This is a genomic window from Streptomyces sp. CA-142005 (assembly GCF_050942335.1).
Taxonomy (GTDB): Bacteria; Actinomycetota; Actinomycetes; order Streptomycetales; family Streptomycetaceae; genus Streptomyces.
In genome coordinates, this window is sequence record NZ_CP192078.1 from 1,627,328 (window position 1) to 1,683,102 (window position 55,775).

Below are 55,775 nucleotides of genomic sequence, written 5' to 3' on the forward strand. Positions count from 1 at the left end.
GTGGCTGCTCATGCCGTCGAGGCTGGTCCAGAGCGACAGCGCTTCGGCGCCTGCGGGCATGATCTCGTCGGTGGAGACGTCGTCGCCGGCCGAGACGAGGACGAGCAGCTCCATCTCGTCCTCCAGGGGGTCGAAGTCCGGCAGCGGGGTGTGGGCCGGGCCCTTGACCAGGGGGGTCGGCTCGCCGTCGGGCGGGGGTTGCAGGAGGCCGTCGTAGCAGGACGGGGCGTCGGGCTCCGTGATGCGGGGGTAGGGCATGTCCAGCGTGCGTGGATCGGTGATCACGCCGGTGAGGGCGGAGGCAGCCGCCGTCTCGGGGCTGCACAGGTAGACCTGGTCCTCGCCGCCGCCGGAGCGGCCGGGGAAGTTGCGCGGCACCGTGCGCAGGCTGCGGCGGCCGGTCGCGGGGCCTGCCCCATCCCGATGCAGCCGTTGCAGCCGGGCGGGTGGAGACGGGCGCCGGCGTTCACCAACGCCGACAGTCCGCCCCCGGCGATGAGTTGGGCCAGCGCCTGCCGGGAAGCCGGATTGACGTCGAAGGACACGTCGTCGGCGATGCGGCGGCCCCGGACGATCTCGGCGGCGACGGCGTGGTCGCGGTAGCCGGGGTTGGCCGAGGAACCGACGTAGGACTGGTGGATCCGCGCACCCGCCGCAACATGCTGACGCTCCAGGTCCCTGGTTCATGTCGGTCGCGACGGACACGCGCACCGTCGCCGAGGGCGCCACGGTCGTCGTCGAGTTCGCGACCCTCGGCGACGACGGCTCCACCGGGGAGATCCACAGCGACCGGGGCCCCGCCCCTTGGTGAGCACGGTGCGGCACCCTGTGTGGCAACCGCCCTTGTAACGACACCTGTTGCCGTCGCGGGCCGACGGCCGGTCCACCACGCGGCCGGCCGATGACGTGGCCACCCGGTGCGCCCGCCGGGAGCCGGTCCCTGCGTGACGAGTGGTCAGTTGCCTACGCGCCCCTACGGCTTTCGCGCCGCCCCTGCCATCTCGACCGTGTTCTCCCGCCCCATTGTGTTGTGCCTTGTGCCCCTTTACTGTTCGACTTTGCCTGAGTCTGTTTGATGCTGATTGCTCAGTCCGTATGGAGGCCGCAGTGCGGAGTAATCGGATCGGTCCAGAGGTTGCGAGACCCGGTCGCCGTCGGTGGTGGAGGGCGGTCCTCGCGACGGCCGCGACCATCGCCCTGGCCACGGGCATGACCGCGCCCGCCGCGGCGCAGGACGTCGGCGGGCAGGCATCCGCCGCCGCGTCCGACGCCAGTCCACCGGCGCACACGGTGAGTCTCGACGGCTACTCGTTCCTCGTCGACGGCAAGCGCACCTACCTGTGGTCCGGCGAGTTCCACTACTTCCGGCTCCCGAGTCCGGACCTGTGGCGCGACATCTTCCAGAAGATGAAGGCCGCCGGGTTCAACTCCACCTCGCTGTACTTCGACTGGGGCTACCACTCGCCGAAGCCGGGTGTGTACGACTTCACCGGCGTCCGTGACGTCGACAAGCTGCTCGACATGGCCGAAGAGGCCGGGCTCTACGTCATCGCGCGCCCGGCGCCGTACATCAACGCGGAGGTCGACAGCGGCGGCCTGCCCGGCTGGCTGACCACCAAGGCCGGCGACAACCGCAGCGACGACCCGCGGTTCCTGAAGTACGCGGACGAGTGGCTGACCCAGATCGACCGGATCATCGCCCGCCACCAGCTGACCAACGGCACCGGGTCGGTCATCGCCTACCAGGTCGAGAACGAGTACTACAACGGCTCGGCCGCCGGCCGCTCCTACATGAAGCACCTGGAGGACAAGGCCCGTGCCGACGGCATCACCGTACCGCTGACCGGCAACAACAACGGGACCTTCAACTCCGGTACCGGTGCCCTGGACGTCGACGGACCCGACTCCTATCCGCAGGGCTTCAACTGCTCGAACCCCTCGAAGTGGAACGGCGTCCCGGACATCAGCTACGACCACCCGGACGGCAAGCCGCTGTACTCGCCGGAGTTCCAGGGCGGCGCCTTCGACCCCTGGGGCGGGCCGGGCTACGACAAGTGCGCCCAGCTGATCAACGACCGGTTCGCCAACGTGTTCTACAAGCAGAACATAGCCGTCGGCGCGACCGCGCAGAGCTTCTACATGACCTACGGCGGCACCAACTGGGGCTGGCTGGGCATGCCGGAGAACTACACGTCCTACGACTACGGCGCCGCGATCCGCGAGAACCGCCAACTGGACCCGAAGTACTACGAGGACAAGCTGATCGGGTACTTCACGCAGTCGGTCGCCCCGCTGACCAAGACCGAGGCGATCAGGGCCACACCGCCGGACGACTCGGCAGTCGTCGACACCGCCCGGATGAACCCCGACACCAGGACGCAGTTCCACGTCCTGCGGCACGGGAACTCCACGTCCACGGCGGTCGACAAGACTCATATCTCGCTGGACTTCAACGCACAGCCGGCCGCGGACACCACCTACACCTGGGACGACCCCGACTCCGCGCTGCAGTACGCCGGTTCGTGGTCGCACGTGGCCAACCAGAGCTACACCGGCGGCGACTACAAACACACCGAGTCCTTCTCCAACAAGGCCGGTGACTCGCTCACCGTCCCCTTCGACGGCACCGCGATCCGCTGGATCGGCTCGAAGACCGACAACCACGGCTACGCCGACGTCTACCTCGACGGCACCAAGGTGGCCACCGTCGACGACTCCGGCGGCGAGAACCAGGCGGTGATCTTCCAGAAGACCGGCCTGACAGCCGGGGCACACACGCTGAAGATCGTCGTCAACGGGAACCACAGCTCGGGGTCGACGGACAACTACGTGGCCGTCGACGCCATCGACGTGCCGACGGCCGCCACCGCGACGCCGACCTACCCGGTCGTGCCGCAGCAGCCGGGTACCGCGATCACCCTCGACGGGCGCGACTCGCACGTGATCACGGCGAACTACCGGCTCGGGGACTCGCAGTTGCGGTACTCGACGTCGGAGATCATGACGCACGCGAACATCGGCAACCGGGACGTCGCCGTGCTCTACGGCGACGAGGGCAGCGACGGCGAGACCGTGCTTCGCTACTCCTCCAAGCCCACCGTGACCAGCAGCGGCGGCACGGTCACCACCACCTGGGACGAGGCCACCGGCGACCTGCGGCTGAACTACACGCACAAGGGCCTGATCCGCATCGGCGTCAGCGGCGGAGGCTCGCGCCCGATGCTGCTGCTCGTCGGCGACAAGCCCACGGCGGAGACCTTCTGGCGGCAGGACACGGCGACCGGCCCGGTGCTCGTGCGCGGCACCCACCTGCTGCGGACGGCGACCAGCCTGGACGGCGGCCACACCGTGGCGCTCACCGGCGACAACGCCGACGACAAGAACATCGAGGTGTTCACCTCCGCCGACCACGTCACCTGGAACGGCAGGGCGGTGGACACCCAGGCCACCGACACAGGAAGCCTCACCGGCGAGATCCCGGTGGCCGCCCCGGTGCACCTGCCGTCGCTGACGAACTGGAAGCACGCCGAGGAGTCCCCCGAAGCGGCCCCCGGCTTCGACGACTCCAGTTGGCAGGTCACCGACAAGACGACCACCAACAGCGTCTCGGGCGTCAACTCGCTGCCGGTGCTCTACGCGGACGACTACGGCTTCCACACCGGCAACACCTGGTACCGCGGCCGCTTCCGCGCCACCGGCAAGGAGACGGGCATCCATCTGGTCTCGGACTCCGGTGGAAAGGCGCAGGCGTTCTCCGCCTGGCTGGGCGGCACCTTCCTGGGCAGCTCCACCACAGGCAGCGCCGACTTCGCCTTCCCGGCCGGTTCGGTGAGGTCGAACGGTGACAACGTCATCTCCGTGCTCACCGTGAACATGGGGCACGAGGAGGACTACAACTCGACCAACGGCAACAAGACCGCGCGCGGCCTGACCAGCGCCTCCCTCATCGGGGCGCCGCTGACCTCCGTCACCTGGCGGCTGCAGGGCGTACGGGGTGGCGAGGACCTTCAGGACCCGGTGCGCGGCCCGCTGTCGACGGGCGGCCTGTACGGCGAGCGGGCCGGCTGGTCCCTGCCGGGCTACCCGGACGACGACTGGAACGAGGTGTCCCTGCCGACGACCGACACCCGTCCCGGCGTCTCGTGGTACCGCACCGACGTCGACCTGGACCTCCCGCACGGCCAGGACACCTCGCTCGGGCTGACCTTCACCGACGACCCGTCACGCAAGTACCGTGCCACGGTCTTCGTCAACGGCTGGCAGGTCGGCAACTACGTCAACTACCTCGGCCCGCAGACCACCTTCCCGGTGCCCGACGGGATCCTGGATCCGAACGGCCACAACAGCATCGCCATCGCCGTGTGGAACCTGGACGGCAGCACCGGCGGGCTCGGCAAGGTCTCCCTGACCGACTACGGCAGCTACGCCTCGTCCCTGCGCGTCGCGCAGAACGACAGCCCCCGCTACGACCACCGGAAGTACGCGATGCCGAAGCGTCCGGGAGCGGATGTCACCCTGGACGTGCCGGACACCGCCCAGTCAGGAAAGGCCTTCACGGCCGAGGCGACGGTGCGGGTGCCGGAGGACCGGCCGTCCGCCTCGCAGCTCACGGCCTCGCTCTCCTTGCCCGACGGCTGGAGCGCGAGCGCCACGAGCCCCACGTCGGTCGAGCGCCTGAACCCCGGCGGATCGGCCGCCTTCACCTGGAAGGTGCAGCCGCCGGCCGGGAAACTGCCCTCCGCCTCGGCACTCACCGCCACGGTGCACTACCTGCAGAACGGACGGCAGGCCGCCGGCGGTGACGAGCGCATCGTCGGTGGCATCCCGCCTGCTCCGCCGGCCGGGAAGAGCGCGGTGAGCGACCTGCCGTTCCTGTCGTCCACCAACGGGTGGGGCCCGGTGGAGCGTGACAGCAGCGTCGGAGAGCAGGCGGCCGGGGACGGCCGACCGATCCGTATCGCCGGTGCCGCTTATGCCAAGGGCCTGGGCACCAACTCGGTCAGCGACGTCGAGCTCTACCTCGCCGGAACATGCTCGCGGTTGACGGCGGACGTCGGTGTCGACGACGAGACAGGCGGCGCGGGAACGGTGACGTTCTCCGTGATCGCCGACGGCAAGACCCTGGTGACCACGCCGACGATCCGGGGCAGACAGGCCGCGGTGCCGATCGACGTCGACGTCAGCGGCGCCCAGGTGGTCGACCTCAAGGTCGGTGACGCCGGCGACGGCAACGGCAACGACCACGGCGACTGGGCGATGCCGACGCTGACGTGCGACTAGACGCACGACTGACGGACGTCTGCGGCAGTGGGTCCTGGACCTTCTGCCGCAGGCGTTCGCAGCGTCGCACGGTGCGCCAGGCCGCACGGGCTGGTTCCGCACCGACATCCTGTGAGCTGCCTCACCCCTCGCCGCCTGCCCGGCGCGCGAACCGCCTCACCAGCGGCCTGCGTACCCGTGCGACGCCACTTGATGGCCGGATACGTCAATAATCTGTCATTGCAGCCAGTACGACATCCGATACAGGCTGTGACCGTGTTGGAACGACGTGTTGTTGTGGTGGTGTACCCGGGCGCGATGGCCCTGGACATCACGGGACCGATCGAAGTGTTCGATACGGCGAACCGGCTCCTGGGCGCCACGGGCACCCCCTACCGGACCGAGTTCATCTCCGCCGACGCACCACTGGTGCGCATGAGTTCGGGCGTGGTGGTGGAGGCCTCGCCGCTGGAGGCGGGGCAGGGCCCGATCGACACGCTGCTCGTGCCGGGCGGATGGAGTCTCAACGAGGCGCTCCGGGACCAGGCGCTCGTGTCCTGGATCGGCCGGGCGGCGGCCCGCTCGCGCAGGGTCGCCTCCGTATGCGGCGGTTCCTTTCTGCTGGCCGAGGCGGGCCTCCTCGACGGCAGGCGCGCCACCACGCACTGGGCGTACAGCGAGGCGATGGCGTGCCGCTATCCGGATGTGACGGTGGACGCCGAGCCGATCTTCGTCTGGGACGGCCCCTTCGTGACCTCCGCGGGCGTGTCGACGGGCATCGACATGGCGCTGGCTCTGGTGGAGGCCGATCACGGATCGGCGCTCGCTCTGGAGACGGCACGGTTTCTGGTGCTGTTCCTCAAGCGACACGGAGGACAGTCCCAGTACAGCGCCGTCCTCGACGCCCAGTTGGCCGACCATCCGCCGATCCGGGCGGCACAGGAGTGGATCCTGGAGAACCTCGACAGTCCGCTGCCCGTGGCCGAGATCGCGCGGCGGGCCAACATGAGCCAGCGCAACTTCGCCCGGGTCTTCCGGCGCGAGGTGGGCGCGACACCCGGCCAGTACGTCGAGCGGACGCGGATCGCCCGCGCACGCGAACTGCTGGAGACCACGGACCTGACGATCGGCCAGATAGCCGGGCGCTGCGGATTCGCCACCACCGAGACGTTCTTCCGCTCCTTCGGACGAACCCTGGGCCTCACCCCCAAGGAGTACCGGCACCGCTTCCAGGTGATCTCGCCGTGCGGCTTCATCGACCGGCACCACGAGCGGGAGGGGAGCCCCGCATGACCCCCACGACCTCGGGATTACGCGAGGCGGAAACGGTACGTCTGGTCGACTTTCTGGCCGGGGAACTCGTCCGGGCCGGCGTCACCCACATGTTCGGTGTCGGCGGCGCGAACATCGAGGACCTGTTTGACGCGGTGCACCGCGGCGGCGCCGTCCGGGGCGTCGTCGCCAAACACGAGTTCTCCGCCGTCACCATGGCCGACGGGTACGCACGTACCACCGGGCGCCTCGGCGTCGTTGCCGCCACCTCGGGCGGTGGGGCGATGAATCTCGTACCGGGTCTGGCGGAGGCGTACGCCTCCCGGGTGCCCGTGCTGGCCCTGGTGGGCCAGCCGCCGACCGGCCAGGAGGGGCACGGGGCGTTCCAGGACTCCAGCGGCAGGGCCGGCTCCTTCGACGCACGGGAGGTCTTCGCGCCCGTCTCCCGGTTCTGCGCCCGGGTCGACGACCCGGACTCGCTCGGGGAGTTGCTCCCCCGGGCGGTCGCGGCGGCGCAGGCCGATCCCCGCGGGCCGGCCGTGCTGTTGCTGCCCAAGGATGTGCAGCAGGCGCGGATCCTGGTGTCCTCCCGCGACACGGCCCCGACACCGGGCGGTCCCGCGGCGGCATTCGCGGCGCGGCTCGACGCAGCCGCCGTGAGGGCCGTTTCGGACGTCCTTCGCGGGGCCGGTCGCGTCCTCGTCATCGCCGGTGAGGATGTCGCCGCCGCCGACATGCGTGGGGATCTGGCCGAACTGGCCCGGCGCCTCGGGGCATGGGTGGCGGTCACCCCGGACGCCAAGGACGTCTTCGACAACCGTGATCCACGGTTCGCGGGCGTGGCCGGGGTGATGGGCCACGCCAACGTCGAGGACTGTCTGCGGCGGGCCGACCTGTGCCTGCTGGTCGGTACCCGGCTGCCGCTCCTGGCACGCGGCGGTCTCGACAAGGCCCTCGCCACCACCGAAGTCGTGTCCCTGGGCCCCGAACCGCCGTTCGTGGCAGGCACCGCCCTGGGTGGGAACCTGCGGGACGCGCTGCGCGCGGTGACCCTCCGGCTGCCGTCGCGCCCACGCCCCTGCCCGCCGCACACCGGCCCCCTTCCCACACCCATGCCGGGTCCGCTCTTCCAGGCCCGGGAGCGAACCGTCCCCCACGCCCAGGCGGTCGCCGCGGTGGCGGCGGCACTCCCCCAGGACGCACACGTCTTCGTGGACGCCGGCAACGCGGGTGCCAGCGCGATCCATCTCCTCCCCGCACCGCGCCACGGCCGCTTCGTGGTGGCCGTCGGCATGGGCGGCATGGGCTACACCTTCGGCGCCGGTATCGGCGCCGCGCTCGCCACCGGCCGGCGCACCTACGTCCTCGCCGGCGACGGGGCCTTCTTCATGCACGGCATGGAAGTGCACACCGCCGTCGAGTACGACGCACCCGTGACGTTCGTGATCTTCAACAACAACGCCCATGCCATGTGCGCGTTGCGGGAGCAGTTCCTCCAGGGCGGCGTCCGCGGCGACGACCTGTTCGCCCGGACCGACCTCGCCGCCGGCGTGGCCGCCGCCTTCCCGTCCCTTCGGGCCACGGGAGCCACCGACGCGGCGCACCTGCGTACGGCACTGCTGCGCGGCAACGCGCGCGGCGGCCCGGCGTTCGTCGCGGTGGACTGCGACCCGCGGGAGATCCCGCCGTTCCTTCCCTTCCAGTCCTTCACCGAAGCCACCGACAGCAAGGAGGGTTCAGATGAGCGAGGAGTCGTCCACGTTGGCTGACATCCCCGGCCTGGTCCGGATCGAGAACACCGGCAAGGAGGAACTGACCGCCCACTGCATGGAACTCACCCACGCGGTCTACCCCCACCATCAGGTCTACGGGCGGTACTGCACCATCCACGAGTACGTCGACTGCCCCCCGGAGCAGGCCTACGACTACCTGAGCCGGGGGCACCATCTGGAGGAGTGGACCTGCAGTCTGCGGGGCTTCGCGCCCACCGGCACCCCGGGGCTGTGGGTCGGTCACGACCGGCTGGAGGACGACACCAGGATCTACTGCAAGGTGCTCGCGAACCCCGAGGCCATGACCGTCGACTACCACTGCTCCTGGGACCAGGGCGAGAAGCTGTGGATGATCTACCTGATGCGGGTCGTCCCGGCCCGGCTGGTACTCGACAGGCCGGGTTCGGTGATCACCTGGACCAACTGCCGGCACCCCTACTACGACGACAACCCGCATCCCGACCTGGCTCCCCGCCCGGGCCGGCCCTGGGTGGGCGACTACTGGGACCTCTTCTACGCCGGGCACACCGTGGAGATGCACAACCTCAAGGCCATCCTGGAACACCGCCACCGGGGCGGCCTGGCGGTCGGCTCGGCTCCGCGGAAGGCGGTGGCGCGGTGACCACGGTCAGCCTCACCGACGTCGCGAGCTACCTGCCCGGCGAGCCGGTCCCCGCCGATTTCTACACGGAGTTCCCCGGAGCCGAGGACAAGCTCCGCAACCACCCCATGTTCAAAGTCCCGCCGTTACGGCACCACGTGGCCAGGGACGAGACCAACGCGGACATGGTCGAGCGCGCCGTACAGCCCCTGATCGAACGGCACGGCGCGGCCGAGATCCGAGGCGTCGACGTGCTGCTGGTGCACAGCCAGTTGCCGGACCTGCCGTTCGTGGGCGCCGGAACCGAGGTGGCGCGCCGGCTGGGCCTGAACCCGGAGTGGCTCGTCGACGTGGCCAACGCCGGCTGCGCGTCCTTCGTGTACATGGTGAAACTGGCCCGGCAGATCCTCACCTCCACCGACGCGAAGACCGCGCTGATCTGCAACGCGCAAAGTGCCGCCGGGCAATGGTTCACCCAGTCCGAGGTGCGCAAACTCGCCCAGGCCGCGATCCCGGGCGACGGCTGCGGGGTGGGGTACGTGACGACGTCGGCACAGTCGCCGGTCCTCGACGTGGAGACGCGGCACATCGGCGCGTACGCCGGCGACATGACCGTGGCGGTCGACGACGGCCGCAAGTACTGGGAGCCGGGAGAGTCCCAGCTGCGGATCGGGTTCACCGACGCGAGCGTCGCGAAGGTCCTGGCACGCGGGAACCGCCTCGTCCCCGAGGTGGTCACCGACCTGTGCCGGCGGATCGGCGTGGCGAGCACCGATATCGACGCCCTCATCACCAACCAGCCCAACCGCACCTTCCTGCGCAACTGGCGAGAGGCGCTGCAACTGCCGGCCGAACGGCACCTGAACACCTTCGACGAGTGCGGGAATCTGTTCGGAGCGGCGATCCCGGTCACCTTGGACCACGCGATCGGCTCCCGGCAGGTGGCGGACGGCGACCTGGTCGTGCTCGGGGGATTCGCCCACGCGGGCGACTTCGCCGGTGCCGTCGCCGTTCGCTGGCACGGCGGACGGGACTGAGCCATGGACCTCCCCGTGCTGCACCGGCTTGCCCTGAACGAGAGCCCGTATCCTCCGCTGCCCTCGGTAGGCGAGGCGATGCGGCGGGCCGTCGCACAGGCCCACCGCTACCCGCCGTTCCACCCCGACGACCTCACCGAGCGGATCGCCGCGTGGTGCCGGGTGACCCCCGACCGCGTCGCGGTCGGCAGCGGATCGGTCGGCGTGGCCCTGCAGTTGCTCCGGGCAGTGGTCCGGCCCGGTGACGCCGTGGCCTACGCCTGGCGCACCTTCGACGCCTACCCGCTGCTGGCCGCCATGGTCGGCGCTCAGCCTGTCCCCGTACCCCTGTCGCCGGACGGACACCAGGATCTGGGCGCGCTGCTCGCTGCGCTCGACCACCGCACCCGCGTCGTGGTGCTGTGCAATCCGCACAACCCCACCGGAAGCCTCGTCACCGCCGACGCACTGGCGGCGTTCCTGCGTCAGGTTCCCCGGCGCGTCACCGTGCTCCTGGACGAGGCGTACATCGAGTTCGCCCGCGACACCGACCTGCCGGACACGCCCGCGCTCCTGGACGCACACCCCAACCTGCTGGTGCTGCGCACCTTCTCCAAGGCCTACGGCCTCGCCGCCCTGCGGGTCGGCTACGCGCTCGGCGCGCGCGGCCTGGTGTCAGCGATCCGTCGGCAGCAGCTTCCCTTCGGTATCAACGCGGTGGCAACGGCGGCGGTGAAGGCCTCTCTGCGGGCCGAAGGCCAGCTGCGCCGACGCGTGGACACCATCGTCGCCGAACGCGAACGGCTCCGGGGTGAGCTGGTGTCCCTCGGCTGGTGCGTACCCCCCGGCCACGCCAATTCCGTGTGGCTCGCCGCGCCCGATCCGATCGACGAGGGCGCGGCGGCGCTCACCGACGCCGGTGTCCAGGCACGCCACTACACCGGCGAGGGACTCCGGCTCACCGTCGGCAACCGGAAGGCCAACGACACCGTGCTGACCGCGCTGGCGGGAGTGCGCGCGCACCGATCCCGCCGGTAGCGCCCGAAGGCGGACGCCCGGGGCCTTTCCGTTCTCATGTGCCGACGAGCTTGCCCGGGCCGGGGACGGTGCGGAAACGGAACGGCTCCGGGTCGCGGCCGGCCTGGATGAACCAGCACTCCCCGGTGCCGTCGCCGGTGACGATCCGCAGCACCGTGTCCGCCACGACCTGAGCCGGGATGATCGGCATCGACTGCTCGGAGAGCATGTCGCGCAGCGGATCGATGATCCGCGACTCGGCGAACCCGGGGCAGACGGCGTTGAACCGCACGTTGTCCGGCGCGAGAGCGGGCCCCAGGGAGCGAGCGAGTCCGACGACCGCGTGCTTGTTGGCCGCGTACAGGGGGTCGAGCGGTACGGCCGCCAGGCCCGCCAGCGACGCGGTCGCCACGATCACCCCGCCACCGCGGGCCCGCAGTGCCGGCAGCAGCGCATGGGTGCCGAAGACCACGCCGTCGAGGTTGGCTCCCATCGCGCGACGGTAGCGGGCCAGGTCGAAGTCCTCACCGAGCCCGCATCCGGTCGCCACCCCGGCGTTGAGCAACGCGATGTCGACACCGCCGCAGGTCTCCTCGGTGAAGTCCACCAGCGCACGGTTGGCGTCCGGGTCGGAGACGTCACAGGCGCGGAAATGGCCGCCGATCATGTCGGCCACTTCGCGGCCGCCCCGGGCGTCGAGGTCCGCGACGACCACGCGTGCCCCCGCCTTCGCCAGCGTCAGTGCCGTGGCCCGGCCCAGTCCACTGGCGCCTCCGGTGACGATGGCCACCTTTCCCTGGAGCGCGGCGCCTTCCGTCTGTCCCGGCCGGGCCGCGGCGACGCTCTCGACGGTGGTCATGCCAGCTCCAGGACGAGCTTGCCGACGTTCTCGCCGCGGAAGAGCATCTGCAGTGTCTCGGGGAAGTCGTCCACGCTCCCCCTCACCACGTGCTCCTTCACCTTGATGCGACCGGCCGCGATCCAGGCGGAGATGTCCTGCGCGGCCTGCGCGTAGCGCTTGGCGTAGTCGAAGACGACGAAGCCCTCCATGCGGGCGCGGCGCACCAGCAGCGAGAGGTAGTTGGACGGGCCCTTGACCGGCGTGGCGTTGTTGTACTGACTGATCGCACCGCAGACCACGACTCGCGCGTGCATCGCCAGTCGCGTCAGGGCCGCGTCGAGGATGTCCCCTCCGACATTGTCGAAGTAGACGTCGATGCCGTCGGGGGCCTCCCGGTGCAGCGCCTTCCTGACGTCCTCGGCGCGGTAGTCGATCGCCGCGTCGAATCCCAGCTCGTCGATGAGCAGGGCGCACTTCTCCGGCCCGCCGGCGATGCCCACGACCCGGCACCCCTTGGCCTTCGCGATCTGACCGGCGATGCTGCCGACGGCCCCGGCCGCGCCCGACACCACGACGGTCTCGCCGTCCTTCAGTGCCCCGACGTCCAGCAGGCCGAAGTAGGCGGTCATGCCGGGCATGCCCAGCGCACCGAGATACGTCGAGGGCGGGGCGAGGGAGGTGTCGATCTTCATGGCGCCCTTGCCGTCGGAGACCACGTACTCCTGGACGCCGAACGTGCCGACCACGTGATCGCCCGGCTGGAAGTCGGGATGGTTGGATGCGGTGATCTCGATGACCGATCCGGCGCGCATCACCTCGCCGATGCCGACCGGAGGCAGATAGGAGGGACGGTCGTCCAGCCAGCCCCGCATCGCCGGGTCCAGGGAGATGACGCGCGTCCGGCCCGCGAACCGGCCCGGGCCCGGCTCGTCGACGGGCTCTGAACAGTGCTGCCAGTCCTCGGGTTTGACCTCGCCCACGGGTCGGGCTGCCAGACGGATCCGGCGGTTGGTCGCAGACATCGCGCCTCCTGTCGTTCACGGCTTCGCCGCAGGGTACCGACCGGTAGGTATGTCGGGACATGTGTTGTCCGCCACACGGCGGCGTGAGCACACCGACCCCAAAACGTGACCCCCGGCCGCCTTACAGACATCCCAACCGGTCGGTATCGTGCGCCGCCACATCGTTCCCCGCCAGTCCACTTCCACGGACCCGAGCCGCAGCGGAAGGCCATGCGATGACATTCGCCGACGAGAACCGCTACCCGCCACCAGAACACAGCGCCCCTTGGTACGAGCCGTACGCGCAAGCCCCTTGGGACGAGCCGTATGCGCCCGAGACCCGTCGGCACGGTGCCGACCTCGCCGCCCTGCGCTCGGCCTACCGCCTGCTCCGCCGGATCTCCACGCTCGCCGCACTCGGCTCCTTCGTGGTGTACGTCGTGCTGTCCTGCGGTGCTCCCGGCCTGATGGGCGCCAGGATCGCCGGAGAGCTGAGCCTGGGAATGGCCCTGGGGGTACTCCAGCTCATCGTCACCTTCGCGGCGGTCTTCTGGTACGGACGCAGTGCACAACGCTCGGTGGATCCGCTGGCCCGCGCCGTCAGGGAGCAGGCGGCCCCCGCCAACGGGCACACGGGGGTGGCGAGATGAACGGCTTCGGCTCCGGTACCCAGGCCACCGTCCTGGTCCTGTTCACCACACTGGTCACGGTCACGCTGCTGATGTGCGTGATGGCGGGACCGGACCGGGAGGACCTGACGAACTTCTACACCGGCTACCGCTCCCTCACCCCGCTCAAGAACGGCCTGGCGATCGCGGGCGACTACATCTCCGCGGCCACCGTGCTGAGCACCACCGGCATCATCGCGCTCGCCGGATACGACGGCTACGTCCTGGCGGTCAGCACCGCCCTGTCTCTGGTGCTGCTGATGTTCCTGCTGGCCGAACCTCTGCGCAACGCCGGCCGGTTCACCATGGGCGACGTCCTGGCCCGCAACATGCCCGGACGGGCCGTGCGCGTCGCCGCCTGCGTGGTGACGCTCTCGGCGACGCTGCCCTTCCTGGTCGTCCAGCTCTCCGGCGCCGGGTCGCTGCTCACCTTCATCCTCGACATCCCGCACGTGGCGGGCGCCAGGACGGCGTGCATCGTCATCGTCGGCAGCCTGATGATCATTTACGCGGCGCTCGGTGGCATGCGAGGCACCGCCCTCATCCAGATGATCAAGATCGTGCTCCTGCTCGGCACCAGCGTCGTCGTCGCCGCCCTCGTGCTGAACCGCTTCGACTGGAACCCGGGCGACGTCCTCAGGGCGGCCCAGCAGGGCAGCGGCACCGGCCCCGCCTTCCTGCAACAGGGCCTCCAGTTGGGCACCTCGGCCCTCGACCGGCTGGACTTCGCCGGTCTCCAGATCACCGTGGTTCTCGGCGTGGCCTGCCTGCCCCACATCACGATGCGTCTGTACTCCGCGCAGGACGTGCCGGCCGTGCGCCGCTCCATGTCGTGGGCGGTGGGCACGGTCACCACGTTCTGCCTGCTCGTGATTGTCATGGGTACGGGGGCGGCGGCGCTGGTGGGGTCGCGTTACATCACCGCGACCGACCCGCACGGCAGAACGTCGGTGCTCATGCTCTCGCAGGTGCTCGGCGGAGCCCCCGGCTCGGTCGGCTCGACCATTCTCTACTCGGCGGTGGCGGGCATGGTGTTCATCACGCTGCTGTCGTCGGTCGCGGGGATGACCCTGGCCGCGGCCTCGTCACTCGCCCACGACCTGTTCGCCCATGCGGCGCGACGCGGAAACGCCGAGCCGCGAACGGAGATGACGGTGGCGGTGTGGACGAGCGTGGCCGTCGGGATCGTCGCCATCGGGCTCTCCACCCTGGTGCAGAACTGGGACGTCGGCGTGCTGACCACTCTGGCCATCTGTGTGGGCGCATCGGCGGTCGCGCCCGCGCTCACCTACTCCCTGTTCTGGCGAGGTTTCACGCGCACCGGCCTGCTGGCCACCCTTTACGGCGGCGCGGCCTGCGCGCTGCTGCTCATGGTCTTCTCCAAGGCCGTTTCCGGCACCCCTGCCGCCGTCTTCCCGCACGCCGACTTCCACCTGTTCCCCATGCAGTCCACCGGACTGGTCTCCGTCCCGTTCGGATATCTGGCGGGATGGCTGGGCAGCCGTCTGGACCACCGGCGGCGCCCCGCCCACAGCCACGAGAACCGGCGGTTGTACGAGGAGAGCGAGGCACGGCTGCTCGCCGCGGCCGAGTGACCACTCGGCGGAGGCGGAACCACAGCGGTCCCGGGGGGCCGCCGCTGTGGTCCGCCCGGCCCGCGACGGTCAGGTGAGCGTGCCGGTCAGTGGTTGTTCGGTCCACACGGTCTTGCCCTCGCGGGTGTAGCGGGTACCCCAGCGTTCGGCCATCTGGGCCACCAGGAACAGGCCGCGCCCGCCCTCGTCCGTGGTACGGGCGCGGCGCAGGTGGGGTGAGGTGTGGCTGGTGTCCCCGACCTCGCACACCAGACTCCGTTCCCGGATCAGCCGCAGGGTCGCGGGACCGCCGGCGTACCGGTAGACGTTGGTGACCAGTTCGCTGGCGATCAGCTCGGTGGTGAACGCCAGGTGCTCCAGCCCCCATTCGGTCAGCTTGGCCGTGATCAGCTCCCGAGCCCGGGCCGCGCTGGCCGGCTCCGGAGGCAGCCGCCAGGAAGCGACGTCGTCCGGTGGCAGCCTGCGGGTGCGGGCGACCAGCAGAGCGACGTCGTCGCTGGGGCGCGAGGGCACGAGCGAGTCGACCACCGCCTGGCACGTCCGTTCCAGGGCGTCCGCAGGGCGGCTGAGCGCTGCGCACAGCTTGGTCAGGGCGGTGTCGGCGTCGATGTGGCGTTCGCCGATGACTCCGTTGGTGTACAGGCACAGCAGGCTTCCCTCGGCCAGTTCGATCTCCCGGGACTCGAACGGCAGCCCGCCCAGGCCGAGCGGTGGGCCGGCGGGCAGGTCGAGCGGGGCCACCTGTCCGTCCTCGGCGGTCACCACCGGCGGCGGGTGACCGGCGCGGGCCACGGAGCAGTGCCCGGAGACCGGGTCGTACACGGCGTACAGGCAGGTGGCGCCGACGACTTGCTCGACCACGGGCCGTTCGCCGGCTGCCTCCTGTTCGGCCGCCAGCAGGTTCACGAGGTCGTCCAGGCGGGAGAGGACCTCGTCCGGTTCCAGGTCGAGGCTGGCGAGCGTGTGTACGGCGGTGCGCAGCCGGCCCATGGTCGCGGCGGCGTGGATGCCGCGTCCGACCACGTCTCCGACGACGAGGGCGACCCGGGCCCCGGACAGGGGGATGACGTCGAACCAGTCACCGCCCAGGCCCGGGGCCGCGCTGGCCGGCAGGTACCGCAGGGCCACCTCGACAGCCGACTGGTCCGGAACGCCCCGGGGCAGCAGGCTGCTTTGCAGGGTGAACGCCGTCTGTTGCTGCTGGGTGAAGCGCCGGGCGTTGTCGATGGCGACGGCGGCACGCGAGCCGAGTTCCTGGGCGAGGGTGAGATCGTCCGCCTCGAAGGGATCGGGACGGCGCGAACGCCACAGGGTCATCACGCCCAGCACCAGGCCACGTGCGGCGAGTGGTACCACGATCAGGGAGTGGACGCCCAGGTCAGGAGCGTGGGTTCCCTGACGGCCCTCCGTCGAGAACCACTCGGGCGGGAGCACCGGTTCCAGAACGGGCCGTCCTTCGGCCAGGGACCTGGCCTGGGGTGTGTCGGGCCCGAACTCCACGCGCTCGCCCTGGGGGTGGGGTGGGCCGGGTTGCTGGGCGCCGACACTGCAGGCTCCCAGTCGGACCACCGGCCCTGCAAGGGCGCGTGCCGGCTCCTCACCGCCCGTCACCGGCTCGAGCAGGTCCACCGACGCGTGGTCGGCGAGGTGAGGCACCATCACCTCGGCGAGTTCCCGGGCGGTCTCCGCCACGTCGAGGGTGGTTCCGATGCGGCTGCCCGCCTGGTCGAGGAGCGCGAGCCGCCGCTGGGCCCGATGGCGTTCGGTGATGTCCTCGATCATCTCGGCCACACCCAGGACGCGGCCGGAGGGATCCTCCATCGGGAAGGACGAGACCATCACGACCCGCTCGCGTGTCGGATCCCACTGCAGGCGAGCGAACTGCTCGGAGTAGACCAGCGGTCTTCGGGTCTCCATCACCTGGCGCACACGTTCCACGGCCTTGCGTGCGTCGTCGGGGAGGAGGAAGCAGCCGGTGGGCAACCCCTGAAAGTCCGCTGCCGGGACGCCGCTGAAGCGTTCGATGGCCCGGTTGACCCGCAGAAGCCTCAGATCGGGGCCGTGGACGACCAGCCCGATCGGGCACCGGCGGTACAACCCGTCGAGAACCGCACGGTCTCTCTGCCACTCCAGGACGTCGACGGCGGGTGCGCCGGCAAGGATCCACTCACGGACCCGGTCGTCGCGGGAGAGCGCATAGACCCTGATCCCCATCTCCACCAGCCGCCCGTCGCGGTGCCGCACCTTCAGCACGCCGAACCAGCCGCCGGCTCTCCTGCACTTCGCCGCGGCCTCCCGGACAGTCTGAAGATCGCGAGGATCGACGAGGACCTCGAATGCCCGACGGCCGACCAGGGCTGTGTCCGGATGGCCGAGCAGTTCCTGCGCCCGTCGGTTCCATCCGACCACGACTCCACGGTCGTCGAGCACCGCCAAGGCGGCGAGGTGCAGGGCAAAGGGATCGTCATGGCCTTCGCTGAGCTCCGTCATCCGCTTCTCCACCGCTGGACACCGCTCGGAGTTTCCCCATGCACACCAACCCGCTGATGCCGGGCAGACCTATTCAAACCCGGTAGGGGCCGGACCTCGTGGAGGCGTCCCCAGCTCGCGTGCCGCCAGGGCCCAGCTGAGCTCCACCGCGGTGTCCGGGGCGTCCAGGCTGCTGCCGGTCAGCTCCTCGAAACGGCGCAGGCGGTAGCGGACGGTGTTGACATGGACGTGTGCGCTGCGGGCGACTTCGCGGATATGCCGTCCCCTCTTCAGGTACTCCCGCACCGACTCCTCGATGAGCGCACCGAACTCCCCCTCCGCCTCCAGCGGGCGCAGATAGCGGTCGAGCAGCAGCTCGGCGAGTTCCGGTTCGGCGACGACCGCCACCCGCCAGGACAGGTCGCTCAGGTCGTACACGCCACGCAGACCGTAGGCACGGGCGGCCTCCAGCATCCTGCCGGCGGCGCGGAAGGAGCGGTGCACCGCGGCCAGGTCCGTCATCGGGCCGAGCCCCGCCGTCACCTCCAGGTCACCGGTCTGCGGCTTTGCCTCGACGACTCCGGCGACAGCCTCGTCCAGCACGGTGAGCAGCGCGCCTCGACCGTTCCTGTGCCCGTGGGACTCCAGGGCGCGTTCGATCGCGTCCGGACCGGCTTTGCCGTTCGGGACGGCTCTGATGGCCCGGTACGGCCGCGACGGGTCCAGTCCGTAGATCGCCGCGCCGCTGTGGATCTGCGCCGCGCTCAGCGTCCCGTAGAGCAGTCCGCGCAGGAAGCCGGCGCGGCGGCGGGCGTCGAACAGGGCGGAGTCGACCTCCGCCTGCCGGTGGACGGCTGCGATCCGCAGGCTCGCGACGTCCGCGAGCTCCCACAGGCACTTGGTGCGGTCGACGATGAGGCCGGGGTCCAGACCGCGTTCGGTCGCCTCGGCGAGGAACAGATCCCGTATCGCGCTCAGCGCCCGGCGGAAGGCGCCCAGCCCGTCGCTGAGCGGCACACCTCGGGCGATCCGGTCCCTGGCCACATCGGCCTCGCCGAAGTCCTCCGGCGCGGGCACCGTCCCGTCTCGCACCACCGCCAGAGCCCGCTGAAAGTGCCGATGCCAGATCTGGTCCAGGAGTTCTCGCGGGACCGCGCGGTAGGCCGGGATGCGGTCCGTCAGATCCGCGTGCAACCGCCCGCCCACGTGCCTCTGCTGCGCGGCCATCGCGGCGATGACCCGTTCGAGGGGCGCTGCCATGCCCACCTGTTCGGGCATGGATCTCACCTCCGCCCCTCCGGTACCGGCCGTTGTCCAACTGAACAATATGCCGACCTCCGCCCTTGGCCGGCGAGCCGTCGACACCCTCCCGCCTCCGAAAGCACAGTGACACGACGGAGGTTGGAGTTGTTCGGCGCGCACGCAGCAAGGTGCCGAACGGCTCTGCCCGGACCCGCCCTCGCGCCACCGCCCCACCCGGACGACCAGTGCGGAGACCGCCATGCCCGACGAGCACCATCACCGCCCCGACCGCCTCGCCGCCGACACCGGCCCGCGCCTCGCGCCCCTGTGCGAGGACGACTGGGACCCGCTCACCCGGGAGCTGCTCGCCCCGATTCCCCGGGACGCCGACGGCCACCTCGCCCACGTGTTCACCACCTTGGTGCGCCACCCCGGCCTCTTCGAGCGCTTCCTGCCGTTCGGCAGCTACCTGCTGAGCGAGGGGCGGCTGCCGGACCGGACCCGGGAACTGCTGATCCTGCGCACCGCGTACAACACCCGGGCCGACTACGAATGGGGGCGGCACGTACCGCTGGCCAGGGCGGCCGGGGTCACCGACGAGGAGATCGAGCGGGCCGGCGCGGGACCGGACGCCCAGGGGTGGTCGCCGGCCGACGCCCGTCTGCTGCGAGCCGCCGACGAACTGCACCGGGACGCACGCCTGTCCGCGGCCACCTGGTCCGCACTCGCCGCCGACCACGACGAGGCACAGCTGATCGAAATCACCATGCTCGTGGGTCAGTACCACATGGTCGCGTTCTTCCTGAACTCCGCCGGTACGCGGCTGGAGCCCGGCTACGCGTCGGAAACCCTGCCCGAGCCCACCGGAGCAGGTGCGGACGCGACGGAAGGAGCACACGACGATGTCTGAGCCCCGGCACCCCGCGACTCGCCCGGACGGCCCCCTGACCGGCCGGAACGTACTGGTCATCGGCGCGGGCACCCGTCCAGGCGACGATCCGAGGGCCCCGGTGGGCAACGGGCGGGCGGTGGCCGTGCTCGCCGCCCGCCAGGGAGCGTCCGTGGCCTGCGCCGACGTGTCCCCCTCCGCCGCGGCGGCCACCGCCGCCCTGGTGGCTGAGGAGGGCGCCCGTGGCCTGCCCGTGGTCGGTGACGCCACGGATCCCGGCCAGTCCTCGGCCGTGATCGCCGAGGCCCTCCGCGAACTCGGCGCCCTCGATGCGCTCGTGGTCAACGTCGGCATCGGACTCGGCGCGGGCCTGGCCGACACCTCACCGCAGCAGTGGGAACGCGTGCTGTCGCTCAACCTCGGCGCTCCCTTCCTCGCCGCCAAGTACGGACTGCCCGCGATCGCCGACGGAGGATCGATCGTCTTCGTCGGTTCCGTGGCCGCACTGCGCGCGGCCACCGACTCACCCGCTTACGACAGCTCCAAGGCGGGTCTGTTCGGTCTCACCCGCCATGTCGCCAAGGAGGGTGCACCGCGTGGGATCCGCGCCAACCTGGTCGTCCCGGGCCTGATCGACACGCCGATGGGCCGCGAGGCCTCGGCCCGGCGGGCGTCGCGTTCGGCCTCGTTCACCCGCATACCGCTCGGGCGCCAGGGCACAGCCTGGGAGGTGGCCGAAGCCGTCACCTTCCTGCTCTCCAGCCGCGCCTCCTACATCACCGGGCAGAGCCTGGTGGTGGACGGAGGGCTGAGCGCCGTCTGATGACGTGGCGCCGCCGGTTCCGCGGGGCGGGAGCGGTCCCCACAGGTCAGGGCATCGACCGGGACCGCCCCCGCCGGCTCGCCTCCGCCGGCTCACTTCGTCAGCGGGCCGAACTCCTTACGGGTGTCCACCGGCTTGCCGAACAGCTGCCACCGGGCGCCCTTGAACCGCATCAGCTGCATCGTCTCGAGCGGGAAGGCGTCGCCGTGGCCCGTGGTCATGGTGACACCGGGCAGCAGCAGGCCCACCTTCACGTCCTTCAGGTCGCGCACCGCGTCCCGCAGCCCTTCCCTGGTCGGGCACTTCATCGCGTCCAGGGCTTTGTGCAGGCTGGAGGCGACGGCCCAGCCGTAGGCGTTGAACTGGTTGGCCGGGTCGGCGTCGGGGGCGTACTTGTGCAGGGCGGTCCTGTAGGTCTTCATGTCGGGGTCGTTCGCCCACTGCGGGTCGGCGGGGTCCTTGAAGTAGGTCGCCGAGACCACGCCCTGCACGTTCTTGAACCCGACGGGCTGGAGCACGGCGGCGGACGAGGCCACGTTGTTCACGATGTGCAGCGGGTTCCACTTGGTGTTCCTGGCGTCGGCGGCGAGGGCCTGGCTGCCGAACTTGGGGGTGGTGACGTCCAGCAGCACGTCCGCCCTGGAGCGGGAGAGGCTCGCCATCTGTGCCGACACGGACGGGTCGGTGACCTCGTAGCTCTCCTCGGCGACCACCTTGACGCCGCTGCCTGCGACGGCCTTCTCGAACCCGCCGAGCAGGTCCTTGCCGAAGTCGTCGTTCTGGTAGAGGACCGCGACCCTGGCCTTGGGCTTCGCATCCTTCAGGTACTTGGCGTACACCCGTGCCTCGGCCACGTAGTTGGGCTGCCATCCGATGGTCCAGGGATGCTTGTCGTCCGTGCCCCAGACGGAGGCGCCCGTGGCGACGAACGGCTGCGGCACCTTCTGCTTGTTCAGGTAGTCCCACACAGCCGCCGTGGAGGGAGTGCCCAGGGTCTGGAACACGGCGAAGACCTTGTCCTGCTCGACCAGTCTGCGGGCCTCCTCGACCGCCTTGGGCGGCTGGTAGCCGTCGTCGCGGACGATGAACCGCACCTTGCGGCCGTCTATGCCGCCCTTGTCGTTGACGTACTCGAAATAGGCGGCCACGCCCTTGCTGATCGTGCCGTACGCGGAGGCGGGCCCCGACAGCGGGTAGATCCCGCCGAGCTTGATGGTCCTGTCGGTGATGCCGGTGGTCTGCTGGCCCTTGCACGCGCCACCGGCGGCGCTGTCCTGGGCGTCCTGGCCTCGCCGGCCGTTGCAGGCGGTCATGGTGAGCAGGGCGGCGGTCGCGGCCGCGGTCGCCCGCAGAGCGGTCGTCTTACGCATGTGGTTCATTCCTTTTCCGTGCGGGGCGGTGCGCCCACGGGTTCGGCGTCGACAACTGCGGGGTCCGCAGCGGTGAGGGTCGCGGAGGGTCCGGATCCGGCCCGGGACTCCGGTTCCGCGTCGGGCGCGCATTCGGCGTCGGGCGTACGGTCGAGGGCGGTGGTGACCAGGCGACGGGAGACGGCCCCCAGGACACGGCCGGGCAGACCGGCCAGTCCCGTCGGGGCCACGAACATCACCGTGATGATCAGCAGCCCGAACACCACGCCCGGTGCCGCCTCGCTCAGGTCCTGGGACACGCTCGGCACGTACATCACGAACGCCGCGCCCAGCAGGGGCCCGTACAGCGAGGCGAGCCCCCCGACCACCAGGCCGGCCAGCAGGGTGATGGACAGAACGGAACTGAAGGAGTCGGGCGAGACGAAGCCGATCACCCAGGTGTACAGACACCCGGCGACACCCGCGAACATCGCGCTCCACGCGAAGGCGAGGGTCTTGTGCAACGACAGCCGCACACCCATGACCTCGGCGGCGCTCTCGTCGTCCCGCACGGCGCGCAGTGCCCGGCCGACCCGGGACCGCAGCAGGTTGCGGGCGAGCAGCAGGGCCGCCGCGGTGACGGCGAGGACGACGAAGTACATCCACTGGTCCTCGGCCAGCCCGCTCCACGCCGGCGGCTGCAGCTTGTCCACGGTCAGTCCCATGGAGCCGCCCGTCACCGGTTCCAGCCGCTTGAGCAGGGGTGGCAGGAACACCGCGAACGAGAGGGTGACCAGGGCCAGGTACAGCCCGCGCAGCCGCAGGGCGGGCACTCCGAACCCGAGGCCCAGCAGGAAGCACCCGGCGGCCGCGACCGGCAGCGTGGCCAGGTGACCGGTGTCGTACCGGTCCAGCATGACCGCCGCCGTGTAGGCCCCCGCCGCGAAGAACGCGCCGTGCCCGAGCGAGATCTGCCCGCCGAAGCCGACCAGCAGGTTCAGGCCGGCCAGCGCCACGGCGTACTCGAGCACCATGGTCACCTGGAAGACCTGGAAGGGGGCGAAGTAGAACGGTGTGCCGACGGCGACCGCCACCGCGAGCAGCACGGTGAGCGCGGCCCGCAGCCGCCGGGCCCGGACGGTGCCGGGTGCCGCTGTGATCGTGCTCATGCGCGCTCCACCGCCGCCCGTCCGAACAGGCCCTGGGGTCGCACCAGCAGCACCGCGAGAATGATCGCCAGGGGGACGCCCACCTTCAGGTCGGCGCCGATCACGTCCACGTACGCCCCGGTCAGCGTCTCGGCGACGCCCACGAACAGGCCGCCGACAACCGCACCGACCGGGCTGTCGAAGCCTCCGAGGGTGGCCGCGGCGAACGCGTAGATCAGCACCCCGCCCATCATGTTGGGCTCCAGGAACAGCACCGGGGCGACGAGCACGCCCGACACCGCGCCGACCGTCGCGGCCAGTCCCCAGCCGAGCATCAGCACCCGGCCCACCCGGATGCCCGACAGCCGGGCGGAGGCGGGGTTGGAGGCGACCGCCCGCATCACCAGGCCGACGGAGGTGTGCTGGAACAGCAGATAGAGCAGGCCCATCACGACGGCCACCACGCCGAGGATCCCGAGCGTCGACCAGTCCACACGCACCCCGGCCAGGTCGAGCCCGCCGTCGGGGAACGGCTGCGGGAAGTCCTTCACGGTGAACGACCAGATGAGGCCGGCCAGCGCGTTGACGAAGATGAACAGTCCGACCGTGACGATGACCACCGTCAGCTCGGGCGCGCCCTGCACGGGGCGGATGACGATCCGCTCGACCAGCATGCCGCCGGCGAAGGACACCGCGAGGGTGACCGGCAGCGCCAGCCAGAACGGCATCCCGGACGCCACCAGCTGCCAGGCGACGTACGTGGAGAGCATGGCCAGCTCGCCCTGTGCGAAGTTGACGATCCCCGTGAACCGGTGGATCAGCACCAGGGCCAGCGCCAGGCTCGCGTACACCGCGCCGGATCCCAGTCCTTCCACCACTTGCTGGAGAAGATCGGTCACGGCGCTCACCCGGCCTTGCGGGAGCGGACGGAGACACCGAGGTACACCTCGGCGACCTGCCCGTCCTCACGGATCTGCGCGGCCGGTCCGGACAACACCAGGCGGCCGGCCTCCAGTACGTGGGCCCGGTGCGCGATGTCCAGCGCCAGCTGGGCGTTCTGTTCGACGACGACCACGGTGGTGCGTTCCTCCTCGTTGACGGCACGGACGATTTCGAACAGCTCCCGGGTGACCAGCGGCGCGAGCCCGAGGGACGGCTCGTCCAGGAGCAGCAGCGAGGGCCGCAGCATCAGCGCCCTGCCGATGGCGAGCATCTGCTGCTCGCCGCCGCTGAGGCTGCCGGCGGCCTGCCGCGACCGCTGGCGCAGTCGGGGGAAGTGGCCGTAGATCCTCTCCAGGTCGGAGGCCACGGCCGCACGCTCGGCGCGGCCCCGCCACCGGTGGCGAGTGCGCAGATGGGCGCCGATGCGCAGGTTCTCCTCGACGGTCAGGTCGTTGAAGGTGCCCCGGCCCTCGGGGACGTGCGCCACGCCGAGCCTGGCGGCCCGCTCGGGCGAGCGGCCCAGCAGCTCGGTGCCGTTCAGGGTGACCGAGCCGCGGCCGCGGACCATGCCGCTCAGTGCCCGCAGCGTCGTGGTCTTGCCCGCGCCGTTCGGCCCGAGGATCGCGCACACCTCGCCCCGGGCGACGGAGAAGTCGAGGCCCTGCAGCACACGGGCCTGGCCGTACCCGGCGTGCAGACCGGAGATCTTCAGGAAGTCCGGCTCCGCACCCGCCTCGGCCTCGGTGCGGTCGGTGGTGGGCTCGCTCATGCGGCCGCCCCCAGGTACGCCTCGACGACCGCCGGGTCGCGCTGGATCTCCTCCGGTGGGCCTTCGGCGATCTTGCGGCCGAAGTCGAGGCAGACCACGTTGTCGCACAGGCCCATCACGAACCCCATGTGGTGTTCGACCACGACGAGCGTGAGGTCGAACTCCTGGCGCACCGTCCGGACCAGATCCGCGAATTGGCCGACCTCACCGTGGCTGAGGCCGTTGACGGGTTCGTCGAGCAACAGCAGCCGGGGCCGTACGGCAAGCGCCCGGGCGAGTTCGACGCGTTTGAGCGTGCCGAACGGCAGCCCTGAGGCGGGGCGGTCGGCGACGTCCGCCAGGCTGAGCCGTTGCAGCAAGTCATCCGCCTGGTCACGTAGTTCCCTCTCTTCCCGCCGGACGCGGGGCAGCCGGAGCGCCGCGGCGAGGTGTCCGGTACGCCCCCGGCTGTGGGCGCCGACCATGACGTTCTCCCGGACCGTGAGCCGCGGGAACAGACCCAGGTTCTGGAAGGTGCGGGCGATGCCGCGCCCGGCCACGGCGTGCGGAGGGAGGGCGAGCAGGTCCTCGCCTTCGAACCGCACGTCTCCCCCGTCGGGAGTGCAGCGCCGGGTGAGGCAGTTGAACAAGGTGGTCTTGCCGGCTCCGTTCGGACCGATGAGCCCCACGGCGGTGCCCGGCTCGACGGTGAACGCGACACCGTCCAGTGCCGTGATCCCGCCGAAACGCACGGTGATACCGTCGACCGCGAGCATGAGTGACGCCCCTTCCGACGTGCTGGGGGGTGGGCGAGCGTCACAGTAGGTGGGGGCGTTCCAGCCGCACATTGGGTGTGAGCACCCAACTTGCCGGTCACCGGACTGTGCGCCGCGCACAGGTGCCGGGAGATGTCTCACGCCGGGCCTGTTGACGGAGCACGAGGCGGACGGCGACGATCGGCGCCATGCCTCGCGGTCCTGCCCTGGACACTCCCCAGCTCTCCGAATCCCTCCGCCGGGAGCGGTGGCGGATCCTGCACGCCGTCCACGACCGGGTCGAGGAGGTGGCGGAGACCGCCGTCGAGGTGATGCGCGCGGAGATCCCGTCGTACGCACTGCAGGACGAACGGTTCTTCGACGAGGTGCGGGAGCAGGTGCTCGAGCACTACCGGATGCAGCTGGCGGCGCTGGCCGGAGATCGCGACATCGCTGCGGAAGACCTGGTGTTCAGCCGTGCGGCAGCCATGCGCCGAGCCCGCGCGGGGTTCGCCCTGGAGGACTGGATCAGTGCCTTCCGGGTCGGCCGGCAAGTGATGTGGGACGCGATGCTGGACTGCGCGGGCACGTCCGCCGAGGCCCAGCAGGCCGCGCTGTCCCTCGTCACCCCGCTGATGCGGTACGTCGACTACGCCAGCACCCATGCCGCGCAGGCGTACGTCGAGTACCAGCAGCATGTGGTGGCGGACGCGGACCGGGAGCGCCGGGATCTCCTCGACCAGCTCCTGGCGGGCGTGGCACCGTCGCGCGGTCCGCTGTTCGCCGCGGCACAGGCGTACGGCATCGGACCGCGCTCGCCGATGATGGCGGTCGTGGCCGTCTGCGTCGGTGCCTCGCGCTCGGGGGACCACGCCTCGGCCGAGAACGGGTACGCCACCAGCGCGTCGATCAGTGTCGCCGGGCCCTGGGCCGGCCGGACCCTGGTCGTCGTGCGCCACGGCGAGGTGGTCGCCGTGCCCGTGCTCCGGGCCGGCATGGACGCGGACGGCATATGCGCCCACTTCGAGGCCGTGCAGGAGCGCCTCGCGCGGGAGGGAACCATGCTCTGCATGGGCATCAGCACGGTCGCCCGGGGAGCGTCGGAACTGCCGCGCGCGTACACGGAGGCGCGGGCCGCTCTCGACCTGGTGCCGAGCGGGGGCGGGGTGGCGGCGCTGCCACGGCTGTCCCCGTTCGACTACCTGGCGCTGCGCGCCGACGACCTCGCCCGCCAGCTGGTCGATCCCCGGGTGCGGGTGCTGCTGGAGGAGGACCACCGACGTGGCGACACGCTGGCCGCGACCGTACGGGCCTTCGCGGAGGCGGACCTCAATCTGCGGCTGGCCGCCGACCGGCTGCGGGTGCACCACAACACGGCGCACTACCGGTTGCGCCGGATCGAGGAACGCACCGGACGCAATCCGCGCCGGATCGCCGACCTCCTGGAACTACTGGTCGCCCTCGCCATCCGCGACGGCGCCGGGGAAGGTGGGGATTGCCGGTGAGCGGCATCGTGGAATCCGCCGGGACCGAGGCGGCACGTCGGCTGCCGGGCGGGCAGCACGGCACGGGTCTGCCGGAGAAGCACGCGGCGCAGGGCGGAACGGTCCGGCGTGCGCTCCTGGACGCCGCGCTGGAGGTGTTCACCGAGCGCGGTTACACCGACGCCGGCCTCACTGAGATCGCGGCACGCTCCGGCATCCCGGCAGGCACCCTCTTCCAGCACTACGGCGGAAAGCGCGGGCTGTACCTCGCTCTGTGGGAGGAGTTCCGGGAGGAGCAGGAGCACCGGACCGCGGCCACGCTGACCGCCGAGCGCGGACGTGGCGTGAACGACCCCGTCGCCCTCTTCGTGGCGGGAGCCAGGGCATACCTGGAAGGTGCCTGGGACAACCGGAGGCTCGGCAGACTCCTCGCGGACGACGACGGCCCCGCGGGCTTCGACGCGCTGCGCCGCCAGTGGGACCGCGCATGGGTGCGGCGCAACGCCCGGCTGCTGGAGGTGGACGAGCGGCGACGCGCCGGCCGGGTCCGGGTGAGCGTACTGACCACGGTCATCGGAGGGGCGGCGCGCGAGCTGGGCGACTGCGGGGACGAGAGGGAGGCCCGGGAAATCGTGGACGAGGTCTGCGGCATCCTGATCCATCTGTCGGCACCGCCCGGCTGAAGCGCCCGGCACAGGGCGGGCAACCGGTCCGGGCACAGCCAGGCCAGGCGGGCCGCGGTGTCCGCGTGCAGCTGGATCGCCGGGTCAGCGGTGGCCGGGGAGCCGCCGGGCGTTCGTCCGCAGCCGGGCGACCATGGACAGGGGTTCGCGCCGCCGTTGACGTTGAACCGCACCGGGTCGATGGGCAGTTCGCCGCGGCGGTACAACACCTGGGAAGCGAAGGCCTCGTCGGGTTCCGCATGCCGATGTCGTCGACGGTGAAGTTGTGCTGACCGCACCCCTCGGCTGACCGATGACATGGATCATGGCCACGGGGTGACATCAGTTACCTCCTCTTCCGGTTGGGCGCCGGACGCTCACGGTCTTGACAGCCCGCCCCTCCACCTGGAGGCTACCGACCAGTCGGTATGAAGAGGTGGGTCGACGGGGCGTCGCCGAGCCGCCTGACGCTCCCGCGCCTGCGAGCGCACAGCGAGCAACCGCGGCCGATACCCCGTTCGTCGACTCCCCGAAAGGTAACCGCGTGAAGACAGCCCGTGCGGCCTGGCGCCGCCTCGAGCCCGTACACGGCATGATCTACTTCGTCCCCGAGGCGAGGCGACGGTACGCGGATCTCGGACTGAGCGGACGCTCGGGGTACTTCGCCTCCCGCAGCGCCGCCTTTGGCCGGGCGTCCGCCGAGTTGGTCATCTCGACCTTCTACAACTTCAACCCCGATTTCGTACGGCGTGCGGTCGACGGGGTCTGGGACGCGACGACGCCCCAGCACGTGCTGGACGCGCGGTACGCCGCAGCGGGCGAAGCCCTGCGCCGGGCAGGAATCCACAAGCTGCCCCACTTGGACGAGATTCTGACGCTGACCCGCCGGGCCGCCGAGGCGGCCTGCGAGCACGCCCAGGGCCGTCCGCTGTTCGCCGCGCACGCCGCACTGCCATGGCCGCAGGAGCCGGTACTGCAGCTGTGGCACGCCCAGACACTGCTCCGGGAGTTCCGTGGAGACGGCCATGTCGCGTGCCTGCTGAGCGAGGGCGTCGGAGGCTTGGAGGCGCTGATTCTGCATGCCGCGACAGGTGACGTTCCCGGGGACTTCCTCAAGGCGAGCCGCGCATGGCCCGACGAGGAGTGGGCCGGCACCCGGGAGCGCCTACGTGAGAGAGGCCTCCTCGACGGCGACTCCCTCAGCTCGGAAGGGGCACTCCTCCGTCGGCACGTCGAGGACCGCACCGACCGTCTCGCCCTCCCCGCCTACGCCGCCCTGGGTCACGCCGACTGTGAGCGTCTCGCCGAACTCGCGGGCCCCTTCGGCCGCGCCGTCGTCGAAGCCGGCCTGATCCGGCTCGCCTGACCGGGCCCTTCATCCCCTCCGCCCCGTTGGGGACGGACCCACCGGGAAAAGAGGCCGGCGCTCGGGCCGGCAGGAGTTTCAAGACTCCGGGGCGGCCGTCATCAGCGTGTCGAGCACCGAGTCCAGATAGCGTCTGCCGTCCTCGCCGGCCGGAAGGGTCTCCGGCACCGCGTGGGTCAGCTGGGTGTGCCCGAGGTAGCCGGTGTACGCCAGCAGGGCGCGGCGGCGTGCCTGCTCCGGGGGGAAACCCAGTTCGACGAAGAGCTGCGCCAGGTAGCCGACTCGGCGCTCTGTCACCCGGCGCAGTACGGCGGCGACCTGCGGGTGTCCGGCCGAAGCGGGCAGGGAAACCTCCAGCGGGTCATGGGCGGCGAGTTCGGACGCCTCGGAGAAGAGCCTGCGCAGCCGCAGCTCCGGATCCGGCTCGGACGCCAGCCCCGCGATGATCGCCTCGGTCGCCTTCTGCTCCCAGCGGTGGAGTGCCGCCTCGATCAGCGCCTCACGGTTGGCGAAGTGCCAGTAGAAGCTGCCCTTGGTGGTGCCCAGCCGAGCGGCGAGCGGCTCGACGGCGACCGCCGCGAGACCCCCTTCGCCCATGGCCGACAGGGCCGCGTCCGCCCAGTCCTGCGCCGTCAACCGCTGCCGGCGGCCCTCGCGAGCCACCTCGTCACGCCGTCGCACCATGACCGTACGCTACCGTATGGTAGACAACATACGGCAGCGTATGGAGGCGCGCTATGCGCAGATTCCGCACGATCCGCAATGTCCACGAGCGCACCATCGAGGCCCCCGCACAGTCCGTCGGAGCCCTGCTCGACCGCCTTTCCTCGCCCTCCGACCCGATCTGGCCCACGCCGGCCTGGCCCCCGATGCGCTTCGACCGACCCCTGGGCGTCGGCGCAAACGGGGGTCTCGGCTTCGTCCGCTACCGCGTCACCGCCTACGAGCCCGGCCGCCGCGCCCGCTTCGACTTCAACCCGCCCCTGAGCGGCCACCATGAGTTCGTCATCGAGCCGCTGAGCCAGGACCGCTGCCGCGTGCGGCACAGCCTGGAGCTGAAACGCCGCGGCCCGATGGCTCTGGGCTGGGCCCTGGCGGTGCGGTGGATGCACGACACGGTGGTCGAAGAGCTCTTCGACAACGCCGAGCGGGCCGCCACCGGGACGGTGGCCGACCCCGTCCACTGGTCGCCGTGGGTCCGGCTGCTCCACCGGCTGATGTGGGAGAGGGCCGCCGCGAGCGACCTCCCGACGGGCGCTCGCCTGGTCCGCGGCGCTTTCGACCGGACCCACTACAGCGACGCGTGGCGGATGACGATGCGTCCGGGGATGCCCCGGGACCCCGAGTCCTGGCGGGGTGTCCTGCGTGGAGCGTCCTTCCCGGTGGTGGGCCGCGAGCCCGGCGAGGTGCTGCTGGGCGAGGACGCCGACCACCTCGACTTCCGCGCCTCGATCTTCGTCGACGACCGTCAGGTCACGCTCAGCACGGTGGTGCGCATCCACAACCGGCGCGGCAGGTTGTACTGGGCCGTGGTCAAGCGCGTCCACCCCTTCATGGCTCGCACCATGCTCGGCCGCATCCACCGGCGACTCGCCCTGGCAGCTCCCAGCGCCGCCGAGCGCGCACGGTCGGCGCCCCTTCCCGCCACGCCGCCAGGAAGGTGAGTCCGGGTCGGCAGAGAACCGCCTGCTGCGCCGGTCCGCTCGTCCGGCGCATGCTTCCCCGAACCGCCTCCCGGTGCACGGGCATTCGTAGGAGTGGCGCAGCCGGCTGCCGGAGTCGTTCACCAAGCGCGCGTTCCGGCCTGATGCACCAAAGGCAGCGCCCGCGACCAGGTGTCAAGGATGCTGACCGACCTGTGGCATCCGCTGTGGTCCAGGATGGTTCCGTGGCAGCGCGCTGGGGAGACCGCCTTCCCCAGGCCGGGACGGTGATGGGTGACGAACACCGGCCCGCGCATGCGGACCCGGATCAGCCTCGGCAGCGCGCGGTCCCGGCACAGCCCTGAGTGACCCTGCTCAGCCGTGCCACCGCCGCGCGCCCGGCGACACCCGTCGCGGCTGCGTGCGGCACACGGGGCTGAGCCCTGACCGACCGGTGGCCGGGCCCACACGGCCCGGCCACCGGTGATGCGTACGGCGTCTCTACGGGGCCATCTCGTACGCGCCGGACAGCGCCTCGACCCGCTGCCAGACCCGCTCCGTGCGTGCCTCGTCGACGACCGGCCGCCGGACCGAACCCAGCGCCCAGTCCTGCTGCTCTTCGGTCGCCGAGTCCTTGCCGTGCAGTTCGACGGCGTGCGCGGAGAAGTCCCGCACGAGGACGGCGAAGAGTTCGTCGAGCACGTCCTCGTCGAGTCCGGTCAAGGCGGCCTGCTCCAGGACGAGCTGCCCGTGCACGACGAGGGCGAAGAGCTGACCGACCGCGAGGAGGAGGTCGAGGTCGCGGCTCTGCTCCGCGTCGGGGGCGGCCGTGGCGACGAACACGCAGAGTGCGTCGGCCTGTTCGCGGAAGCGGGTCGCGTTGGGCAGGTGCGCGTACGCGTCGAAGGCGGGCCGCCAGTAACAAGCCTCGCCCGCTCCGATGCGACGCGGCTCACTGGGCAACCCGGTGGTGGCTCTCAAGGACAGACGTAGGTGAAGCTCGCCTTCGCCTCCATCGGGGCCGACTGGTGCGAGATTCTCAGTCGGGCGGTCCCCCGGAAGCGCCCCGAACCGCGGACCGTCCAGCGCAGGTGCACCCTGACCTGGCGCTCACCGCGGTGGGCGGTGCGGACCAGCTCGCCCGAGTCCTGGCCGTCGGCGCGCAGCCACCGGTATGTGACAGGGCCGCCGTGCCCGTCGGTGGTGACGACACCGATCAGGTCGGCCGTCTGATCGCAGTGCAACGGCCCGGCGGGGGCCTGGACCCGCACGGCGACGACCGCGGGAGCGGGGGCCGGGCGCAGCAGCAGCCAGAGCAGGACGGCGGCGATCGCGACGACGGCGGTGGTGACGATCCAGCCCCGGCGTCTGCGGCGCGAGCGTGGGGAGGCGATTGCCGCTGCCTCGGTCCGCCATCGTGCACGCAGGGCGTCCTGATCCTCCAAGGGAACCCCGGGCCCGAACCGGAGCAGGATCTCGCCCCAGTCCTCCCCCGCCGCCACCGGACGCGCGGTGGCACGGTTGCGCTTGCCGAGGACGGTCGCCTGGGTGTCCGGGGCTGTGGGACGGCAAGCACGGCCGACCGTGGTGAGCTGGTCGGCGCCGGCTGGTGGGTGAGGTCCGGGGGCGGGCAGGGGCACTCGCGGGTCGGGCCCCGCGGCGCTGTGGGCACGGGCCGACGTGGCGAGTTGGTCAGCGGTGGCTGAAGGGTGGGACGCGCGGTCGGGCGCGGTAGCAGGGGGTTCGGGGGCGGTGGGGCGGGGAGCGGGGTCAGCTGTGGTCGGCGCCGGGTGACGGTCCGTCGGTGGAGTCGGGCGGTCGGGAGCCACTCCACCGGACGGTGCCGGTCCCTTCGGTGGCGCGAACTCCGGGGTCGACGCGGCAGTCGCCGCGCGCAGCGCCGTGCGGCGCAGGAAGTCCGCCGGCAGCGCCGCGCGCCCGCCCACCAGGGCGGCCCGGGCCGCCGCCAGCCCGTCCGACTCGGCGGTGGCAGAGCAGCGGGTGACCAAATCCGCCGCGGGGGTTCCGGGCTGCGTCCAGGCGGCGCCGAGGGTGCGGGCCAGGGCGGCCCAGGCAGCGGTGCCGCCTGCCTGGCGGCCGGCGTGCGGAGTGTCGCCCGGCACCCGTACTGCCGCCACGTCGCCCAGCACGGTGCCCAGCTCCGCCTCGGCCAGCAGGGCGACCCCGTCCGGGGCCATCACGACGGTGTCGGGGCCGAGTGAGCCGTGGGTCAAGCCTGCTGTATGCAGGGCGAGCAGGGTCTGGGCGGTCTCGTTGAGGATGCTGGCCACGCTGCCCGCGTCCGGGCGAGGGCCGTTGGCCGACGACAGGACGTCGGCAAGCGTGGGGGCCGGTGGCCGGGCCGTCAGCAGCCACACCTCACCGGCCTCCGCCACGAGGTCGACCGTAGCGAGCAGGCCGGGCAGCCTGAGCTTCGCCGTGGTGAGCACCGCCGCCGCCAGGCGCTCGCGCGTGCCTTCGGGCGCCAGCAGGGCGCGGTCGATACGCAGCGCGCCGAGGGTGGGCTCGCCGGACCGGGCGGGGAGCAGGGCATGCCAGGTGCCGTGGCGCGTATGCCGTGACCAGCCGGACAGGGGGCGGCCGGCCACTGTGGTGGCTGTCGTCATGTCGATCCGTTCTCGTCGCGGCAGGGGGTGGCTCTCGCGCCCCTCGGGAGCATGGTCAGCACGGCGGTGCGTCCAGGGAGGCCGTCTGGGGACCGTTCGCTGCCGCCGGGTCGCTGATGAGCGTGACGTCCCAGGTGCCCCGGCACGGGTGGTTGGAGAAATCGGCCTCGAAGGTCACGTTGTACCGCGTACTCCCGGACAAGGTCTGGGATCGGGAGCCGTACGGGTCGGCGGGTGTGTCGACGTAGTAGTTCGCGGTGACGGTCAGCGGACCGGTGCCCGTCGTCTCGACCGACACCGCCGCGATGAGCGTGCCCGGTCTCTGTCCGCGCTGCCAGGAGCCGATCGTGAGGGTGACCGTGCCGGGGGTGTCCACGCTCGGGGACGCGGTGGCCGGTGGCTCGGCCGGTGCGGTCGTCTCCGTGGACGGGGTCGGCGAGGGCGACGGGCTGTCCGAGGGCGTGGCGGAGGGTGGTGCGTCGGCCGTGGGCGGGGCGACGGTCGGCGAGGTGGATGTGGAAGGTGAAGCGCCCGGCTTGGTGGGCGAGTCGACCGGTGACGGGGACGACGGGGTCGAACTCGCCACCGTCGTCGATGTGTCGTGCGGGCGGCCCGTCGCGTACGTCGCTCCGCCCGTGACGACCACCAGCGCGGCCACCCCACCGGTCGCCGCCTTCCATCCCCCTCGTTTCAGTCGGCCCAGCAGGGTCAGCGCACTGGCCGAGCCGTCGAACGCGGCGGTCGTGGTGAACGGGAACAACAGGGCGAGCAGCGCGGCCAGTTCGGCCAGTCTGCGACGGCCGCGCTCCTCCCAGCCGGCGCCATAGCCTTCGGTGGCGGACCGTTCCAGGTCGGCGAGGAACGTCTCGACGTCGGGCCGGTCCGCCGGGTCCTTCGCCAGGCCCGCGCGCAGCAGCACACGCACCGGCGCGGGTACGTCGTCCAGGGGGGCCGGTGCGCGCAGGTGCTGCAGGCGCAGCGCGGTCACGTCGTCGCCGGGGAACGGCCGCCGGCCGGTCAGGCACTCGAAGAACACCACGGACGCCGCGTAGACGTCGGCCCCCGGTCCGGCGGGCTCGCCGTTCCACTGCTCCGGCGCCATATATGCGGGCGTGCCCACGGCCTCGGTCTCCCGGCCGCTGCGCACCGCGATGCCGAAGTCGGCGAGCGCGCTGGTGCCGTCGCCGCGGACCAGGACGTTCTCCGGCTTGTAGTCCCGGTGCACCACCCCGGCCGTGTGGGCCGCGCCCAGTCCGAGCAGGGAGCCCTTGAGCAGGACGAGCGCGGCCTCGGGGCCGGTCGCCCCGTGCCGGCGCAGCAGGTGGCGCAGGCTGACGCCGTCCACCGGCTCCATCACGATCGCGGCACCGGCGCGTGCCTCGACGTACTCGTACAGCCGCACCACGCACGGGTGCCGCAGCTCGCCGAGCAGCCGGGCTTCGGCCCGGAAACGGGCCAAGAACTCCCGGTCCGCGCACAGGCGCTCGCTGAGGTACTTGATGGCGACGGGCACGCCTGTCGCGGTGTGCCGGGCGAGGACGACCCGGCCGCCTGCTCCCTCGCCGAGCGTGCGGACGGCCTCGTAGCCGGGTACGACCCAGCCGCCGTCGGCCTGTGTGTCCTGGGTCATGCCGTCCCCTCCACTGGTGCGGGGAGCCCGGCGCCCTGCGGTACGTCCTTCGCGCCCCGCCGGCGCCGTACCCGGCGCAGCAGCCAGCGCACGGGCGCGGCCCACACGGGGAAGGCGACCAGGGCGACCACGGCCGCCTCGATCACCGTGGTCCACGGCTTGGCCAGCCGGCCCTCGAGCAGGTCGCCGATCCGGGAGCGCCAGGCCAGCAGGGCGAGGGCGAGGAAGCCGTAGGTGCCCGCGACGACCGCGAGGCCGTAGGCGGCCATGCCCGCCTGGCGCGGGCCGGGCCGGTTGCCCGCGCGCAGGTCGCGCCACAGGCCCGTGCGGAAGTAGGCGCTCGCCTCCTCGCGCAGCCGGGGTACCCGCAGGGCGTCGGTCAGGGCCTGGTAACCGTCCAGCGGCATCAGCGGGTTGAAGTTGTAGAGGGTGTTCAGGTAGAGGCCGAAGGCCAGGTGGTAGAGGATGGCCGAGACGGGTCCCGCGGGCAGCAGGGCCGCGCCCGTGGCGCACCAGCCGGCCAGCGCCGCCGTGGACAGCGGCCCGGACAGGGCCACCACGACCCGTGACCAGCGGGAGCCGAACCACATGTCGCTGGTGTCCACGAACGCGAACGGCATGCCCATCATCAGCAGGAACCCGCCGCGCCGGACCTTGCGGCCGTACGACTTCACGGCCAGCGCGTGTGTCAGCTCGTGGACGAGCAGCGCGGTCACGTATCCGGCGGCCAGCAGGACCGGGCCCCACACGCCCGCTCCACCGAAGTCCAGCAGGTGGTGCCGGCCCTGGGCGGCGAAGAACGCGACGAGGCCGCCGGCTACCGACAGCCAGGCGAGCAGCACCCCGGTCCGGGTGAACAGCCGCCAGCCGAAGGCCCGGTAGAGCCGGGTCACCAGTCGGTCCAGGCCTGGGACGGACACCTCCAGCTTGAGCAGCGCCCGGAACACGGCACTCGCCGCGCGCCGCCAGCCCTTCGGCCGCATCTCCTCCGGCCGGCCGGGCAGGCCGCGCAGCAACCCGGCTTCCGCGAACGCGGCCAGCGCGGACTCGATGCGGGGCAGGGCGAGTTCGCCGTAGCGGTCGGCGTAGGCGAACAGCAGATCCCGTACGGTGTTGTCACCGTCGACGGCGTGCCAGAGGAAAACCTGGCGCTCGTCCAGTTCCAGATAGCGGCCGGTGCGGGTGCTGCTGAGCACCCAGCGGGGAGCGCCACGTTCGGTGGGGACCTGCTTGAGGGCCCAGCCGGAACGCCGTCGGGGGCGCGCGGTGAGCGGGCCGTTCGCCTCCGGGGCCTCCTCCTGTCCGGCGGTGGGCAGATGGGTCAGCTGGGTGCCGACGACCATCGTGCGGGAGCCGATCCGGGCGTCGCGGGGCTGCTCGAACACCAGGCGTACGTCACCGACGGACAGCTCGGTGCCGTCGGCGAGACCGGCCGCGCCGCCGTGCAGCTCGACACCGCCGACCGCGATGCCGTTGAAGGAGTCCAGGTCCTCGATCCGGAAACCCTCGGCGGTGCGGACGATACGGGCGTGGCGGCGCGAGACGCTGCCGTCGGACAGGACGACGTCGTTGTCCTCGCCCCGGCCGAGCATGGTGACAGGTCCGGTCAACGCGACGAGCAGGGTGGGGTCGTCGAGGCCGCGCAGCTGGGGCGCGGCGTACGACGTCGGTGCGGCACCCCGACGCGGGGTGCCGCAGTACAGGCAGTACGGGAAGTCGCGCCGCACGTGGACGCGGCAGACGTGGCAGAGCATGCGGTGGCTCAGCCCGCGCCGGAACCGCTGGCGAACGTTCCTCCGTCGAAGCCTGCGTCGGCTTCCGCGGCGGGGCCGGAGTCCGGCAGGTGCGTGGCGGCGTTTCCTGGGCCGGAGGCGGGCAGGCTGCCCTGGACGATGATGTGGTCACCGCTGCCACCCTCAACCGAGGCGGGCAGGCCGCCCTGGACGATGATGCGATTACCACCGCCGGGCTCACCGACACCGCCGGGACGCCGACCGATGTTCTCCTGGCTGCCTGCGCCGTTTCCGTCGTCCCCACCGTCACCGCCGCCATGGCCACCGCCACCACTGGGACGATTGGTGTTCTCCGGGTCACCACCACCCTCACCACCACCGCCACCGTCACCGCCACCATGGCCACCGCCACCACTGGGACGATTGGTGTTCTCCGGGTCACCACCACCCTCACCACCACCGCCACCGTCACCGCCACCATGGCCACCGCCACCACTGGGACGATTGGTGTTCTCCGGGTCACCACCACCCTCACCACCACCGCCACCGTCACCGCCACCATGGCCACCGCCACCACTGGGACGATTGGTGTTCTCCGGGTCACCACCACCCTCACCACCACCGCCACCGTCACCGCCACCATGGCCACCGCCACCACTGGGACGATTGGTGTTCTCCGGGTCACCACCACCCTCACCACCACCGCCGCCACCACCGCTGTCACCGCCACCATCGCCGCCGTCGCGGTCGTAGATGCCCCCGTGACCGAAGTGACCGGCGTCACCGCCGCCTTCACCGCCTACACCGCCGAAGCCGCCGTCCCCACCGGCACCGCCGAAGCCGCCATGGCCACCGAGGCCGCCGCCACCGAGGCCGCCGCCACCGAACCCACCATCGCCGAACCCACCGGCGCCCGGCCCCCCGTCACCGAAGCCACCGTCGGCACCGCCGCCGAACCCGCCGAAGCCTCCCTCGGCTCCGCCGAACCCGCCGTCGCCCCCGGCGCCGAAGTCACCGAAGCCCCCTTCGGCACCCCCGCCGACCTGCCCACCGAGCCCGCCGAGGTCGGCGCCCGTACCCGCGTTCCCAGGCTCGTCAAAACCGCCGAAGCCGCCGAAATCACCGAACTGTCCCTGACCACCGGCCGATTCGACGGGCGACCGGTCCAGCAGCGGGCCGCCGAGCAGACTGTGGGAGCCGGTCGACGCTACGTCGACACCGCCGACGCCCTCCTGACCCGCGGCGGGATCCGGCAGCTCCGACGAGTGGCCGGCAGAGGCCGAGCCCCCGGCGTCGTGGTCGCCGGAGACCTGGTCCGCCTGTACCTCGTGGTCGGTTGATACGACGTGGTCGGCCGGGACGTCGTGGTGCGCCAGCGCATGCGCCGCGCTTCCGAAGAACAGGGACGACTTGGACAGCCGTGGGTCGAGAACGGCCGGTCCCCCGGCGGTGCCGGACTCCACGCGGAGGGAGCGGAGTTCGGCGACCTGCGCGGGCGACATGCCGAGTCTTCGCGCCACCTCGTCGGTGTCGCCGTCGAGTTCGGCGCGGAAGGCCGGGTCGACGGCCAGGCGGGTCAGGGCAGCACGATATGCGTCGTCGGTCACGGTTCGATCTCCGTCGGTCAGCGGGCATTGATGCCGATCGCGGCGGAGCCGAGGACCCCCCTGGTCGGCGGCAACTGCCATTTCCGGCCATCCCCGCCGATACCTGCAGAACACGTTATAGAGGCTTGGCATGGGCAACGCAAGAGCATCGAGTAGGGCGGTTGACGGGTGCCGGACGCCCGGCCGCGTCGCGTACTCACCGATCAGATATGGCCATCGACCCACCGGCACATCGCCGAAATACGGAACAGCGGCACGACGGTGTCGACCGGTGTCGACGGACTCGTCGACACCGCGGGCGTCGCCGGCCTCGCCATCCGCGCGGTGCGCGACGGCGGCCGGGTGGCCCCGGTCCACAAGGGGACGCTCCTGACGAATTGCCGTCTGCCGATGCTTGGAGATCCACTCCATGAGGGGTATTCAAGGGTGAAAGCAGGCAGCAGCGGGCTGCCTCGGCCTTGGGTGTCGCTCGTGCGGCGGCGTTGAAGGAGAGACTCACCGATGGCAACAGGCGTAGTGAAGTGGTTCAACGCCGATAAGGGATTCGGGTTCATCACACAGGATGACGGCGGCCCGGACGTGTTCGTCCACTTCTCGGCCATCCAGTCCACCGGGTTCAAGGAGCTGTACGAGGGCGACAGGGTCGAGTACACGGTGACGCAGGGGCCGAAGGGGCCGCAGGCGGAGAACGTTGTTCGGCAGGCGTAACACTGCCGAGGCATGCGCAGGGGCTCCGTCCCGACCGTGGGGTCACTGGGACGGAGCCCCGGCTGCTGATTCGCCAACAGCCTCCACAAAAGTTCCGGGGGCAGATGGGCGTGCGCTCAGCTCGGATCAGTGGTCAGCCGGAGCCTCCTCGACGCTGTCGGTCCTCGCTCGGCGCCGAGCGGTAACGACGACGGCGGTGCCGCCGGCAACAGTTGGAGTCCGGCACCGCCCAGGAGCCACGGGCACACGTCGGCGCCGGTGTGGGCCAGGGAGCCGACCAGGGCCGTGCGCGATGAAGGATCGGTCGCGTCCTGCACCGGGACGGCTGAAGGGGAGCTGTCGGACGTGCCGGAGTTTGCCGTGCTGTTCCCCGATCTGCCGGGGGTTCCACTGCTCGGCCCTTCTTCAGGTGTGGACGCGGTGTGGGCGGGCTTCTTGGTCGGGTTGGGTTCCGTGGTGGCGGCGGTCTTGGCATTGGTGATGACCACGGTGACCGGGGCGCCGGCAGTGTTGTGTCGCCCGATCCGATGTTCATGGTGGCGCCCGGCAGCGGCTTGCCCGTTTTGGCGTCCTTGGCCTTGAGGAGGACGTGTGCTGCCTTGAAGGGGTCGGTGATCGCCAGCCGGATGGTGACGCCCGGGATGACGATGACGTCCTGGTCGGCGGCGACGTCGTGGATCGGGCTGCCGGAGGCGGCTTCCTGCAGCCGGTAGACACCTGGGGTGAGGCCGGGGAAGGTCAGCGTCCCCTGTGCGTCGGTCGTGCCGTGTCCGGCCTCCTGGCCGGTGGCGTCGAGAAGCAGGTACGAGGCGCCTTGGAGAACGTCTCCGGCCGGGTCGGCCCTCGTGAAGCGCCCAGAGGCCCACTCCGCGAGCTGCCGGATGCGGCCGACCGAGAAGTAGCTGTTGAAGGGGCTGACGCCGATGCACGCATGGTCGGCCTGTGACAGGATCTCGGCACATGTGGTGCTCAGAGGGCTCGCCACAAGTCCTTCCGCCTGGAGCTCGGTTGTGCTCGCCGTCACGAGGCCACCGCCACCGGTTCTGGCCTCGGCCGGGCGTTGAGGCGGCCGGATCGTGCGAGCAGCGCTACGCAGCCGGCACAGAGTGCACCCGTCGACGCCAGCGCCCACCAGGTGAGCTCCGGGTGCCCGAGGCGATGGGCTGTGTCCCAGACCGCGCCCGTGGTCAGATTCCCCACGGTGATGCCGAGCCCGGAGACGGTGTTGTAGAGCCCGTAGTGCGTGGCGACGAGCCGGCCGCCGGCGAGCGAGACGACGGTGTCCATCTCGAACGGGTACACCACGGCCGTGCCCAGCCCGAGCAGGGCCACCGCGACGAACAGCGGCAGCAGTGCCAGGGTCCAGTCCAGGAGACCGGACCTGCTGCCGGCCACCCGGTCCGTCAGGACCAGCGGCAAGAAGGCCGCGCCCATGAGAGCGATGCCGTAGACGATCGCACGCTGCGGGCCCCAGTGGCCCCGGGCCCACGCGGTGATCCGCAACTGACCGACGACAGCCACGGCGGCGGATACCGCGAACAGAGCCGTGGTCACCGCGTCGCCGCTGCCCGGCACCACTCGATGGGCTTGGAGCGGCAGCGCCAGATAGACCTGGAAGGACAATACGTAGGAGCCGATCATGGCCAGCGAGAACAGCAGGAAGGGACGGTTGCGGACGACGGTGCGCCAGTCGGCGAGCACTCCGCCCTGCTCATCCGACGCGCCGCCCTTGTGAATGGGCAGGAAGCGCAATTGGACGACCGTCAGGGCGAGGAACAGCGCCGCCGCCACGGAACAGACCAGCCGGAAGTCGGTGGCCAGCAGTGCCAGCCCGACGAGGGGGCCGACGAACACGCCCGCTTGGTAGAAGACGTTGAAGGCGGCGAACGCCTCGACGCGCCGCTCCCCCGCCTCCTGGGCGAGGTAGGCCCGGACTGCGGGGTTGAACAGCGCCCCCGCGAATCCGGTCGCGGCCGAGGCCACGACGAGGGCGGGCAGGGCGTCGACGAACCCGAGGAGGCCGAAGCCGGCGGTGCGCAGCAGGCACCCTGCCATGATCATGGGCTTGTAGCCGAGCCGGTCGGCGAGCGTGCCGCCGACGAGGAACATGCCCTGCTGGGTGAAGTTGCGTACCCCCAGCACCAGGCCGACCGCCCAGGCGGCCATGCCCAGTCCGTCCGCCAGATGCACGGCCAGGTAGGGCATGAGCATGTAGAAGGCGGTGTTGATGGTGAACTGCTGGACCATCAGCAGCTGGGCGCACCCGTTGAAGGAGCGGAACTGCGTGACGAGGGACCTCATCGAGCGCCCCCTTCCGGCACGGTGACGTTCGTACAGCGGGTCCACCGCTCCACCACCCGTTCACCGGTGTGTGCGATCTCGTCCGGGTCGGCGGCCGGGCGGCTTCCCAGAAGGTCGTGGGCGCGGCAGTAGTCGTCGCTGTAGACGGTGTTCCAGTAGCGGTGCACACCGTCGGGGAAGATCGCCACGATGCGGGTGTGTTCCGGCTGTGTACGGGCGATCCAGTTCGCCACGAGGGCGACCGCGCCCACGCTCCAGCCGCCGCTGGCGTAGTGACCGCGGGCCAACTGGCGGCAGCTCCAGACAGCCTCGCCGGGGGCTACCCAGTGTGCCTCGTCGAAGGCAGCGTGATCGACGTTTCCGGGGTGGATGCTGCTGCCGAGGCCGCGCATCAGGCGCGGGCCGGCCGGCTGGCCGAAGACGGTGGAGTGCACCGAGTCGACGCCGACGAGCCGCAGCTCGGGATTGAACCTACGCAGGGTGCGGGCGATGCCGGCCGAGTGGCCGCCGGTGCCGACGGCGGCCACCAGGACGTCGATCCGGCCCAGTTGGACGACCAGTTCGAGGGCGAGCGGCGCGTACGCGGCAACGTTGTCAGGGTTGTTGTACTGGTCGGGGCACCAGGCTGAAGTGGTGCGCGCGAGCAGTTCACCCACTCGCTGACGGCGTGCCTCCTGCCAGCCCCCCACGGGGTGCGGCTCAGTGACCACCTCGACGTGCGCCCCGAGTGCGCGGAGCTGGTGCACCATGAGCGGCTCCATGCCGGGGTCGGTGACCAGGGTGACCGGATGGCCATAGGTGATACCGGCCAGGGCCAGGCCGAGGCCGAGCGTGCCGCTGGTGGACTCTATGACGGGTGCGCCCGGTAGGAGATCGCCGCGCTTGCGGGCGGCGGCGACCATGTGCAGGGCCGGCCGGTCCTTCAGGCCGCCGGGGTTCGCCCCCTCCAGCTTGGCCCAGAAGCCGCGCCCGGGCGGGCTGAAGGGCTCGCCCACCCAGAGGACGGGGGTGTTGCCGACCATGCCCGCGGGTGACCGGCGCGGGGCTCCGGCCGGTCCGGGGAGTTTGTGCGCCGCGAGGAAGGAGCTGATGTCGTGCGAGGAGATGCTGCGCAGAGCTGTGCTCATGGAGTCGTCCTTCTGCGGCCCGTGGTAGCCACGAGCTGCTGTGTGTGCCGTACGGAGCATGCGGAGAACCGGGCGGCGTGGCACTCCGGGGAACACCCTCGGGGCCGCGGCCGGGGCAGCACTGTCAGGTACGGCTGACGCAGACGAGACGCAGCAAGTGGAGCCCGTCGGAAGACGACGGCGGCTCTCGGCCCGCTCCTCCCGGCGGTGCGCCGGGCAGCAGCGCGTCGCCCGCACGGCCGGTCCGTGCGAGGACGAGCAGGAGCAGCGCCAGAACCAGCGCTGCTGTAGATGCGCGGAGATCGGCGGGCCGGTCGGCCGGATCGCAGCAGGCCATGCCGTGGTTGGTGTGCCCGTCGGCGTCATGATCCCCGGAACGAGCCACGGCGTCGGATCCGAGCGGCGGGGCGCCGACGCTCGGCGCCGCACTCGTCATCGCCATGGTCTCCGCCATGGTGTGCGAGTGGGCGTCAGCAGGGTGCAGGGCGCAGGAGACGACGTGAGCCACGAGCATCAGCGCCAGGCCCACGAGGAGAGCAAGGGCCGACGTACGCCTCTGCGGGCGGCCGACCGATTCCTGCGGCATGCAAAGGATCGTAGGCAGCTCGCAACGATATGGCAGCTTTCAGCCACGTTTGGGTGAATTCCCAGGGTGTATTGGACGCTGGCTGATGCCGGAGACCGGGCGGCACAGTCGCCCCTCGCCCACTAACCCGAATGGCGCTACTTGTAAGAGAAGAACCCCGACTGGTGACCGCACCACGCCCCCTGTCGGATGCGGGGCACGCCTCCTAGTATTCCAGCCGAAGCTCGGCAAGGACGAGGTCAAGGCCAAAGTCGACAAGCTCTACGAGGAGGCCGAGAAGGCCACCGAGGAGTACGACGGGGCCGAAGAAAAGCAGGCGAAACTCCAGAAGGAGATCTCCGCCATCCAGGACAGCGTCGCTCACGGCCAGCAGGAGCTGAACAAGCTGCGCGACGGCCTCGGTTCAATGGCCACCGCCCAGTACCGCTCCGGCGGCATCGACCCCTCCGTCCAGCTCTTCCTCTCCTCCAACCCGGACGACTACCTCGACAAGGCGTCCACGCTCGACCAGATGAGCGCCCAGCAGGTCGACACCCTGAAGAAGGTCCAGGGCAAGCAACGCGAACTCGCCCAGGAGCGCGCCGAGGCCACCGGGAAGCTCAAGGACCTCGCGGCCACCCGAACCGAGCTCGGCAACAAGAAGAAGGAAGTCCAGGGCAAGCTCGCCGCTGCGCAGAAGCTGCTCAACTCCCTGACCGCCAAGGAGAAGGCACAGCTCGCCGCCGAGCAGCAGCGCGCCAGCCGCTCCCCTGCCGACCGCGTGAACCTCGGCGACGCCCCGACCGCATCCGGCCGTGCAGCCGCCGCCTTCCAGGCCGCCCGGAGCAGGATCGGCTCGCCCTACGTCTGGGGCGCCACCGGTCCCAGCTCCTTCGACTGCTCGGGCCTCACCTCATGGGCATACGCGCAGGCCGGCGTCTCCATACCGCGCACTTCCCAGGCGCAGGCCAACACAGGCACCCGCGTCTACTCGGTGAGTGACCTGAAGGTCGGCGACCTGGTCTTCTTCTTCAACGACCTCCACCACGTCGGCCTGTACGCGGGCAACGGTCAGATCCTGCACGCACCGCGCACCGGCACTGTCGTCCGCTACGAGTCGATGGACACCATCGGCGGACCGTTCATGTTCGGCGTCCGCGTCTGACCCTGGCTAGGGCCGATAGACCATCCCCGGCTGGGGCCTGGCCGGGGCGAGCAGCTGCGACACGGTGACGATCGTGTAGCCGCGCTGCTTGAGCGCCTTGAGGATCCCCGGGATTGCGGGCACCGTGCCCTTGTGCAGATCGTGCAGCAGGATGATGCCGTCGCGGTCGGTCTGATCGAGCACCCGCTTGGTGATCAGGGCTGAGTCGGTCGTCTCGTAGTCCTTGGCCGTGACGCTCCACAGCACCTGCGCCAGGCCCAACTCCTTGCAGACCTTGGCCACCTCGCGGTCAGTGCGTCCCTGCGGCGGGCGCATCAGGACGGGCCTGGTGCCGGTGATCTTCTCGATGGCGTCCTGCGTGCGGGTCAGTTCCTGACGGGCGTCGGCCGTGTCGATCTGCGTCAGGATCTTGTGGTTCCAGGTGTGGTTGCCTATTTCGTGCCCCTCGTCCGAGATGCGACGGAGGATCTCGGGGTACTTCCCGATGTGGCCCTCGCCCTGCACGAAGAACGTCGCGTGCAGATGTTCCTGCTTCAGAATGTCCAGCAGCTTGGGGGTCGTCGGACTGGGGCCACCGTCGAAGGTGAGGGCAACGCACTTCACCTTTCGGCAGTCGACCGCCCCGGTCACGGATCCCGATGCCTTGTCCCGGGCGGCGCGCGGCGACGTGTGATCGTACGTCGTGACCGTCAGGGCAATGGTGACAGCGACGACCAGGACAACGGTCACGGCTGTTGCAAGAGCGATCAAAATACGCGACCGCCGTCTTCGGTACCAGGGCACGGGACGCCTTTCACTGGATCGAGTGATTGCCGACGTGTTTATTGACGGCTTTTCCGATCCTTGGGTTCATCCGCGCGCCTGTTCCGTGGCAGTCCTGTCGATCGAAGGACGCCCGAAGCCCGAGGGGGGAGCGAGCAGGCCGGCCCACTCCCCCCTCGCGCACTCACGCCTGGTAGGCCACCAGCGCCATCATCCCCGCCTCGCCGTGGTAGGCGTTGTGGCAGTGCAGCATCCACTGGCCGGGGTTGTCCGCGTCGAAGTACACGGACACCGTCCTCTTCGGCAGCACGATCGTGGTGTCCTTGCGCGGACCGCCCGTACCGAGCTGGTAGGTGTGGCCGTGCAGGTGCATCGGATGCCACATGGTCGTCTTGTTGACGAAGTCCAGCCGGACCCGCTCGCCCTGCCTGACCAGGATGGGGTTCGCGGTGGGATTGTTCATGTCGAACCGCTTGCCGTTGACGCCCCAGTCGTACGTGTCCATCCCACCGGTCAGTTCTATGCGGTGGACGCGGTCGGCCTTCTTCGTCTCCAGCCGGACATCACCGGCCGCCTTCAGCTGGGATGCAGTCATGATCATGCCGTCCAGCTCCTTGGGGCGGACGGCCGGCTTCGGCGCGCTGCCCGAGCCGGTGCGGACCAGGGCCATACCGCTCGCGTTCTTGCCCTCGGCGAGGGCCACCAGCGGGAAGACGCCGTCGGCGAGGGTGACCAGGACGTCGTACCGCTCCCCCATGCCGACAAGGAGTGCGTCCCCCTGCTGGTGCTGGACCGGGAAGCCGTCGGTGTGCGTGATGGTCAGCTTGTGGCCGCCCAGCGCGACCCGGTACGCCGTGTCGCCGCCGGCGTTGATGATGCGCAGCCGGACCCGCTTGCCAGGCTTGCCGGTGTAGACGTCCGGGTCGGTCGGCATTCTGCCGTTGACCAGGTGGTAGGGGTACTTGACGTCACCGGCGTCTCCGCCGAGCAGCTTGCTCTCGGCGCCCATCAGCATGAACTTCATCGACATGCCGCCACCGGAGGAGGACGCCGTGGGAGAGGCGCTCATCCCGTCCATGCTCCCGCCGCTCATGTCCATCCCGCCCATGTCCCCCATGTCATCGCTGGAGGAGCTGCTGGGGCTGGCACTGGAGCCACCCATGTCCATGCCCCCCATCCCGTGCCTGACCTCGGCGAACACCTCGTCGGGAGTGCCGGTGACGCCGTCGACCCAGTCGTCGAGAACGACGACCCACTCGTCGTCGTAGGACAGCGGCTCCTTGGAGTCCTCGACGATCAGCGGGGCGTACAGACCACGGTCGAGCTGGACGCCGACGTGCGGGTGGAAGAAGTAGGTGCCGGGAGCGTCGGCGATGAAACGGTAGGTGAAGTTGCTCCCGGCCCGGACCGCGCTCTGGGTGGCCGGGGGCACACCATCCATGTCGCCGCGCAGGGCGATGCCGTGCCAGTGGATGGATGTCGTCGTCCTGTCCGGCAGCTGGTTGGAGAGCTCGGCGACGAGGGTGTCGCCGACCGACAGGCGGATCTCCTTGCCCGGGGTGCGGCCGCTGAAGGCCCAGCTCTTTGCCATCGTCCCGCCGCCGAGGTCCAGCATGCCCGACGAGGCGGTCAGGGTGACGTTCTGCACCCTGCCGGTGCTCTTGCGCTTCTTCTCGGTGGCGGCGATCACCTCGCTGTTGGGGCTGACCAGTGATGTGGTGCCGTTGGAGCTGCTGGTGCACGCGGCGAGCGCCCCTGCGCCCGCGACGCCGAGCCCGGCCAGCAGGGCAGAGCGGCGGTTGATGCCGTTCATGGGGGAAGTCCTCTTCTCGATGTGCTCGATGTGCCGTTGATCAAGGCGCATGCGGGCAGCTCCGCTCCCCTACGGGATGCGGCAGCAGTCCGCAGGACGGCGGGCCTAGATCAGCAGTCGAGAGAGGACGGAGAGGTCTGGCGGCGCGCGATGCGAGATCCCCGAAGGGTTGTGCCCGGCGAGGACGCCGCGCGCGGGAGAGCCCTGGACGGCTTTGGGCAGCGCGGACGGCGGCGCGATCAGCTGCGGGGTGCCCACGTCCCCGGACGAGCAGTGCTGCATGGCGGGACCGGAGCAGGCTCCGCCATCGTCATGGTCCATGTCCGGGGTCGTGGCCTGGGCGGCCACGTCGTGCCCGGCCTGGGCGGCCGGCTGCGCCATCACCGCCGCCGTGTGGTCCATCCCGGGCATCGCGGCCATGGCGGTTGCAGGGGTGGCGGCGCCGACGGTGTCGTGGTGGATCAAGACGGCGAGAGCCGCGAGCAGCGCAACGACGGCGGCCCAAGTCCAGCGCAGTGCGCTGCCATGGGGGCTGATCCGCCAGTGCGTCGCTACCGTCATCGCCTTCCGCATCTGCTATGTCCGACAGGATCGCCACTATACCCGGGTGGGGTACCGTGTCTGCTTGACTCCGGCGTAGGGGTGAGTCCGGTGGTCTCGCGACTCAGCTGATCAAAGACCACGTCTGCTGGGGACACCAGCCGCAGTACCGGCCAGGCGGCCTCGGCCCACACCGCGCCCGCGATGGCCGCGAATCCACGCCGCGAAGACCGGGACGCCATTGCCCAACGTCGGACCCCCAACCGCCGGCGCCCGGGTAACGGTCGAGCCGAAGCAGAGCAGGAAGGCAGAGCGAATGGAGTGACTGGTTGATGGGACCCAATAGCCGACACAGCGCGCCAGATGACCTCACATGCCCGGCATCCCCGACATGGTGGCACTCGTTCCCGAACCCCCGCTGTTCGAGCCGGAGTTGCTTCCTGACGAGGGCGAAGCATGGCTGGCCATGGCCGACTTCGCACCAGCGGGGGTAATGACGTACCAGGCACCACCCTTGCCCTGGCCGTTCATCTCGCCGACCTTGGTGTCACCCATGTAGCGGTACAGGGGCCAGCCGGCGAGCGTCACCTGCTTCATCCCGTCGCCCCTGGTGATCACGCCGACCTTGGCCTTGAGTCCCATGGCCTTGGGAGTGCCGTCCGCCACGACCGGCATCCATGTCTGCGCACAGCTTCCGGTGCACATGGACATGGATGCCTTGTCCTTGTCGTACCGGTAGAGCGTCCAGCCCTTGGCGTCCGTGACGACCGCCCCCATGCCGGACATCTGCTTGGCCATCAGCATGTTCGTGCTGACCATATGCATGCCGCTACCCGCGCTGGACGTGGCGGTCTCCGTCGGTGCGGCTGTGTCGGCCGCGGCGCTGGTGCCGGTACCGGTGCCGGCGGAGTTGTCGGTGGACGAGCCGCATGCGGCGAGCAGCAGCGCCGAGGCGATGCTCGATGCCATGGCAAGAGCGATACGGTGCCGGGACACGGACTTCTCCCTTGATGTCTCCTGTATCTACTGATGCTCTTAGTACGTTCGTGCACTGTCGGCTGTTCACTCGCAACGCCGCACATGACGAAGCCTTTGCCTGAACCTCTGCGCAGAGCGGGCGAAGGCTTCAGTGAAAGCGGCGGGCTCAGGCATGCGGCCCGGTGGGTCCCAGCATCGACCTCGTTGGGGTCATTACTGGCTGCCGTGCCATCCAGCGGCCCCTTCGTCCGGCGGGCCTGGACAGCCTTTGACGAGGATCGGAATGACCACCTGGCGACAGGATGGGACCTGCCAAGCGATTTAGCTCACACCTACTGGACGGCGGTTACCTGGACCGCGCCCAGCCATCGTCTCCAATGAGCCCCTCCGCCCCTTGCGGAAACAGCAGCCGACCGCCAAGAAGGAGCCAGGCCATGTCGACCATCCATCACGGCCGACACGCCGCCGCCCTCATGGTGGCGACGGCGGCAGCACTGTCACTGGCAACCGCATCCGCCTACGGGAGTGAGAACTCCCCGTCGACAGCGCCCTTCAGTCAAGCCGCATCGTCGCCCGCGGCCGGCGCGGCGCAGGTCACCATGAAGAACTTCGCCTTCAGCCCGGCGACCCTGACCGTGAAAGCGGGCCAGAAAGTCACGGTCGTCAACGACGACTCCGCCGCCCACACCGTCACCGCGACGCAAGGCAAGGCGTCGCCGAAGTCCTGCCTCAGGACAAGGTCGACGTGGTCAAGCGGCTTCAGCCCGAAGGGCGTACGGTCGCCATGGTCGGCGACGGCGTCAACGACGCGGCCGCCCTCGCGACCGCCGACCTGGGCCTGCCCATGGGTACCGGCACCGACGCTGCGATCGAGGCCGGTGACCTCACCCTCGTACGCGGTGACCTTCGGGCAGCCGCGGACGCGATCCGCCTGTCCCGCAGGACACTGGCCACCATCAAGGGCTACCTCTTCTGGGCCTTCGGCTACAACGTCGCCGCCCTGCCCCTGGCCGCCTTCGGCATGCTCAACCCGGTGATCGCGGAAGCGGCCATGGCCTTCTCGTCGGCGCTCGTGGTCACCAACAGCCTCCGACTGCGGACGTTCAAGTAACGACGACACACTGTTGAAGCGAGGGTGCCCGGCCTTCCGCCGGGCACCCTCGCTGTTTTCGCGACATCCCGACTTGACGTAGACACTGTGTCTCGATAAAGCTGGCCTCACAGAGGCCGGAACACGCTCCGGACGATCAAACGCGACGGAGGGCAGCCGTATGTCCAGTCCGTACTCCCATGCCGGTTCCGGCACGCCGTGGGCGCGTCCCGACGACATGTACGCCAGCCCGCCGCCGTGGGACATCGGCCGACCCCAGCCGGCATTCCTGGCACTCGCCGAGGCGGGGGACGTGCAGGGCCGGGTACTGGACGTCGGGTGCGGAACCGGTGAACACGTGCTCATGTGTGCCGCCCGGGGTCTGGACGCCACCGGCGTCGATCTCGCCTCCCGGGCCCTTCGGACCGCGCAGAACAAAGCGCAGGAGCGGGGCCTCAAGGCCCGGTTCCTCCACCAAGATGCCCGCAGGCTGGGCGATCTCGGCGAATTGTTCGACACCGTGCTCGACTGCGGCCTCTTCCACATCTTCAGCGACGAAGACCGCGCCGCCTTCGCCGACGGCCTGCGTACCGCGGTACGACCGGGTGGCCGCTACTTCATGCTCTGCTTCAGCGACCGGCAGCCCGGCGACCAGGGGCCGAGGCGGGTGACGCGGGACGAGATCACGTCGACGTTCGCCGACGGCTGGCGGGTCGACTCGATCGAACCGGCCACGATCGACATCACCACCGACCCCGAGGGCATCCGGGCCTGGCTGACCGCCCTGACCAGGATCTGACCCGCAGGGTGTCCGAGAAAGGAATCCCATGCCGATCGCCGAAGCCCGCGTCACTACCGACCGCGCGAGCCGGTACCTCGTCCAACTCTGCCGCCACACCGGCATGATGCGCCGGATGCGCCATCAGTCACCGGTCGGCCATGGTGGCGGCCAGATGCCGGACGTGCGCCACGTCGAATGGTCCGACACCCACGGAACCGTCCGCTTCACCGAAGGCGAGTGGAACCTCGAAGCCGAACCGGACGCGCTGACCCTGCGCGTCCGGGCCGACGACGAAGAGGCCCTCCAGCGGCTCAAGACCGGAATCACTGTGCGCCTCGAAAAGATCGGCCGGCGCGACGGTCTGACGGTTACCTGGCAACACCCGCCGGCTACCCCGGCGCCACCCACTGGTGAGAGGCCCGGCACGGCCCGGCCTGCCGAGGGCGGGAAGGGGAGAATCCGAAGCGTCACCAAGGTGGCAGGCGTACTGGCGGTCGGCGCAGTGGTCGTCGCGCTGCACTTGGGCGTGGTCGGAGCCGCACTGACCGTCCCGTCGTGGACAGGCTGGGCCGCAGGCGGCGTCCTGGCTCTCGTCGTGCTGAAGATCCTCTTCGTAAGCGGTCACGTGCTCCTGGGCCGCGCGAGTATCCGCCGGGGCCGAGCCTTCCTGACCCAGCATGGCCCCGGCTCCTCCCAGGATCGACACAAGTGACGTCCGCCCTGCCCTGCTTTCGCCATGCGGTCAGGCCGCCTGGGTGAACGATCCGCCGCCCGAGCAGATGCCTTTGGAGTGGCGTCCAAGCCGCCCCTCAGCGCCTCAGGGAACGCGGGGGTCCCTACCGCTTGCCGGGCACCCAGAGCCTTCAGCAAGACGACAGGGGACCCTGATGAGGTGTTGTGCTGCGCAAGAGCGCGCAACTGTTGGGGAAGTGCGGGCTCATGCCCGGTGAGTTCAGGGCCCGCACGCCACCAGCAGAGGCAGCAGCGGAGCCGCGACGGTAGCCGCGAGGATACCCAGCCAGGTGACTCGATGAGGTCGGGGCTGCGGAGTGAGGACACGGCGCAGCCGGATGACGGCACCCGACCCGCCGGCCCCGAGGGCCCCTTGCGGCGCCATCCCGGACGCGACCTCGCACATCGCTGTGGCCAACGCGTCCCTGGAGTGATATCGAAGGGCGCGGTCATCGGCGATCATTTCCAGCAGCAGCGACGTCTGATCCTTGGCATGCCGGGCGAGCGACAGACCGCGGAAGGCACGGGCGAAGGCGTCGGCGAGTACCCGCGGCACGTGGTGCCTGCCTGCGATGTGGGCGCGCTCGTGCTCCAGCACGGCACGCAGCTGAGCTTCGGAGAGGACGTCCAGCGCCCCCCGGGTGACGACGACCCGGGAGTGGCGCCCAGGCAGGCAGTAGACGGCCGGAACGCCGTGGTCGACGACCGTGGCGCCGTATTCGGGGGCCGATTCGCCGACGAGAGCAAGCATGTCGAGCTGGCGGCCACGGGTTCGCCTGGCGAGCCAGGCGCACCGAGCGAGCCATCCGAGCGGCAGCAGCATGACCGCCAGCGGCGCAGCAATCGCGAGGACGTCGACGAGGTTCGGCGAGCCGCCGCCCGCGGGCGCGTCAGCGGCCAGGCCGCAGGCGGTGAGCAGCCCGACGACCCCGTCGTGCGTATGCTGCTAGATGAGGACCAGGTGGTACACGGCCAGGGCGGTCGCGATGACGAACGTGGCCATGAGTCCCTGCCACACCAGAACGGCGACGGCCGGAGCACGGACGGGCCATTGCGCGCGTGCCAGCCGGGGAGGTACCGCGACGCCCACCAGGACCGCGTATCCGGCCAGCGCCACGGCTGTGATCATGCCTCGCTCCGCCTGTTCGCCCTTCGGAGCGCCAAGCGTAGTGCCTGGGCCTCCTCCGGCGTGATCTGTTCCAGAAAGCTGACCAGGGTGCCGGTGGTGTCCGGGTTACTGCCGAGGGCCTCATGCATCAGCGCCGCGGTGTATTGCTGGCGCGTGCGGGTCGGGGTGTACACCCAGGCCCGGCCCTCCTTGTGCCGGGTCAGCATTCCCTTGCTGTGCAGGATGTCAGCCACCGTCTTGACGGTACTGTAGGCGATGGGCCGCTGCTTGTTGATGTCCGTCCGCACTTCGCGCGCGGTGGCCGGACGCCCCCAGGACCACAGGCGGTCCATGATCTCCGCCTCCAGCTCACCCAGCCGACGCACGGCCCCTCCCTTCACTTCCGGAGCACGACACGTCCGGTACCGATGAGTTGTCATCGTAGACGGTGAGATCCCGCCCGCTACCGGCGTCAGCGGCTGGGGAGTCACTCGGCAACGGGCAGGAAGCCACCGTACGCAGCCGACGCACCAGGACCTGTGCGAGGAGCGTCAACGAGGCCACGGTCAGGAGCGGCTGAGCGGGGCCCGGTACGAGAGGGCTCCGCTCACCCCGATGGCCAGGACCACCAGGTCGTTGCAGATCGGGCAGCACCCAACGAATGCCGCCAGGCAAGACGTTCACCCGGCGCCTCGAAGTCGGGCCGACCTACGAACACTGACCGGGCAGCCACGCTGCTGAGCCATCCCAGCGGCCCGAGCACAGGCAGGCCCGGCGACTGGTCACCCACGAGGGCAGCGCCTGCCGCGACGCTGCCTCCTGTGCGGCGGTCAGTGGACGTGCGGGCCACCTGTCATCTGTGGCTTCCCTCGCGGTACGAGGAGCAGGGCGACCAGCGCGCTCGCCGCAGCCGCTACCGCGCTGAGGACGAAGGCGTCCGTGGAACCCCCGATCGCTCCTCGCTCGATACCGGCCGCGGCGACGGTCGACATCACGGCCACACCGATCGAACCACCCACCTCACGGAAGGTGTTGACGACAGCAGATGCCAGTCCTGCCTCATCATGGGCGACCATGGCCAGCGCGGTGGTCGTCGCTGTGACGAAGACCGCGCCCAGGCCGAAGGAGGCGACGACCAGCCCGGGCAGCAAGCCCGCATACACGCTGTCGTCCGCCGACAGCCAGGTGAGAGGAACGCTGCCGGCTGCAGCGATGGTCATCCCGACGACTGCGGTGGGACGGCTGCCCATCCGGCCGACCGACCGCGATCCGAGGTGGGCGCCGATACCGGTGGCCACCGCCACCGGCAGGAAGACAAGGCCGGTCTTCAACGGGCTGAATCCGCATAGGTGTTGCAGGTAGACCGAGCCGAGGAAGAAGAAGGCGATCAGCAGCGCGGTGGCGATGAGCATCAGGAACGCGCCCGCCACCACCAGACGCCGGGTGAACATTCGCAGGGAGCGACGCCCGGGCCGCCGACACGCACCCAGGTGACGATGTGCTCGGTCGCGTCCGGATCGTTGACGCTCCCGAGCCGGACGTTCCGCGCACCGGCGGCCCTGCCGGCGTGGACGGCTGTGCGACGATGCCGTTGGCCTGGTCGCACACGTCGAGGCAGCCGGAGATGCGCGCCAGTACCTCCGCCCGCAGCCGCGCCGTCTGCGCCGCGTGATCGACCCCGGTCAGCTTGGGGCTGCGCAGCAGCAGTACCGGCCACTACGTTCCGGCACGACGCCGAACCGCTCCCCGTCACAACGCCGCCGGATGCCTCCTCCGCCACACGCACGTCACTTCCCTCCGGGGAGATCCGCCCCGGTGCGGCCGCCGATCACCATGCCATCACCGGTCGGGCCGCCCTCTGCGGCTCACCGCCCACGGCCTCCGATGCGGACTCAGCGGAAGCTAACGCGGCGCGCTGCCCGCCCGGCGGGGGCGCGGCCGGGCCGGACGTATGTGGGGAATCAGCGCCGGGACCTCCGCGCGGTAGGCATCGTATGCGGCACCGAACTGGTGGGCCATCAGGTCGTCCTCGATCCGAACCCGGCGCAGCAGCCAGGGAACAGCGACCGCCAGGAAGGCTGTCCAGACGCCGAAGCCGGAGGCCAGCATGCCGCCGGTGATCAAGCCGAGCAGCCCGGTATAGATGGGGTGGCGGACCAGCCGGTAGGGCCCGCTCGTGCGAAGCTCGTGGTCTTCCTGGACGGTCGGGACACTGGCCCACATCGTGCCCAGAACCCAGCGGGCCCACAACAGCAGGGCGGTCGAGGCGATGGCGAGGACGGCACCCACGAGCGCCAGCTCAGGCTGCCAGTACTGCAGGTGACGCCAGAAGCCCCGGGAATGCCCGACCAGAGTGAAGAAGGCATAGACGCCCGCGATCAGCAGCAGCCGGCGCGGCAGGGTGCGGCGCAGTCCGTGGACCCAGCCACGTGGACCGGCCGGACTCTTCACGCCGAAGTAGACGGCGCCCGCGATCCAGGCCGCGACGAAGACCAGAGCACAGACGCCGATGATCAGCACGAGTGCCGAGTGCAGAGAGCCCATGCCTCAAGACTGCGCTGCACAGTCTGCGGAGCACCACCACCCACAGGTCGATGGAGAAGACCTCCACCGACCTCCATCCACGGATGGAGAATCACTCACCCGGCCGACGGCAGTGAAAGGGTCCCGCAGATCCGTCGGCGCGGTCGGGACACTCTTCGGCGCGCGGATCGCGTTCGAGGAGACGGTGCCCAAGCCCGCGGCGATTTCCTGTACGACGTCGGCAGCGGGCCGCGCTGGTGATGTTCCGGAGGCTGACTGGGAGCAGGGTCACGGACACCCGTGCCCTGGCAGGTGTGCTCTCCGCCGCTCGCAGGGCCGGTGGGAGCTGCTCACCGTGACCGAGGTACCCCGGGCCGACGCAGGCCGCCGTGCCGCGGCCGCGCACCACCTCGCGGACCGTGCAGCGAGGCACCCGACGGGTGGCACGGGAGCGGGCCCGACCTACCAGGCGATATCCCCTGCGCAGGGTCACGCCTCCGGCCGCAGGCCCGCCAGAGTCATGGTCACGAGCCGCTTTACCGCGGCCTTGGACGGCAGGTCACCGGCCCCCGCGAGCGCATGCAGACAGAATCCGGCCAGCTCATCCGGACTGACGTCGCCGCGGACTTCACCCGCCTCCGCGGCCTCGACGAGCAGGCCCCGTACGAAATGACGCAGATGCTGCTCAGCATGCGCCACATGGTCGCCTCGGTGCAGGAGCGCCGAGAACTCCCCTCCGTGACCGTGCCGCTGCTGCTGAATGAACGCGTACGCCTCCAGTACCGCAGCGAGCCGTTCGCCAGGGGTACCGGCGCGGTCACGCAGTTCGGCGAGTTGATCGAGATGCCCGGCGATCTGACGCTCATGCCAGGCCATCATGATCGACTCGACGTCCGGGAAGTACTTGTACAGCGTGGCCCGGCCGATGCCGCTTTGCTCGGCGATCCGGGACATCGTCACGCCCCTCAGCCCCTGTTCGGCCACGAGCGCGGCCGTGGTCTCCAGCACCGCATCTCGGACGGCGCGGCGATGCTCCTCGATCGTCTCGTTCCACAGCTTCGGCACCAGGCCAGTCTACGTGGCGACGCTGTAGATACAGATTGCCTAGAACAAGACATTGTGTCTCGATGCGGCGTTGCCCCGGAAAGGGAATTCACGAGACCGACTCACCATCCGGGCCCGCCGCCGACGCAGAGGCTGCCCCATGGAACGCCCCCCAGTACGACGCGTTGGGTGAAGGTCTCCGGCCCTGATCCGCCCACCGCCCCGTCGTTTTCCGTAGCCGGTGCGGGAGCGGAGGACTGGGCCCCTCGGTCCGGCCCCCGGCGGGGCGTGATGCCCGTCACAAGACGGCAGCCCGGTGTGCCCCTTCGACGGAGGCCGAGCCTGCCTTTCCGAACGGGACACCCACAGCAACAGGAGC

Annotated in this window: 50 protein-coding genes and 4 pseudogenes (1 of these 54 cut by a window edge); 23 read left to right on the top strand and 31 right to left on the bottom strand. The window is 70.7% G+C overall.

Translation table 11 applies throughout. The annotated features are described in order from the left end of the window. Together ACQPXS_RS07970 and ACQPXS_RS07975 are read right to left on the bottom strand one after the other, a co-directional pair. Positions 1-378 carry the beginning of a hypothetical protein gene (locus ACQPXS_RS07970; RefSeq protein ID WP_433448309.1) on the bottom strand. 429 nt of this gene lie to the left of the window's left edge, so 378 of the gene's 807 nt are visible here — the first part of the coding sequence; the start codon lies at positions 376-378; its stop codon lies off the left edge, out of view. Next, entirely contained in the window at positions 282-674 is a 393-nt protein-coding gene (locus tag ACQPXS_RS07975; RefSeq protein ID WP_433455758.1) for an aconitase family protein, read from the bottom strand. The genes ACQPXS_RS07970 and ACQPXS_RS07975 overlap by 97 nt, the downstream gene beginning before the upstream one ends. Positions 675-685: 11 nt before the next feature. Here ACQPXS_RS07975 and ACQPXS_RS07980 point away from each other — a divergent pair, with 11 nt between their 5' ends. From ACQPXS_RS07980 to ACQPXS_RS08010, 7 genes are all read left to right on the top strand, one after another. Beyond that, on the top strand, positions 686-811 hold the full coding sequence (locus ACQPXS_RS07980; protein WP_433448311.1) for a hypothetical protein: 126 nt from the start codon (positions 686-688) through the stop codon (positions 809-811). A gap of 296 nt (positions 812-1,107) precedes the next feature. Further along, positions 1,108-5,280 carry a beta-galactosidase gene (locus ACQPXS_RS07985; RefSeq protein WP_433448313.1) on the top strand — a complete coding sequence of 1,391 codons (4,173 nt, stop codon included), beginning with the start codon at positions 1,108-1,110 and terminating at the stop codon, positions 5,278-5,280. A gap of 255 nt (positions 5,281-5,535) precedes the next feature. After that, positions 5,536-6,552, top strand: a complete 1,017-nt coding sequence (locus tag ACQPXS_RS07990; protein WP_433448315.1) for a GlxA family transcriptional regulator — start codon at positions 5,536-5,538, stop codon at positions 6,550-6,552. Continuing rightward, positions 6,549-8,300 carry a thiamine pyrophosphate-binding protein gene (locus ACQPXS_RS07995; protein ID WP_433448317.1) on the top strand — a complete coding sequence of 584 codons (1,752 nt, stop codon included), beginning with the start codon at positions 6,549-6,551 and terminating at the stop codon, positions 8,298-8,300. Before ACQPXS_RS07990 ends, ACQPXS_RS07995 begins: the two co-directional genes overlap by 4 nt. Next, positions 8,272-8,925 carry an SRPBCC family protein gene (locus ACQPXS_RS08000; protein WP_433448319.1) on the top strand — a complete coding sequence of 218 codons (654 nt, stop codon included), beginning with the start codon at positions 8,272-8,274 and terminating at the stop codon, positions 8,923-8,925. The genes ACQPXS_RS07995 and ACQPXS_RS08000 overlap by 29 nt, the downstream gene beginning before the upstream one ends. Beyond that, complete coding sequence (locus tag ACQPXS_RS08005) at positions 8,922-9,941, top strand: ketoacyl-ACP synthase III family protein (protein WP_433448321.1); 1,020 nt, start codon at positions 8,922-8,924, stop codon at positions 9,939-9,941. The genes ACQPXS_RS08000 and ACQPXS_RS08005 overlap by 4 nt, the downstream gene beginning before the upstream one ends. A 3-nt stretch (positions 9,942-9,944) precedes the next feature. Then, on the top strand, positions 9,945-10,958 hold the full coding sequence (locus tag ACQPXS_RS08010; protein WP_433448323.1) for a histidinol-phosphate transaminase: 1,014 nt from the start codon (positions 9,945-9,947) through the stop codon (positions 10,956-10,958). A gap of 34 nt (positions 10,959-10,992) precedes the next feature. Here the strand turns inward: ACQPXS_RS08010 and ACQPXS_RS08015 are convergent, their stop codons facing one another. Together ACQPXS_RS08015 and ACQPXS_RS08020 are read right to left on the bottom strand one after the other, a co-directional pair. Beyond that, positions 10,993-11,796, bottom strand: a complete 804-nt coding sequence (locus ACQPXS_RS08015) for an SDR family NAD(P)-dependent oxidoreductase (protein ID WP_433448325.1) — start codon at positions 11,794-11,796, stop codon at positions 10,993-10,995. Next, positions 11,793-12,800, bottom strand: coding sequence for an NADP-dependent oxidoreductase (locus ACQPXS_RS08020; protein ID WP_433448327.1), 1,008 nt, complete (start codon positions 12,798-12,800; stop codon positions 11,793-11,795). The genes ACQPXS_RS08015 and ACQPXS_RS08020 overlap by 4 nt, the downstream gene beginning before the upstream one ends. Before the next feature lie 215 nt (positions 12,801-13,015). Here ACQPXS_RS08020 and ACQPXS_RS08025 point away from each other — a divergent pair, with 215 nt between their 5' ends. Together ACQPXS_RS08025 and ACQPXS_RS08030 are read left to right on the top strand one after the other, a co-directional pair. Continuing rightward, positions 13,016-13,429 carry a DUF485 domain-containing protein gene (locus ACQPXS_RS08025; protein ID WP_433448329.1) on the top strand — a complete coding sequence of 138 codons (414 nt, stop codon included), beginning with the start codon at positions 13,016-13,018 and terminating at the stop codon, positions 13,427-13,429. Continuing rightward, the gene (locus tag ACQPXS_RS08030) at positions 13,426-15,042 is read left to right on the top strand and encodes a cation acetate symporter (RefSeq protein ID WP_433448331.1); all 1,617 of its coding nucleotides are present in this window, start codon (positions 13,426-13,428) and stop codon (positions 15,040-15,042) included. Before ACQPXS_RS08025 ends, ACQPXS_RS08030 begins: the two co-directional genes overlap by 4 nt. 69 nt (positions 15,043-15,111) lie before the next feature. Here the strand turns inward: ACQPXS_RS08030 and ACQPXS_RS08035 are convergent, their stop codons facing one another. Next, entirely contained in the window at positions 15,112-17,532 is a 2,421-nt protein-coding gene (locus ACQPXS_RS08035; protein WP_433448333.1) for a SpoIIE family protein phosphatase, read from the bottom strand. Between the two features lie 69 nt (positions 17,533-17,601). Next, positions 17,602-18,789: a PucR family transcriptional regulator gene (locus tag ACQPXS_RS08040; protein WP_433448335.1), complete on the bottom strand. Its 1,188-nt coding sequence runs from the start codon at positions 18,787-18,789 to the stop codon at positions 17,602-17,604. Positions 18,790-19,012: 223 nt separating this feature from the next. On the opposite strand from ACQPXS_RS08040, the gene ACQPXS_RS08045 reads away from it, so the two are divergent. Both ACQPXS_RS08045 and ACQPXS_RS08050 read left to right on the top strand, forming a co-directional pair. Next, a complete protein-coding gene (locus ACQPXS_RS08045) occupies positions 19,013-19,663 on the top strand; it encodes a carboxymuconolactone decarboxylase family protein (protein WP_433448337.1) in 651 nt (216 codons plus the stop codon). Continuing rightward, complete coding sequence (locus ACQPXS_RS08050; RefSeq protein WP_433448339.1) at positions 19,656-20,465, top strand: SDR family NAD(P)-dependent oxidoreductase; 810 nt, start codon at positions 19,656-19,658, stop codon at positions 20,463-20,465. The genes ACQPXS_RS08045 and ACQPXS_RS08050 overlap by 8 nt, the downstream gene beginning before the upstream one ends. A 92-nt stretch (positions 20,466-20,557) precedes the next feature. On the opposite strand, the gene ACQPXS_RS08055 is transcribed toward ACQPXS_RS08050, so the two are convergent. From ACQPXS_RS08055 to ACQPXS_RS08075, 5 genes are read right to left on the bottom strand one after another with little or no spacing between them, the layout of a single operon-like run. Next, positions 20,558-21,835 carry an ABC transporter substrate-binding protein gene (locus tag ACQPXS_RS08055; protein ID WP_433448341.1) on the bottom strand — a complete coding sequence of 426 codons (1,278 nt, stop codon included), beginning with the start codon at positions 21,833-21,835 and terminating at the stop codon, positions 20,558-20,560. A 5-nt stretch (positions 21,836-21,840) separates the two neighbouring features. Next, positions 21,841-22,983, bottom strand: a complete 1,143-nt coding sequence (locus ACQPXS_RS08060; protein WP_433448343.1) for a branched-chain amino acid ABC transporter permease — start codon at positions 22,981-22,983, stop codon at positions 21,841-21,843. Next, positions 22,980-23,861 (bottom strand): branched-chain amino acid ABC transporter permease, encoded by an 882-nt coding sequence (locus ACQPXS_RS08065; protein WP_433448345.1) that lies wholly within the window; start codon positions 23,859-23,861, stop codon positions 22,980-22,982. Before ACQPXS_RS08065 ends, ACQPXS_RS08060 begins: the two co-directional genes overlap by 4 nt. Positions 23,862-23,866: 5 nt before the next feature. Beyond that, positions 23,867-24,673 carry an ABC transporter ATP-binding protein gene (locus ACQPXS_RS08070; protein ID WP_433448347.1) on the bottom strand — a complete coding sequence of 269 codons (807 nt, stop codon included), beginning with the start codon at positions 24,671-24,673 and terminating at the stop codon, positions 23,867-23,869. Further along, positions 24,670-25,428, bottom strand: coding sequence for an ABC transporter ATP-binding protein (locus ACQPXS_RS08075; protein WP_433448349.1), 759 nt, complete (start codon positions 25,426-25,428; stop codon positions 24,670-24,672). Before ACQPXS_RS08075 ends, ACQPXS_RS08070 begins: the two co-directional genes overlap by 4 nt. Before the next feature lie 188 nt (positions 25,429-25,616). Between ACQPXS_RS08075 and ACQPXS_RS08080 the strand changes: the two genes are divergently transcribed. The 3 genes from ACQPXS_RS08080 to ACQPXS_RS08090 all read left to right on the top strand — a co-directional run bounded on the left by ACQPXS_RS08080 (position 25,617) and on the right by ACQPXS_RS08090 (position 28,919). Continuing rightward, positions 25,617-26,912: a PucR family transcriptional regulator gene (locus ACQPXS_RS08080; protein ID WP_433448351.1), complete on the top strand. Its 1,296-nt coding sequence runs from the start codon at positions 25,617-25,619 to the stop codon at positions 26,910-26,912. Next, the gene (locus ACQPXS_RS08085) at positions 26,909-27,574 is read left to right on the top strand and encodes a TetR/AcrR family transcriptional regulator (RefSeq protein WP_433448353.1); all 666 of its coding nucleotides are present in this window, start codon (positions 26,909-26,911) and stop codon (positions 27,572-27,574) included. Before ACQPXS_RS08080 ends, ACQPXS_RS08085 begins: the two co-directional genes overlap by 4 nt. A gap of 523 nt (positions 27,575-28,097) precedes the next feature. Beyond that, positions 28,098-28,919, top strand: coding sequence for an SCO6745 family protein (locus tag ACQPXS_RS08090; RefSeq protein ID WP_433448355.1), 822 nt, complete (start codon positions 28,098-28,100; stop codon positions 28,917-28,919). A 78-nt stretch (positions 28,920-28,997) separates the two neighbouring features. On the opposite strand, the gene ACQPXS_RS08095 is transcribed toward ACQPXS_RS08090, so the two are convergent. Next, a complete protein-coding gene (locus ACQPXS_RS08095; RefSeq protein ID WP_433448357.1) occupies positions 28,998-29,603 on the bottom strand; it encodes a TetR/AcrR family transcriptional regulator in 606 nt (201 codons plus the stop codon). Between the two features lie 53 nt (positions 29,604-29,656). Here ACQPXS_RS08095 and ACQPXS_RS08100 point away from each other — a divergent pair, with 53 nt between their 5' ends. Continuing rightward, a complete protein-coding gene (locus ACQPXS_RS08100) occupies positions 29,657-30,583 on the top strand; it encodes a DUF2867 domain-containing protein (protein ID WP_433448359.1) in 927 nt (308 codons plus the stop codon). A gap of 480 nt (positions 30,584-31,063) precedes the next feature. On the opposite strand, the pseudogene ACQPXS_RS08105 reads toward ACQPXS_RS08100, so the two are convergent. The 4 genes and pseudogenes from ACQPXS_RS08105 to ACQPXS_RS08120 form a co-directional block, all read right to left on the bottom strand. Next, positions 31,064-31,483, bottom strand: a pseudogene (locus ACQPXS_RS08105) (acyl-CoA dehydrogenase); the annotation flags it as partial. A gap of 56 nt (positions 31,484-31,539) precedes the next feature. After that, the gene (locus tag ACQPXS_RS08110; protein WP_433448361.1) at positions 31,540-33,189 is read right to left on the bottom strand and encodes a hypothetical protein; all 1,650 of its coding nucleotides are present in this window, start codon (positions 33,187-33,189) and stop codon (positions 31,540-31,542) included. A 55-nt stretch (positions 33,190-33,244) separates the two neighbouring features. Then, entirely contained in the window at positions 33,245-34,819 is a 1,575-nt protein-coding gene (locus tag ACQPXS_RS08115) for a serine/threonine-protein kinase (protein ID WP_433448363.1), read from the bottom strand. Further along, on the bottom strand, positions 34,816-36,573 hold the full coding sequence (locus ACQPXS_RS08120) for an FHA domain-containing protein (protein ID WP_433448365.1): 1,758 nt from the start codon (positions 36,571-36,573) through the stop codon (positions 34,816-34,818). Before ACQPXS_RS08120 ends, ACQPXS_RS08115 begins: the two co-directional genes overlap by 4 nt. An 89-nt stretch (positions 36,574-36,662) precedes the next feature. On the opposite strand from ACQPXS_RS08120, the gene ACQPXS_RS08125 reads away from it, so the two are divergent. The 3 genes from ACQPXS_RS08125 to ACQPXS_RS08135 all read left to right on the top strand — a co-directional run bounded on the left by ACQPXS_RS08125 (position 36,663) and on the right by ACQPXS_RS08135 (position 38,867). Then, entirely contained in the window at positions 36,663-37,892 is a 1,230-nt protein-coding gene (locus ACQPXS_RS08125) for a hypothetical protein (protein ID WP_433448367.1), read from the top strand. 39 nt (positions 37,893-37,931) lie between these two features. After that, positions 37,932-38,315, top strand: a complete 384-nt coding sequence (locus ACQPXS_RS08130) for a hypothetical protein (protein WP_433448369.1) — start codon at positions 37,932-37,934, stop codon at positions 38,313-38,315. Positions 38,316-38,660: 345 nt separating this feature from the next. After that, positions 38,661-38,867 (top strand): cold-shock protein, encoded by a 207-nt coding sequence (locus ACQPXS_RS08135; protein WP_356307949.1) that lies wholly within the window; start codon positions 38,661-38,663, stop codon positions 38,865-38,867. A 133-nt stretch (positions 38,868-39,000) separates the two neighbouring features. Here ACQPXS_RS08135 and ACQPXS_RS08140 read toward each other — a convergent pair whose 3' ends face one another. The 4 genes from ACQPXS_RS08140 to ACQPXS_RS08155 form a co-directional block, all read right to left on the bottom strand. After that, a complete protein-coding gene (locus tag ACQPXS_RS08140) occupies positions 39,001-39,999 on the bottom strand; it encodes a tRNA-dependent cyclodipeptide synthase (protein WP_433448371.1) in 999 nt (332 codons plus the stop codon). After that, positions 39,888-41,168, bottom strand: a complete 1,281-nt coding sequence (locus ACQPXS_RS08145; RefSeq protein WP_433448373.1) for an MDR family MFS transporter — start codon at positions 41,166-41,168, stop codon at positions 39,888-39,890. The genes ACQPXS_RS08140 and ACQPXS_RS08145 overlap by 112 nt, the downstream gene beginning before the upstream one ends. After that, positions 41,165-42,295 carry a PLP-dependent cysteine synthase family protein gene (locus ACQPXS_RS08150; protein WP_433448375.1) on the bottom strand — a complete coding sequence of 377 codons (1,131 nt, stop codon included), beginning with the start codon at positions 42,293-42,295 and terminating at the stop codon, positions 41,165-41,167. Before ACQPXS_RS08150 ends, ACQPXS_RS08145 begins: the two co-directional genes overlap by 4 nt. 124 nt (positions 42,296-42,419) lie before the next feature. Further along, positions 42,420-42,881 (bottom strand): hypothetical protein, encoded by a 462-nt coding sequence (locus ACQPXS_RS08155; RefSeq protein WP_433448377.1) that lies wholly within the window; start codon positions 42,879-42,881, stop codon positions 42,420-42,422. Positions 42,882-42,966: 85 nt separating this feature from the next. Between ACQPXS_RS08155 and ACQPXS_RS08160 the strand changes: the two genes are divergently transcribed. Next, on the top strand, positions 42,967-44,025 hold the full coding sequence (locus tag ACQPXS_RS08160) for an NlpC/P60 family protein (RefSeq protein ID WP_433448379.1): 1,059 nt from the start codon (positions 42,967-42,969) through the stop codon (positions 44,023-44,025). Positions 44,026-44,031: 6 nt separating this feature from the next. Here ACQPXS_RS08160 and ACQPXS_RS08165 read toward each other — a convergent pair whose 3' ends face one another. From ACQPXS_RS08165 to ACQPXS_RS08180, 4 genes are all read right to left on the bottom strand, one after another. After that, positions 44,032-44,808 (bottom strand): polysaccharide deacetylase family protein, encoded by a 777-nt coding sequence (locus tag ACQPXS_RS08165; protein ID WP_433448381.1) that lies wholly within the window; start codon positions 44,806-44,808, stop codon positions 44,032-44,034. Between the two features lie 163 nt (positions 44,809-44,971). Further along, positions 44,972-46,600 (bottom strand): multicopper oxidase family protein, encoded by a 1,629-nt coding sequence (locus tag ACQPXS_RS08170; protein WP_433455760.1) that lies wholly within the window; start codon positions 46,598-46,600, stop codon positions 44,972-44,974. A gap of 105 nt (positions 46,601-46,705) precedes the next feature. Beyond that, positions 46,706-47,161: a hypothetical protein gene (locus ACQPXS_RS08175; RefSeq protein ID WP_433448383.1), complete on the bottom strand. Its 456-nt coding sequence runs from the start codon at positions 47,159-47,161 to the stop codon at positions 46,706-46,708. Between the two features lie 348 nt (positions 47,162-47,509). Next, on the bottom strand, positions 47,510-48,109 hold the full coding sequence (locus ACQPXS_RS08180) for a COG4315 family predicted lipoprotein (RefSeq protein WP_433448385.1): 600 nt from the start codon (positions 48,107-48,109) through the stop codon (positions 47,510-47,512). A 608-nt stretch (positions 48,110-48,717) separates the two neighbouring features. Here ACQPXS_RS08180 and ACQPXS_RS08185 point away from each other — a divergent pair. The 4 genes and pseudogenes from ACQPXS_RS08185 to ACQPXS_RS08200 all read left to right on the top strand — a co-directional run. Next, positions 48,718-48,768, top strand: a pseudogene (locus ACQPXS_RS08185) (hypothetical protein); the annotation flags it as partial. Between the two features lie 62 nt (positions 48,769-48,830). Then, positions 48,831-49,229, top strand: a pseudogene (locus tag ACQPXS_RS08190) (HAD-IC family P-type ATPase); the annotation flags it as partial. 160 nt (positions 49,230-49,389) lie between these two features. Beyond that, positions 49,390-50,007 carry a class I SAM-dependent methyltransferase gene (locus ACQPXS_RS08195; RefSeq protein ID WP_433448387.1) on the top strand — a complete coding sequence of 206 codons (618 nt, stop codon included), beginning with the start codon at positions 49,390-49,392 and terminating at the stop codon, positions 50,005-50,007. Between the two features lie 28 nt (positions 50,008-50,035). After that, positions 50,036-50,701, top strand: a complete 666-nt coding sequence (locus ACQPXS_RS08200) for a DUF2218 domain-containing protein (RefSeq protein ID WP_433448389.1) — start codon at positions 50,036-50,038, stop codon at positions 50,699-50,701. A gap of 240 nt (positions 50,702-50,941) precedes the next feature. Here the strand turns inward: ACQPXS_RS08200 and ACQPXS_RS08205 are convergent, their stop codons facing one another. The 7 genes and pseudogenes from ACQPXS_RS08205 to ACQPXS_RS08235 all read right to left on the bottom strand — a co-directional run bounded on the left by ACQPXS_RS08205 (position 50,942) and on the right by ACQPXS_RS08235 (position 55,417). Then, a complete protein-coding gene (locus ACQPXS_RS08205; protein ID WP_433448391.1) occupies positions 50,942-51,544 on the bottom strand; it encodes a M56 family metallopeptidase in 603 nt (200 codons plus the stop codon). Between the two features lie 123 nt (positions 51,545-51,667). Further along, entirely contained in the window at positions 51,668-51,850 is a 183-nt protein-coding gene (locus ACQPXS_RS08210) for a hypothetical protein (protein ID WP_433448393.1), read from the bottom strand. Beyond that, positions 51,847-52,215 carry a BlaI/MecI/CopY family transcriptional regulator gene (locus ACQPXS_RS08215; RefSeq protein WP_433448395.1) on the bottom strand — a complete coding sequence of 123 codons (369 nt, stop codon included), beginning with the start codon at positions 52,213-52,215 and terminating at the stop codon, positions 51,847-51,849. Before ACQPXS_RS08215 ends, ACQPXS_RS08210 begins: the two co-directional genes overlap by 4 nt. 444 nt (positions 52,216-52,659) lie before the next feature. Then, entirely contained in the window at positions 52,660-53,319 is a 660-nt protein-coding gene (locus ACQPXS_RS08220; RefSeq protein ID WP_433455762.1) for an MFS transporter, read from the bottom strand. After that, positions 53,241-53,582 (bottom strand): annotated as a pseudogene (locus ACQPXS_RS08225) (hypothetical protein). Before ACQPXS_RS08225 ends, ACQPXS_RS08220 begins: the two are co-directional and overlap by 79 nt. Before the next feature lie 149 nt (positions 53,583-53,731). Then, a complete protein-coding gene (locus ACQPXS_RS08230; RefSeq protein WP_433448397.1) occupies positions 53,732-54,373 on the bottom strand; it encodes a methyltransferase family protein in 642 nt (213 codons plus the stop codon). 468 nt (positions 54,374-54,841) lie between these two features. Next, a complete protein-coding gene (locus ACQPXS_RS08235; protein WP_433448399.1) occupies positions 54,842-55,417 on the bottom strand; it encodes a TetR/AcrR family transcriptional regulator in 576 nt (191 codons plus the stop codon). Positions 55,418-55,775: the final 358 nt, after the last annotated feature.

What these genes read in the sequence shown, in the direction of transcription:
- ACQPXS_RS07980 (WP_433448311.1), top strand. Translation starts at nt 686, where the DNA reads ATGTCGGTCGCGACGGACACGCGCACCGTCGCCGAGGGCGCCACGGTC.
- ACQPXS_RS07995 (WP_433448317.1), top strand. Translation starts at nt 6,549, where the DNA reads ATGACCCCCACGACCTCGGGATTACGCGAGGCGGAAACGGTACGTCTG.
- ACQPXS_RS08000 (WP_433448319.1), top strand. Translation starts at nt 8,272, where the DNA reads ATGAGCGAGGAGTCGTCCACGTTGGCTGACATCCCCGGCCTGGTCCGG.
- ACQPXS_RS08010 (WP_433448323.1), top strand. Translation starts at nt 9,945, where the DNA reads ATGGACCTCCCCGTGCTGCACCGGCTTGCCCTGAACGAGAGCCCGTAT.
- ACQPXS_RS08015 (WP_433448325.1), bottom strand. Translation starts at nt 11,796, where the DNA reads ATGACCACCGTCGAGAGCGTCGCCGCGGCCCGGCCGGGACAGACGGAA.
- ACQPXS_RS08020 (WP_433448327.1), bottom strand. Translation starts at nt 12,800, where the DNA reads ATGTCTGCGACCAACCGCCGGATCCGTCTGGCAGCCCGACCCGTGGGC.
- ACQPXS_RS08025 (WP_433448329.1), top strand. Translation starts at nt 13,016, where the DNA reads ATGACATTCGCCGACGAGAACCGCTACCCGCCACCAGAACACAGCGCC.
- ACQPXS_RS08030 (WP_433448331.1), top strand. Translation starts at nt 13,426, where the DNA reads ATGAACGGCTTCGGCTCCGGTACCCAGGCCACCGTCCTGGTCCTGTTC.
- ACQPXS_RS08035 (WP_433448333.1), bottom strand. Translation starts at nt 17,532, where the DNA reads ATGACGGAGCTCAGCGAAGGCCATGACGATCCCTTTGCCCTGCACCTC.
- ACQPXS_RS08040 (WP_433448335.1), bottom strand. Translation starts at nt 18,789, where the DNA reads ATGCCCGAACAGGTGGGCATGGCAGCGCCCCTCGAACGGGTCATCGCC.
- ACQPXS_RS08045 (WP_433448337.1), top strand. Translation starts at nt 19,013, where the DNA reads ATGCCCGACGAGCACCATCACCGCCCCGACCGCCTCGCCGCCGACACC.
- ACQPXS_RS08050 (WP_433448339.1), top strand. Translation starts at nt 19,656, where the DNA reads ATGTCTGAGCCCCGGCACCCCGCGACTCGCCCGGACGGCCCCCTGACC.
- ACQPXS_RS08055 (WP_433448341.1), bottom strand. Translation starts at nt 21,835, where the DNA reads ATGCGTAAGACGACCGCTCTGCGGGCGACCGCGGCCGCGACCGCCGCC.
- ACQPXS_RS08060 (WP_433448343.1), bottom strand. Translation starts at nt 22,983, where the DNA reads ATGAGCACGATCACAGCGGCACCCGGCACCGTCCGGGCCCGGCGGCTG.
- ACQPXS_RS08070 (WP_433448347.1), bottom strand. Translation starts at nt 24,673, where the DNA reads ATGAGCGAGCCCACCACCGACCGCACCGAGGCCGAGGCGGGTGCGGAG.
- ACQPXS_RS08075 (WP_433448349.1), bottom strand. Translation starts at nt 25,428, where the DNA reads ATGCTCGCGGTCGACGGTATCACCGTGCGTTTCGGCGGGATCACGGCA.
- ACQPXS_RS08080 (WP_433448351.1), top strand. Translation starts at nt 25,617, where the DNA reads ATGCCTCGCGGTCCTGCCCTGGACACTCCCCAGCTCTCCGAATCCCTC.
- ACQPXS_RS08095 (WP_433448357.1), bottom strand. Translation starts at nt 29,603, where the DNA reads ATGGTGCGACGGCGTGACGAGGTGGCTCGCGAGGGCCGCCGGCAGCGG.
- ACQPXS_RS08100 (WP_433448359.1), top strand. Translation starts at nt 29,657, where the DNA reads ATGCGCAGATTCCGCACGATCCGCAATGTCCACGAGCGCACCATCGAG.
- ACQPXS_RS08110 (WP_433448361.1), bottom strand. Translation starts at nt 33,189, where the DNA reads ATGACGACAGCCACCACAGTGGCCGGCCGCCCCCTGTCCGGCTGGTCA.
- ACQPXS_RS08115 (WP_433448363.1), bottom strand. Translation starts at nt 34,819, where the DNA reads ATGACCCAGGACACACAGGCCGACGGCGGCTGGGTCGTACCCGGCTAC.
- ACQPXS_RS08120 (WP_433448365.1), bottom strand. Translation starts at nt 36,573, where the DNA reads ATGCTCTGCCACGTCTGCCGCGTCCACGTGCGGCGCGACTTCCCGTAC.
- ACQPXS_RS08130 (WP_433448369.1), top strand. Translation starts at nt 37,932, where the DNA reads ATGCGCCGCGCTTCCGAAGAACAGGGACGACTTGGACAGCCGTGGGTC.
- ACQPXS_RS08135 (WP_356307949.1), top strand. Translation starts at nt 38,661, where the DNA reads ATGGCAACAGGCGTAGTGAAGTGGTTCAACGCCGATAAGGGATTCGGG.
- ACQPXS_RS08145 (WP_433448373.1), bottom strand. Translation starts at nt 41,168, where the DNA reads ATGAGGTCCCTCGTCACGCAGTTCCGCTCCTTCAACGGGTGCGCCCAG.
- ACQPXS_RS08150 (WP_433448375.1), bottom strand. Translation starts at nt 42,295, where the DNA reads ATGAGCACAGCTCTGCGCAGCATCTCCTCGCACGACATCAGCTCCTTC.
- ACQPXS_RS08155 (WP_433448377.1), bottom strand. Translation starts at nt 42,881, where the DNA reads ATGCCGCAGGAATCGGTCGGCCGCCCGCAGAGGCGTACGTCGGCCCTT.
- ACQPXS_RS08160 (WP_433448379.1), top strand. Translation starts at nt 42,967, where the DNA reads ATGCCGGAGACCGGGCGGCACAGTCGCCCCTCGCCCACTAACCCGAAT.
- ACQPXS_RS08170 (WP_433455760.1), bottom strand. Translation starts at nt 46,600, where the DNA reads ATGAACGGCATCAACCGCCGCTCTGCCCTGCTGGCCGGGCTCGGCGTC.
- ACQPXS_RS08175 (WP_433448383.1), bottom strand. Translation starts at nt 47,161, where the DNA reads ATGACGGTAGCGACGCACTGGCGGATCAGCCCCCATGGCAGCGCACTG.
- ACQPXS_RS08180 (WP_433448385.1), bottom strand. Translation starts at nt 48,109, where the DNA reads ATGGCATCGAGCATCGCCTCGGCGCTGCTGCTCGCCGCATGCGGCTCG.
- ACQPXS_RS08195 (WP_433448387.1), top strand. Translation starts at nt 49,390, where the DNA reads ATGTCCAGTCCGTACTCCCATGCCGGTTCCGGCACGCCGTGGGCGCGT.
- ACQPXS_RS08200 (WP_433448389.1), top strand. Translation starts at nt 50,036, where the DNA reads ATGCCGATCGCCGAAGCCCGCGTCACTACCGACCGCGCGAGCCGGTAC.
- ACQPXS_RS08205 (WP_433448391.1), bottom strand. Translation starts at nt 51,544, where the DNA reads ATGCTGCTGCCGCTCGGATGGCTCGCTCGGTGCGCCTGGCTCGCCAGG.
- ACQPXS_RS08210 (WP_433448393.1), bottom strand. Translation starts at nt 51,850, where the DNA reads ATGATCACAGCCGTGGCGCTGGCCGGATACGCGGTCCTGGTGGGCGTC.
- ACQPXS_RS08230 (WP_433448397.1), bottom strand. Translation starts at nt 54,373, where the DNA reads ATGGGCTCTCTGCACTCGGCACTCGTGCTGATCATCGGCGTCTGTGCT.